This window comes from Paenibacillus cellulositrophicus (assembly GCF_009363095.1).
Classification (GTDB): Bacteria; Bacillota; Bacilli; order Paenibacillales; family Paenibacillaceae; genus Paenibacillus_AQ; species Paenibacillus_AQ favisporus.
In genome coordinates, this window is the sequence record NZ_CP045295.1 from 2962844 (window position 1) to 3020514 (window position 57671).

The following is a 57671-nucleotide window of genomic DNA, read 5'->3' on the forward strand; positions in this document are numbered from 1 at the left end:
CGTGACCACCGTTCTGCTTATGGTGCCCGTCACGCTCAGCATTACCCGGCAGCTGCGGGTTAACCCGACACCGTTTCTGATCACCCAGATCATGGCGTCCAACGTCGGCGGTACCGCCACCCTGATCGGCGACCCGCCCAACATTATGATCGGCAGCGCGGTGAAGGAGCTGACTTTTGTCGCCTTTATCAATAACTTGACGCCCATTGCGGTGATCATTCTCGCCGTATTTATTCCGCTATTCATTCTCATGTTCCGCAAGCAGATCAAGACGACGCCGGAACTGATGCAGAGCATTATGGATCTGGATGAAAAAGAGCTGCTCACCGACCGCAAGCTCCTGATCAAATGCCTGACGGTGATGGGTCTGACGATCATCGGCTTCTTCCTTCACCAGCTGGTTCACCTTGAGTCGGCCACCGTCGCCCTCGCCGGTGCTTTCCTGCTGCTTCTGCTGACAGGCGAGCATATGCTGGAGGAGGCTTTTGCCAAGGTCGAATGGCCGACAATCTTTTTCTTCGTGGGATTGTTCGTGCTGGTGGCCGGCCTGATCGAAACAGGGGTCATCGCCACCCTGGCGGAAAAGGCTACCGATCTCACCGGCGGTGATGTCGCGGCAACGTCGATGCTTATCCTGTGGATGAGCGCGATCGCGTCCGCTTTTATCGACAACATTCCGTTTGTCGCGACCATGATCCCGATGATCCAGGACATGGGCAGCCTCGGCATCAGCAATTTGGAGCCGGTGTGGTGGAGCTTGGCTCTGGGCGCCTGCTTGGGAGGCAACGGCTCCCTGATCGGTGCGAGCGCCAACCTGATCGTGGCTGGCATGGCCGCCAAGGAAGGATATCCGATCAAGTTCGCCCAGTTTCTGAAGCTCGGTTTTCCGATGATGCTGCTGTCCATCGTTCTGGCCAGCGCATACGTGTATCTTCGGTATTTGATGTAGCGGCCGAAGGCAATGGGGGCGATGGTGTTGCTGCAGATTGGGGGCAGCTGGTGGCACTGATTCTTCTAGGCAAGGACATGACAGCCCCTGGAAGCAGCGCAAATTGACACGTGCGAAGGAGGATCAACTTATGCTGGAGTATCGTTACGACCCGAGCATCATTCAGATTACGGAAAGCGTCAATGAGCAGGACGCAGAGTTCCGCATCCGGCTGCTGCAGGAAGAGCCTTATCTGGCTCGGCTCAAGCAGATCAGGCGCTTTTTCGAGGACAATGATATCTACACGGACGCCTTGTTTTATGTCTATAAAAATCACGAGTACGGTGCGATCGTACGGAAGGAATACTACGTGGACTTCGTGCTGGCGCTGATGAAGCATCAGCTGCTGCAAAGCGTGGAGTGGAAGCCTTCGCCTTAGGGCCTCTGCCCGCTGGCGGTGCGTTCGCTGTTAGTCAAATGAGAAGCCGCCCGGCTTGCTCCTTTCGAGCAGAGACCGGCGGCTTCTTTTCACGCGCTTATGATGTTTCGTTCAACATAGCGCTCTTTTACAGGGCGTGATGCTACTCCGCCAACTCAATGATCGACTCGTATTTCCGCTTCGTATCCGCCAGCCGGGTATCGAGGCGTGAATACTCCCCCTCTAATCGGCGGACAATCCGCTCCACCTCGGATATTTTCTCTTGCACCTCGTCCTGGGTATCCCGGATTCTCCCCTGCACGAGCCAGTCGGATATAAAGCCATCGAAGAAATAATCAGAAAATTTCAGAAAGCTCCCGATCCCGATTTCGATATCCAGCGCCATCTGCACATCCTTCAGCTCTTTGCCGAACCGGCGCAGGCTGAACTGCGCTGATTCAATGTGCTCCATCGCCTCGTCAATATGGCTGTGCTTCATATGCGTGGAGATCATGCCGCCGCCGAGCATGTCGTAGGTGCCCCAATTCCCGGCCGAGCCCAAACTGTCATCCGCCCGTTCCAGGTCCTCCAGTACGGCCTCGCCCGCACGCACCGCTTCTTTCAATTCCTTGAGCTGGACCGACAGGTCGGCCTGTTCTTCGGCGAGTCCCGCCAGCTCGGCGTTGTTCTGTAAAATCACTTTTTCTTTCTCGTCCAGAATCTTCTCATATTCAAACTCCGCGTAACGAACCTCCTGGAACTTCCGCTCCAGCTCCTGCAGTTCGTTTTGGATATCAACTACGCTGCGGGCAGCCATATCGTATTTCGCCTTGACCTCCAGCACTTCCAGCTGCTCCCGCTCCAGCTTCTCCTCTTTCCGGCCGATCATGCTGTAAAACAAACCGGAGAGCGAAGTCCCCGCCAGGCGCTCCACGTCCTTCTCCTCATCGGCCAGCCTGAGCTTCCAGCGCTCGGCTTCGTCCTGCTGCTCTCTCAGCTCCCGCGACAGTCCCTGCATCCGGTTTTCATACTTCGTTTTGTTCCGGATGTCCTCTTTCAGCTTGGTCAACTGACGGTTGGCTTCTTCAAACATAACGTTCCCTCCGTTTCCAGTCTGCGATCTGTTGTTATATGTAATAAACGTCATAGCATGCCGCGAAGTTTCATGGAAAGTTCAGCATGCAGCAAAAGCCTTACGTGATCCAGCTGCTGCCAAAGTGGATTTTATCCGCAAAAATCGCTATGATTAAACCAGATTGCACAAAGGAGTGAACCTCAATTTCATGAAACTGAAGACATTCACGCTTCCGCTCGTGCTCGTGCTGACAGCGGCGCTTGCGCTTGGCGGATGCGGCAAGAAAAACAGCGACGAGGACGCGTCGAAAGACACATCCGGAGGACAAACGACAGAGCAGACGACGGACCAGACTTCCGGCAATTCGTCATCGTCCGGTACGACAGGATCGGATTCCTCCACGGACAGCTCGACCTCGGCTTCCGGTCAGCAGCAGAAGAGCTGGACAAGCCCGCCTGCTATGCAGATCGACCAGAACAAAAAGTACGAGGCTGAAGTCAAAACGTCCAAAGGCACGTTTACGATCGAGCTGTTCGCCAAGGACGCACCGAAGACGGTCAACAACTTCGTATTCCTGTCCAAGGAAGGCTTTTACAACGGGGTCATTTTCCACCGGATCATCGAATCGTTCATGGTACAGACCGGTGACCCGACCGGAACAGGCTCCGGCGGACCAGGATACTCTTTCGAGGATGAGAAAACGAAGTATAAATACGAGCCGGGCATCGTCGCCATGGCCAACGCCGGACCGGATACGAACGGCAGCCAGTTCTTTATCTGTACCGGTGCGGACAGCGATTATTTGAACCAACAGCCGAACTACACCATTTTCGGTAAAGTTACAAAGGGTATGGATGTCGTGATGAAGATCGCCAAAACACCGGTCACCGTCGGACCTAGCGGCGAGGAAAGCACCCCGACCGAGAAAGTTACGATCGACGGCGTCACGATTACTGAGAAATAAACCAGTGCGAAGCCGCACGCTTGTACGGCGCAGCACATCATGATACAACAAAGAACCGTTCGCCCCTGAGGGTGGACGGTTCTTTGTTTGACCGCGCATAAATCTCCTGTCCAGGTCATGCTTCAGCAGGCTTGTTCATATTGTAAATTAAATAAGAACAAGCCCGACGGCTGCGGAGGTTCACCGGTATGAACCCGGGGGAAACCATAACATCTCAGCCGCTGGCAGCAGGAGGACTATGTGAACGCAATGATTCTGGGAAGCCTCGCGACTTCCCTATGTACGGCGGCGGGAGCCCTTCCCGCCCTGCTGTTTTCGAATATCAGCCACCGGGGCAGAGACAGCCTGCTCGCTTTCACGGCAGGCATCATGGTCGCCGCTTCGACGTACGGGCTGATTCCGTCATCCCTCAAGCTGTCGAACCTATGGGTGCTGACGATTGGCATCCTCCTTGGTACGGTGACCTTGACCCTGATGGAGCTGCTCATCCCGCACACGGACCCGGCCCATGATATCAAGCGGAGCGACAGCACGCAGACGGGATCCTGGATGTTTCTGTCGGCCATGGCGCTGCACAATTTACCCGAAGGGCTGTCGGTCGGCGTCAGCTACGGCAGTCCCGACCAGGAGGTGGGGACGATCGTCGCGCTGAGCATCGGCCTGCAAAACATCCCCGAAGGCTTTCTGACCGCGCTCTACCTCGTTACCCACGGCATGCGAAGGCGGTACGCCTTCCTTCTCGCCGCGCTTACGGGCGGGCTGGAGTTCCTCTCCTGCTGGGCCGGGCTGAAATTTACCGCTTCCTTCGCCGGTATCGTCCCGTACGGATTGGCTTTTGCCGCTGGCGCCATGCTGTTCGTCGTATATAAAGAGCTCATCCCGGAGAGCCACGGGGACGGCAACGAGCGGGCTTCGACCTTTTCTTTTATTTTCGGCCTGCTCTCCATGATTGCCATGACGCATTTGCTCGGTTAAGCGTCATGGCTTTCGCATTTTCCAAACCGCCCAGGCACTGATTCCATACATGACGGCACTGGCATAAAATAAGGCGTCGATCGTCAGCCAGTCGATCAGGTAACCGCCGAGAATGACGGCGAAGCCGGATGCGGCTGAGGTCCAGAAATGATAAGAACCAATCACAGGCCCCCGCTCCCCTTGGACTGTATGATCGGCAAGCAGCAGGCGTTCGCTCATCTTTTGCATCGCACTGCAGCACCCCATGACCAGTTGGAGCAACAGTACCCACGCATAAGATTCGACCCAGGGGAATGCCAGCATCGCCAGCATCATGCCAAGGGAGCTGACGAGCAGCACCCGGTGTCCGCTGTGGTCGATCCTTGGGGCCAGCCATTGGGAGAACGCCGCGGAGCTGATTGTAAACACGGCAAAAGCCAGTCCGTATTTGGCATAGCTGTTGCCCAGATTTTTCAGAAACAAGAGATAATAAGGATAAATCATGCCGGAAGCAAGCGTCACCAAGCTTTGGGAACGGATCAGCCACCTCATGTTCATGGCCTACTCCCCTTTGTATTGTTCATAAAAATAGTTCATAAAAAGGTGCTGTGGATCGTACTCATCCTTTTTCCGAAAAAAATCGTCGTACCCAGGATAGGCCCGTCTAAACTGCTCGACCGTAGGGTATGCCGCATAAGGCAGATAATAGGTTCCACCCTTATACTCCACTTCATCGATCAGATCCCGGATTCCTTCCCTTACTTGCACCTGCCCTTGCTCAGATAACGGTACGTGAAACAGGCATACAAGGGCAAACATGTCTTCTTGGGCATAGGAGAGAACGGCTTCGCGATCCTCCTCGACATAACGGACGGTAATATTCAGCAAATTAAGCTTGTGATCGCGCACGATATCTTTCATCCCGTGAACGAAATCCGCAAATTGATCCACCGGAATAAAATACTCCTGCAGCAGATCATTCGCACCGGGCTGGCCGTATTCCATAAATTCGCTCTCGGAGCGCATGGCATTGTTTCGGCTGATCGCCTTATTTTGCTGCTTGGTAAAGTACAGCTTCTGCAAAGACCAGAACGCGTTCTTTCCCCAATCGCTGCTCCGGTTCAGACTGAACATCATTTTGCTAGGAATGACGCCCTGCTCGCGTGTCCGGAGCTTATCGTAATCTTCCAGCGGAAGCGCAGAATCTGCCGTATAATTGATCGCATACATGTCCGTCAAGAAACGGTCCGGGGCAACTGAAATTCTAGCAATATGCATTCTCACATCGGGATCGCCAAGTACATTCTCCTGAAAATACCGGCTGTAATCCTCAACCTTTATCGCCTCATTCTCCATCCGGTAAGCTTCATCTTCCGTCAAATTCAGCGTCACATCCAGGATCATGCCGAACAGGCCGTACCCGCCGAGCGCCAGCCGAAATAATTCCGGGTTCTCTTCTCTGCTGACACTGCGGATTTGACCGTCTGCGGTCAGCAGCCGAAACGAATCCACGCTGCCAATCAGGGAGCCGCTTCGGATGTCGCGTCCATGCGCATTTACGCTAATGGAGCCGCCGACGGTAAATATATTTTGCGACTGCATCGTCTTCACGGACAAATGGTACGGATTAACGGCCTTCTGGACCTTCTCCCACGTGGCCCCCGCCTGTACACGGATTTGCCGCTGATCCGGATCGACCGACAGGACCTGATTATAATCGGTCATATCGATGACAATCCCGTCCTTATAATAGGTATGCCCTCCCTGACTGTGACGCTGGCCCGCAATGGATACGGTAAGGTGCTTCTCCTTTGCCTCCTGAAGCAGCCGGACCAGCTGCTCCTCCTCCTTGCCTTTGACCACCCTGTCAACCTTAACGGGATGAAGCCGGCTGTAGTCGGTAATGAGATAAGGGTTCTGGTCCGGCGTATCGGTGCGGATATATTCATACACGCAAAGAATGACTAACAGCAGCAGCACCGCTCCCCTCTTCGCCATCGCCTACCATACAGGGCGCAGTGGGTGCTGTAGATCCTCTTCGTTGACGTTTTCGATAATGTGCTTCAAATCCTGCTGCAGCATCTTCATATGGTCGCTTCCGATCATCCGGGCCCAGCGCTGCTCAATCTCTTTGTAGATGTTCTCCTTCGTCCGTACCAGCGACCAGCCGCGTTCGGTCAGGACGACCATCTTGCCCCGGCCGTCGGAAGGGTGGGGCTTGCGCGCGACATAGCCGCACTCTTCCAGGTAGTCGAGCATTTGACTGACGGCCTGCTTCGATATGCCCAGGTGCGCTACGAGCGTCTTGGCCGTCGCCCCATCCGGCATCAAGCCCTGGAACAAAAAGCTGTGCGCCGGCCGCACATCGCCGAACCCCGCCTCCTTCAGGCGGTTATGAAGCTCCTGGTTCATCGCGCTGAAGGAGAGCGATAACAGGGAAGCCAAATCTTGATTATATGGGAACGTTTTGGACATGGTTGTACAACTCCTTGCTGTCTTAAAGGAATAAATTGGTCAGTTAGATTGACTTCAAAGCATTCTCATTATACCGTTCCCGAGATGCGTGAATCAAATTCCGGGAAGTGGCACCGCTTCCATCATGAAATGGGCTTTGGGCGCAACTTCCGCCGGCCCGGAAACGTCTGGTAGGTAACGCCGATTTTTTCCACTTTTTAGCGCAAAGGGTTACAACATAAGGAACACGAAAGAGTACCATTTTCTCCTCGACGCGAAAATCACCCTCGTCTTCACACCTGATTCCATCGATAAGGAGGCTAACCATCCATGCCAAAGACCAAAACGCTGCCGCTGCTGCTCGCCCTGCTCCTGCTGGCATTAACAGCATGCTCGAAGCAGGAAGACGGCAGCCGGGACCAACGCAGCAATCCGACTCCTCCGATCTCGCTAACGGCCCGGAAGCAGGAGGCAGGCAAAATCGATCCTGCCCTCATCTCCGCCCACAATCGCCTGGGGCTGCAGCTCCACCGCGAACTAACCGGGCAGGCCGAAGCCGGAGACAATGTCCTTCTCTCCCCCTACAGCATCTGGACGGCCCTGTCCATTGCATACAACGGCAGCGCCGGCACGACGGCACGCGAAATGGCCTCCGTATTGGGGCTGAAGGACATGCCGCTTAACGAAATGAACGAGGGGAACGCCATTTTGTCCAGGCTGCTGGAAGGGGAAGATTCCGGCGTCCGGCTGAACATCGCCAATGCGATCTGGCATCAGCAGGGCGTTCCGTTCAAGGACTCTTTTATCCAGGCAGGCAAGGAGAGCTACGGGGCCGAGGTTCAGGAGGTCGATTTCGCTTCCGACAAGTCCGTGAAGACGATCAACCGCTGGATCAGCAAGGAAACCGAGGGCAAAATCGAGAAAATGCTGGGGCAGCCGCTGTCGCCAACGACCATTGCAGTGCTGGCCAACGCGATTTATTTCAACGGAACATGGACCGATCCGTTCAATCCGGAATACACAAAAGACGAACCGTTTACACTGGCTGACGGCAGCGTCCGGACGCTGCCGATGATGCATACCGCCAACATGCTGCCGTACAAGGAGACCCCCGATTGGCAGGCCGTCCGCCTTCCTTACGGAGACGGCCGCATGGATATGCTGGTCATCCTGCCCGCCGCCAGCTCTTCGCTGGACCAATTGGAGCAGCAGATCTGGGCAGACCCCGCTCCGTGGCAGCAGCCCTTTGACGAAGCATCCGTGCAGCTTGGGCTGCCCCGGTTCAAGGCCGAGTACGGCAGCGACTTGAATGATCCGCTAATCCGGCTCGGCATGAAGCAGGCCTTCCAGCCGGATGCTGCCGATTTTTCCCATATGGCCGACATTCGCCCCCTCTTCCTGTCCAAGGTTCTGCACCGGATGGTGCTCGACGTAAACGAAAAGGGAACCGAGGCTGCTGCGGCAACGGTCATCACCGAAGAATCCGGCTCTATGCCGGTAAAAATTCACGAAATGACGGTGAACCGGCCGTTCTTCCTGGCAATTGAGGACACACAGACCAAGGCCTGGCTGTTTATCGGCTCGGTGAACGATCCCGAATGACCGGCTCGCGCACAACAAAAAAGCCAACCCCTTCCTAAATAGGATAGGGTTGGCTTTTAACTTAGGCAGTGGGTTCACCTGCAAAACTTTAGTTCAATCAATATCATGAAAAATTAATGGGATCAACAACATGAGGCAACTGGCGTTTCCTGAGCGACTTTGAACCCGGCTAAGACTCGGCAGGTTAAGACAACGTCTGCAGCGTCAAGCCTTCGGGCAGCACCGCCAGCACTTGCTCCCGTACGGGCGTGCTGCCGGCAAGCTCTTCGCCCAAGATGGCGACGACGCCCCGGTCCTCGCGGGAGCGGATCAGCCGGCCGATGCCCTGGCGGAGCCGAAGCAGCATATACGGCATGTCCACCTCTTCGAATGGCGCTGCCGATTCTTTGCGCTTGGCCGTAAACACCGGATCATGCGGCGGGAACGGCAGCGACCAGACGATCACGTTCGAGAGCGCCGGTCCGGGCACGTCCAGTCCCTCCCACAAGCTGACCGCGCACAACACGCTGGTCTCCTCGCGCTGGAAGGCGGAGATCAGATGGCTGATCTCCTGGTCCCCTTCGAAGTAAAACGGAACGTCGGGCACCTCGACCGTGCCTGCGGCCAGCTCCTGCTTAAACCGCCGCAGCTCCTCCCTACCGTTGAACAGGATCAGTGCCCGGCCCCCGGATTCGCGAAGAAGGCGGGCGGCGGCTTCCAGCTTGCCGTTAAAATCGTCCGTCGACCTGGAGTCCGCCGGGGTCAGAACCTTCATCTGATCCGCGTAATCGTACGGGGACGGTACGGAGAAGGAGAGAAAACTCTCAATGCCAAGGCTGTCCGCCACGTAATCGAACGAGCCCTGAACCGATAAGGTGGCTGAGGAGAACACGATCGGCATCTTCGCGCCAAACACCTGCTCCTGCAGTACCTCCTTGACCGTTCTCGGCATGATCGACAGCGTCAGCCCGTCCGGTCCGTCGACAGCCCAGCAGATCAGCGCCTCGGAGCGCTCGAACAGATGGAGCGCCTTCTGCATCATTTCCAGGTGCTCCTCCACGATCCGGAGCTCGTACTCGTTCAGCGTATACAGCTCGCTCTCAAACACGAGCTCCTCCTCGATCGAGGTGAGGAGCGAGCGGAACCGGTGCACCTCGGTGAGCAGCGCGCCGTCCAGCACGATTTCCTTCCGGTCGGAGCCGTCCACGCTGCGGCTCTGCCGGCCGAATGCCGCGAACATCGCTTCGCTCTGCACGATCGCCTCGTCGATCAGCACCGCCAGCGATTCGCGGATCTCGCCCTGAAGCAGCCTCGTGATGAGTTCCTCAAACACGACATGCTTCATTTTGTAGCTGAGGGCCTTCATGGCGGCCGATTCGAGCAGATGCCCTTCGTCGAAGACGACGGCGCAGTGCTCCGGCAGCAGGGGCAGCTGCCCCTCCCGCTTCCGGCCCTCGTAAGTCCATACATGCTCCATGTAATAATCATGCGAGCAGATGATCAGGTCCGCCGCCTGGCGGTAGTGATCCCGCGACAGCGTCTGGCCGCAGCGGTGGCGGCGGTCGCAGGTGAAGCAGTCCTGGAACGGATCCCAGTTAATCCGGCTCCATTCCTCATCGGTTAACTCCGGGTATCCCTTCCGGTCCCCGTAAGCATGAAAGGACTGCATCGGCGCGGTAGAATACACGAAATCCGGCAGGCCGGCGGCCAAGTCGTCCCAGCGCACCCCTTCTTCGTCCCGCAGCCGGACGTCGTCCAGTTTGCGCAGGCACAGGTACTGGTCGGGCGACTTGCCCAGCCGGGCATCAATGTGAAGCCCAAGGTGGCGGGCCAATTTCGCAATATCTCCCTCCGGCTTCACCAGCTGCTCGATCAGCGATTCGTCGGCGCAGGCGATAACCGCGGGTCTGCGGGTATACCGCGCGTAGCATACGGAATAGAGCAAGTACACCAGCGTCTTGCCCGTCCCGACCCCCGCCTCGGCAAATATCGTTTTCTTCTCGGCAAAAGCCTTCTCCAGCTGAAAAGCCATATAAATCTGCTCGTCGCGGATTTCAAATCCCGCTTCCGGCAGCACATCATAAAACACATCGGCGACCCATTCGCCTGCTTGCTGAACGAAAGGCCGCTTTGGATCATACGTAAAAGGATACCGCTTCACGTCTTTTGGTTCCCTCCAAGCTACTCATAAATGCAGCCGCCCCCACTTTCGGGAAGGCGAACAACCCATTATCACATGCTCCCTCCCGAATTACAATGGGGCGGTCAAAAATTAAAGCCGCCCCCTTCGGACCCATTCATCCGGGGGACGGCCAATTTCTTGATTAGGCAAGCAAAGTCGTTCCACGCCTTATGACGTGCGTCATCTGCAGCAAAACTCGATTTTCTCTATAGCGGCTCTCGAGCGGCTCTCGCCATCACGGCTCCCTGGAGTCGCCCGCTGCAACTGCCGGCGGGCATTCGGGCTCGTAAAGCCCCGAGCGCACCCGAAACCAGCGGTACAAATGGGATACGACGACCTTCAGCACGGCATATCCCGGCACCGCAAGCAGAATGCCGACGACGCCAAACAAGTTGCCGCTCGTCAAAATGACGAAGATAATCGTGATCGGATGAATTTTCAGCGTCTTGCCCATAATTTGCGGGGAAATGAACTTCCCTTCGATGAGCTGGACGACGGTCCAGACGATCACCATCTTGAGCAGCATAATCGGCGAGGTGACGACCGCAACGATGAGTGCCGGCGTAATGGCGATCGCCGGTCCCAAATACGGGACGACGCTGGTGCATGCAGCGATGATCGCCAGAATCAGCGAATACTTCAAGCCGATAATGATATACCCGGCAAACAGCAGCAACCCGATGCAGCAGCTGACGATGATCTGCCCGCGGATATAAGAACTGATCTGATGGTTCATTTCTTTCATGACCCGCGAGGTTTCCCCGCGCAGCCGCGTCGGCACAAAGTGTAAAATGTAACCCGGCAGCCTTTTGCCGTCCTTCAGCAGGTAGAACAGAATGAACGGCAGTGTCACGACGGCCAGAACTACTTCAATCAGCCCGCCCACGAATCCGCCAAGCCCCGTCCAGGTGCGGTTCAGAAATTCCGAACCTTTCTCCGAGACGGTTTTCATCAGCTCCTGCGGATCGAACAACACGTTCTCCTGCAGCTTGCTGACCAGATTGCTTCCCATCAGCTCTTCGACCTTGATGCGGGCAACCTCGGCGTAGCCCGGGAAATTGTTCACCAAATCCATGATCTGCTCCCGAATGACCGGGATGACCAGTGTCACGAGCGCGGCAAGCATGCCGATAATGAAGACGTACAGCAGCAGAATGGTGTGCAGGCGCTTCACCTTCCGCTTTTCCATAAAATCCACAATCGGATTGAGCAAATAATACGCAATTCCGGCGAGAATGAGCGGCAGCACGACGGTTTTGACCAGGACGATCACCGGCTCGAATACGAATGAAATCTTGGTGAGAACCAGAATATTCAGTCCCAGGAGCAGCAGCACCAGCATAAACAATACAAATCTGTTATTTAGTAAAAACCGCTTAAAACGGCTTGCCCAATTCACCGGATTGTCCATATTTATTCCTCACTCATCTTGATCTTCTTGATTTCGATGCGGCAGTAGCGGTTATGATCCCGCTCCAGTAGGGTGAAGGCCGTTCCTTCGTACACGAACGTCTCGCCTTCCGCCATTTCGCTGATCTGGCTGTACAGCCAGCCGCCGATCGTATCCCATTCCTTTGTATCCAGATCCATAAAGAAATAATCATTGATCATTGAAATTGATACTTTGCCGTCCACAATCAGATGCTGCTCGCCGATCTCCTGGACGTCCTCCACTTCGTCCTTGTCGAACTCGTCGCGAATTTCGCCGACGATCTCTTCAATAATGTCCTCGATCGTGACAAGACCGGAAGTTCCGCCGTATTCATCGATCAGAATCGCCATGTGCGTCGCTTCCTTCTGCATCCGCTGCAGCAGCACATTGACCGGTGTCACTTCGGATACCGCCATCACCGGATGGATCAGGTTCGCCACATCCAGCTCTTCGTTTTCTTCATATGCCAGAAAAAATTGCTTCGTATTAATGATGCCGATAACATTATCCTTGCTTCCGTCGATAAGCGGAAACCTGGAGTACTGCTGTTCTTTAATAATTTTCATATTTTCAGACCGCGACTTGTCTTTGTCCAAACAGATCATGTCCGTACGCGGTACCATAATTTCCTTAGCCAGCATGTTGTCGAACGCGAAAATCCGGCTGACATAACCGAATTCGTTATCGTTGATTTTTCCACTCTCATGGCTCTCGCTCAGAATAATCTGAAGCTCCTCCTCGGAGTGGGCCTCCTCATGCTCGGAAGCGGGCTTTACGCCAAACAATCGGACCAGCTGGTTCGCCGATCCATTCAGCAGCCAAATGAACGGGTACATGATTTTGTTAAACCAGATAATGGGTGTCGCCGTCAGCAGGGCAACGGTCTCCGCTTTGCGGATGGCCACTGTTTTCGGCGCCAATTCGCCAATAACGACGTGCAGGTACGTAATGACCGTAAAGGCAATCAGCAGAGACAGAAAATGGCCTAACGCTTCAGGCATATGCCATTTCTCAAACACCGGGGTAAGAATCTTCTCTACGGTCGGCTCCCCGAGGAAACCAAGACAGAGTGATGTAATCGTAATCCCGAGCTGGCACGCGGACAAATATCCGTCCAGATTGTCGATAACCTTCTTCACAGCCTTTGCGCCCTTGCGCCCTTCGGCGATCAGCTGATCGACCCGGCTTCCCCGCACACGGATCACGGCAAACTCTACCGCAACGAAAAAGGCCGACAAACCGATCAGTAATGCAACCAAAACCAAATTTAACACATACCTGTCACTTTCCACTTCTACATCTTCTCCTTATAAAGTAGTCTCGATGATTCCATCCGGCATTCTGCAGGAAGCTTCACCTTCTGCCGCTAAGGCAGCAAACGGGGCAGAACTATGCCCTCCCACTCATTTACCATGTAGCGGCCCGCTGAAACAGGTTCATCGCAAAATGCTGGATAACTAGGTAATACGCAGAAGCCCGGGTTCAGGTTTCAAGCGACTCCTAAAAAAACAAAAGGCTCCAACCATCACGGCGCTCCCCGTGTACCGAAGCCTTTCCCGCCCTGTAAGCGGACGCCCCTACGGCGTGCACGAAAGCGATTCATCCATATCCCTTGTTGGACAGGCCTTTGTCAGCAGCCCGTTGTTAACTATTTCGTTCCCCATGCTTACCGCAGCGTAGAAACCCGAAGCCCCGTTGAACGGGAAGGCTGACCGGGAATAGGCCGATATCAGCTTGCTTGCAATCAACGTGCAAGGCCGGCTGGCTTTACTTACTGTTCGTTGGCATGCTTCTTGATTTTGGTGACCAAATTGTCCACGAGCTGCTGCATAATCTGCTGGGCCATCGGGTCCGTCAGCGCACCGGACTCGTCAAATTTGGTATGCGATTGTGGGAGCAGAAATTCCGGCCGGTTCACCGAATCCATGTTGAGCGCAAACAAAAGTGAGCGTATACCAACCTGGGCTCTGCCCGTACCACCCATGCCCGGCGTGGCGCCCATAAGCGCTACCGGTTTCTGGGCCAGCGGCGTTTGAAGGGCCGGTCTTGAGGCCCAATCCAGCGCATTCTTCAACGCGCCTGACAGCTGCCCGTTATATTCCGGCGAGCTGATCAAAAAGCCATTCCCCGAATGCAGCAGCTCAGCAAACTGCTTCACCGCTTCCGGCAGTTCACTTTCCAAATCCTGATTGTATAAAGGAAGTACGGAAATATCGGCAAGCGTGAAGCGAAAATCCTCCGGCAGGAGCGCTGCCGCGTTATGAAGCAGCTGTGTATTGTGGGAATGCTTGCGGAGACTTCCGGAAATCCCCACGATATGAAAACGTTCAGACATGATCGATTTCTCCTTTTTATCGTAAGTATAGAAGTAAGTAAGGGATATGGCAGCACGCTCCGTGCCCGTAAAGGGCCCTAGCTTCATGATACGACAGAATTCGACGGGTGAACATCAAATTTTTCCAAAAAAGAGGGAACCCGGCCTCTCTCCATCAAGAAGGATTCCGGGTTCCCATATAGACATGTATCCGATGATTTGCCGATCAGTGGCTGATCATCAGCGACGGATCCGGCTGGCTTCCGTCTGTGGCATCCGCGGCGGCCGGCTTCGGTCTGCGCAGAATGAGGCACAGCACCACGCCGACAATCGCAAAGCAGGAGGCCAGGAAGAACACATCGTCAAAACCCTGCACAGCAGCGTTCAGCGGGTTGCCTCCATGGCTCGCGTGAGCAGTGGTGCGGCTGATCAGGTAGCCCGACATGCCGGCAACCGCAAAGGACACGACGACCTGCTGGGCAGCGGCGGTCAGCGGCGTCACCCGGTTCACCAGCTTGCGCGGTGCGGCGTTCAGCACGTGGGTATTGAGCGGCATCATCGACAAGCCCATGCCGAATCCGAGCATGAAGAGCAGCGGCATGATACTCCACAGCGACGTGTCGGCCGTAATATGCGACAGGCTGAACAGCGCTGCCGAAATGAGGAGAAGGCCGATAATCGCCACCGGACGAGCGCCGTATTTATCGAAGAACTTCCCGCCGATCGGCATGCCGATCCCGGAAGCCAGCGCCTGCGGCAGCAGGATGAAGCCGGTCTCCAGCGGCGTAAACTGGCGGATCTGCTGCAGGTACAGCGGAACGAACAGCATCGAGCCGAACAAGGCCGCCTGCATGATCCAGGAGAGAATGATGCCCCGGGTAAAATCCGAGGAGCCGAAGACGCGCAGCTCCAGCAGCGGGTTCTTCTGCCGAAGCTCCACGGCGATAAAAATGAGCAGGGCAGCCCCGCCGACGATGAGCCCGGTCAACGCGCCGGTCGAGGACCAGCTCACGCTGCCTCCCTCATTGACGCCGTAAGCCAGCATGGCGAAGGCGATCGGAGCCAGAATCATGCCGATCAAATCGAGGTGCGGGGTCTGCTGCCGATCCGCTGTCGGCAGAAACTTCACGCCCAGGATGACGCCGACGATCCCGATCGGAACGTTAATCAGGAAGATCCAGTGCCAGTTCACATACTCCACCAGCCAGCCCGACAGAATCGGGCCGAGTGCCGGCGCGAGAAGCATCGGAATGCCGAGCAGACCCATGATCGAGCCGCGGCGCTCCGGAGGAGCGAGCTTAAAGACCAGCGCCATGCCGATCGGCGCGACCATGCCCCCGCCAAGCCCTTGGATAACGCGGTAAATAATCAGCTGGGTCGACGTCTGCGCCATGGAGCAGAGTGCCGATCCGATGACAAACATAATGATGGTGGCCAGGAAGACCTGCTTAGAGCCAAATTTATCGGTCATCCACCCCGCCAGCGGAATAACAGCCGATAGAGCCAACGTATAACCGGTAATCGCCCATTGAATGGTCTTCAGGTCGGTGTCAAAGTAGCTCACCAGGTTCGGCACCGCCACGTTGACCACGGTGCTGTCCAGAATGACCATGATCATACCGACAATAATGGCCAGCATGGGCGGAATGATCTTTTTCAGCGAGAATGGAACTTCTGCGGCGGGATTGCCCGCCAAGGTTTTAGACATAAATCTCTCCACTCATTTCTATATATAGTTTGGTTTCTCGTTCCACTCTAGCTGTATTGGTGAAAATAGTGCTCAAACAACGTGTCAATCTGCTCTTCAAGCGGCGCGATATGGATGGTTGAGGCCATATCCTCGTCGCCTTCGGCCAGAAAGGACTTCATGATGACCGGGAAAAAAATCGCCCCGTACAGCTGCATCAGCATCTTCCGGATGTTATCGTCGTCTTCCTCACCGGTAATTTCCCGGACCGTCCCGATCAGCCGCCGGGTCTTCATCACCTTGCAATAATGCGAGTACTCATGCTGCGACTCGAAAATAACGCGGGTCTGATCGATCATCTGTCTCACCAGCCCCGGGTATTCCTGAAGATGGCGGACATAGCGGTAAAAGAACTGCTTCAGTCTTTCCCTCGCCGGCATCTTGTCGTCCTCCAGCGCGTTAAACACGTCCTCGAACGTCAGCACAAGGGAACGGATCGCCTGGGTGATCAGCTTTTCCTTCGAGCCGAAGTGATAATTGACCAGCGCGAGGTTGGCGTCCGCCTTGGTCGCGATCCGGCGCAAAGTGGCACACTCAATGCCTTCATCCCGAATCAGCTCGATGGTGGCTTTTAATATGTCGTGTTTGGTGTCGGTTCCTGAGGTATGCCCTGCGGTGTCTTCCTTCATCGGTTCTTTCACCTGCCCCCCTCTCCTGTCATACAGCAAATTTAAACAGTGTTTAATACGTTGTTTAATTTACTCTCGGCCGCCCCCTTTGTCAATATTTATCTGTAAAAAAATACATAAGGATGCACCGGGGATCTCGGGTACAAAAAAAGGCCCGGCAGCATCATGCTGACAGGCCTCCCGACTATTTCATCTGTGTGATTGCTTTATTAAGTGATTGCGTTATTGGCAGTGGATCACGATATCCAGCGGATAACGGCCGACATTCCGGCCATACAGCGCAATCCCGCCTTCATCGGCCTGAAGCTCCAGCCGGAACCGGCGGCTTCCGTTCAGCCGCGACGCGATCCGGCTCGGCACTTCTGCGAGCTTGGCCGGGTCATCCAGAAAACAAGGGCTTGTTTTCCGCGGCCTTACTTTTGTTCCCGGACTGTCAGTACAGCGGACTGGACGTCTTGGGCATGCCGGCCGATCTGAATTTCAAACTCGCCGGCTTCGACAACCGGATTCAGATCACGGTCAATGAAGGACAGTTCTTCGTGCCCGATCCCGAACGTAACCGTCTTCGTCTCACCGGGCTGCAGCCAAATCTTGGCGAAGCCTTTCAGCTCCTTCTTCGGCCGTGTCACTGTGCTGACCTTGTCGGAGATGTACAGCTGGACCGTTTCCGCTCCGGCCCGGCTGCCGGTGTTGGTCACCGTTACTGCAGCCTCCGCCCGCCCTTCCGGCGTGATTTCCGCCGGCGAGACGGTCACCGGGCCATACTCGAACTCGGTGTAGCTGAGCCCGAACCCGAAGGGATAGGCCGGCTCCAAATCCGTCTCCAGGTAGCGCCGCCCGGTCGTACGCTTGCTGTTATAGCGGACCGGCAGCTGGCCGACATGCTTCGGAACGGAGACCGGCAGCCGGCCGGAAGGGTTCTCGTCGCCGAATACGATATCGGCGATCGCGTGGCCGCCCTCCTGCCCCGGGTACCATGCCTCCAGGATGGCGTCGGCATGCTCGTCGATCCACGGCTCCGCGACCGGCCGGCCGTTGATGTACACCACGACCAGCGGCTTCCCGAGCTTGGCCAGCTCCTCCGCCAGCTCCCGCTGCACGCCGGACAGGCCCAGTGTGGAGCGGTCGATGCCCTCGCCGCAGTCCATGTCGCTGTGCGGGCGGTCCGTCACGACCGACGCACCCGTGCGCAGGTCGATCGTGCCTTCGCCGAAATCGCGCGCGCTCGACCCGCCGAGCACGAGCACGATCGTGTCCGCGGCGGCAGCCGTCTTCAGCGCCAGGTCGAAGCCTTCCCGGCTGTCATCCTTGACCCTGCAGCCCGGCGCGTACAGCACCCGCTCCGGCGCATGCGCCAGCTTGGCCCGGATGCCGTCCAGCACGGTCGACACCTGCTCCCGCGGCTGCGGAGAGGTATAGTCTCCAAGCTGATTGTACACGTTGTCGGCATTCGGGCCGATGACTGCGACCGTCTCCGACTCCTTGGACAGCGGCAGCGTGTCTCCCTGATTCTTCAGCAGGACGATGCCTTCGACGGCAGCCTGGCGGGCGAGCCGGATGTGCTCCTTGCTGCCGATGACGCAGGCTGCCCGTTCCGGGTCGACGTAAGGCTGCTCGAACAGCCCCAGTTCGAACTTCGCCTTCAGTACGCGAAATACCGCTTGGTCCAGTGTCTGCATCTCGATACGCCCGCTCTGCACAGCCGCTGCCAGGTGCGCACGGAACATGTCGCCGGACATTTCCATATCCACGCCGGCGTTCACCGCCATGGCGGATGCCTCCTGCGGGTCGGCCGCCGTGTCATGCCCCCACACCAGCATGTTGATGGCACCGCAATCGGTAATGACGAATCCGTCGAAGCCCCACTCCTTGCGCAGCAGGTCTGTAAGCAGATATTTATCGGAGGTGCACGGCACGCCGTCGATTTCATTGTACGCGGTCATGACCGATTTCGCACCGGCCCGGACCGCCGCCTTGAACGGCCGAAGGTCCACCTCGTGCAGCTCGCGCAGCCCCATATGAACCGGCGCGCTGTTGCGTCCGCCTTCCGAGCTGCCGTAGCCGGCAAAATGCTTCAGCGTCGCAATGACGCTGTCGTCGGCGTCCAGCCGGTTGCCCTGCAGCCCCCGCACCGCCGCTTCCGCCATCACGGAAGCGATCCACGGATCTTCCCCGTACGTCTCCTCCGTCCGTCCCCACCGGGGGTCCCGGACGACGTCGAGCACCGGGGAATACGTGGCCGCTCCGCCCTGGCTGCGCGTCTCCAGGGCGATCGCCCGGCAGATCTCCTCATACAGCTCCGGGTTCCACATGCTGGCCAGCGTCAGCGGCACCGGAAACACGGTCGCCCCGATTGCCATATGACCGTGCGAGCACTCCTCCCCGAACAGGATCGGGATGCCGAGGCGCGAGTGCTCTATCGCGTACCGCTGGATCGCGTTGATCGTCTCCGCGCCTTCCTTTGGCGACAGTCCTGTCGCCAGAGTCACTTCCGTCCACGGGTCGGCCCGTAACACGCCGTACAGCGAACCGATGCCGCCTCGCTCAGCGGCCTCCTTGAACGCTTCGTCCAGCGCGACGCCGTTTTCCTCCCGCCGGTACGTTTTCCAGCCGAACAGCTGCACAAGCTGCCCGACCTTTTCCTCCAGCGTCATGAGGCTGAGCAGATGCTCCGCCCTCGCCTCGCTGCTCAAAGCAGAATCTTGATAACTCACTGGATCTCCCTCCATATCCCTTGATCCCGCTGCACCCTCTGGGTTCCGAACGGTTACCAAGGGCTGCGGCGAACCCGTAAACGGAATCGTTGGGTCGCAGCTGCAGCGCCTCATTGGCCTTCTTCCAGAAATGCTTCGGTTTTTTATGTATTTATATAAGTTGAACATTGAAATGGATGATGGGGGCAAGTTGCCTCGTCCCGTCTTAAATGACAATTAGCCAACCCCCGGCCTCGCGGCCGGGATATGTTGGCTCCTTGCACATGGTATGAATCGGCTTATTTGCCGGTATTCCACTGGTCGTATGCGGCTTGGTACAGTTCCACGATGCGGTCAGACCCCATCTTTTTCACTTGCGCCACGTATTTATCCCAGTTGGAAAGCGGCTCCTGTCCGGTAATGAACTTCGCTTCCATCTGCTGCACGTAGGTATCGAGGTCGGACATCAAGGCGGACGCTTCGCTCTGCTGTTCGTTCGTCAGATAGACGTTCGGGAACGGCGATTTGCCGATTGGCGTCAGCTTCTCCGCATTCTCCTTGTCAATCCAGTCGTCGAACTCAGATCTGAGGCCTTTGGTCACTTCCGGATCGTTGACGCCCGGCGTCAAAATGCCGAAGTTCGGTGTAATTTTGCCGCGATATTCTTCGCGGTCGCCGCCGCCCGGTACCGGCAGCCATTCTTTAACGTGGTTATCCTTGTCTTTGTACTTCCACAGCACGCCTTCCGGTCCTTGGTTAAACAGCGTCGAACCCTCATAGCTGTACAGATAGTCGATCCAGCGCATCGTCGCTTCCGGCGCCGGGTCCTTGCTTGTGATCGCAAACGTGCCATTAGCCGACATGCCCGGATGTTTGCCGTAAACCGGCGTTCCCGCAATTTCGCTGGCAACCGGTGTCATGAGCGGGTTGTCCGAGCTTGGCTCGCCGCCCAGCGTGAAGTAAGGGAAGTAGTCGTTAAACAGGCCGATCTGGTTGTTTTGTCCTTTGGCCTTTTTCTGGTCGGCCGTCTGCGAGAACGTCTCGTGATCCAGTAAGTCTTCCTTCCACAGTTTGTTCATGAAGGTCAAGTAACCCTTGTAGCCTTCTTCTTGAGGGGAGTAGTGTACTTTGCCGTCCTTGTCTGCGTAAATCTTCTCGTCATACATGCCCCAGAATCCGAAGAAATACATCCGCAAATCATCCAGCTTAACCGAAGTCAGCGGAATTTCATCCTTCTTGCCGTTGCCGTTCGGATCTTCATCCTTAAAGCGTTTCAGCAGCGTGTACAGCTCGTCGGTCGTCTTCGGCAGCTCGGTTACGTTCAGCGCCTTCAGGAACTTGCCGTTATACCACATCGGGCTGCGGTACCATACGGCGGCCGTATCGATAAACGGCAGGGCATACATATGTCCGTCAGGCGTCGTAAACGACTTGCGTACATCCGGATGCTCGTCGAGAATTTTCTTGATGTTCGGCGCATAGCCTTCATCGATGTACTTTTCGAGCGGAATCAGGACGCCCTGGGTTCCGTACGTCACCTGCTCCGACGGCTTCAGGTCAGCCGCATACAGCATATCCGGCAGATCGCCGCTGGCGAACATCAGATTCTTCTTCGTTTCAAAGCTGTCGATCGGCGAAAGCTGGTATTCCAGATGGATGCCCGACAATTTCTCCATCTCTTGCAGCACGGGCATTTTGTTCCAGTCGGCCACGCCCGCGTCCTGGGACATGACTTTCAGCGTGAGCGGCTTATCCACGATCGGAAAGCCTTCCTTCTTGACTCCCTCCACGGTCGCCGAACTATCGGATGATGCGGATCCGCTTCCTCCGTCTCCCTTAGAAGATCCGCAGGCTGCAAGCAGGCTGGCGGAAATCGTCAGGCAGAGCAGAATGGATGATGCTTTGCGAAGATTTTTCATGACAACAACTCCCCTTTTAAAGTTATTGATCTATGGCAAGATCAGCCCTTAACCGAACCGATCATGACACCTTGCACAAAATAACGCTGAAGGAACGGGTAGATGACAATCACCGGAATGGTGGCGACGATAATCACGGAATACTTCACCAGGGCGGCGATTTCCGCCTTGTTGTTCATCGCGGCCGCCGTGGAGGCGTCGATCGCTCCTCCGCCCTGTGCAGCCATTTCCTGCAGCACCAGAATTTGGCGCAGCACCAGCTGCAGCGGGTATTTCGCCGAGTCGTTCAGGTAAATGAGCGCCGAGAAGTAGCTGTTCCAGTTGCCCACCCCGTAGAACAGGGCCATGACCGCGATGATCGGCATCGACAGCGGCAGGATGATCTTCACGAACAGCCGCATGTTCGTACATCCATCGATCTGCGCCGCTTCCTGCAGCTCCTTCGGAATCGAGCTCTGGAAGAACGTCCGCGAGACGATGATGTTCCAGATCGACGCGGCCGACGGAATGACGATCGCCCACATCGTGTTGACCATGCCCAGCTGCTTCACCAGGAGGTACGTCGGCACCAGGCCGCCCCCGAAAAACATCGTGACCATGAACATGCCCATAAAGAAGTTGCGGCCGACAAAGTCCTTGCGGCTCAGCGCATACGCCGCCGGCAGCGTCACGAGCAGGTTGATCGCGGTCCCGACCACGGTGTACAAAATCGTATTGCCGTACCCCGTCCAGATGCTTGTGTTCTCGAACACCCGCTTGTAGCCGTCAAACGTAATGCCTTTCGGCCACAGCCACATCTCCCCGGACCCGACAGCTTTCGGATCGCTGATGGAGGCGCTGACCATGTACACCAGCGGGTAGAACACGATTAGAAACGCCAGAAACACATACAGGTAATTGAAGGCGAGAAAGACTTTATCCCGCCGGGTTTCTCTGACTCCAGATAACATCGAAGCCCCTCCTCTCTACCACAAACTGTTCTCGCTCGTACGGCGGACGATCTGATTGACAACGATGAGCAATACCGCATTGATGACCGAGTTGAACAAGCCGATGGCGGTCGAGAAGCTGTACTGCGCATCCACGAGACCCGAGCGGTAGACGAAGGTGGAAATGACGTCCGACGAGCTCATGTTGAGCGGGTTTTGCAGCAGTAGGATTTTCTCAAAGCCGACCCCGAGCAGGCTGCCCATATTCAGGATGAGCAGGATGGTCATCGTCGGGATCAGTACCGGGATGTTGATGTGCCGCACGCGCTGGAAGCGCGAGGCCCCGTCAATAATCGCCGCCTCATGCAGCCCCGGATCAACGCCTGATAGCGCGGCGAGATAGATGATCGTGCCCCAGCCGGCGCTCTGCCACACGTCAGAGAAGACGTACATCGTCTTAAACCAGCGCGGGTCGGTAAGGAAATCCGGCGCTTTCAGGCCCAGCCCCTCGATCATGTGGGTGACGATCCCCGTCGACGGCGAGAGGAACGTGATAATCATCCCCGCCATAACGACCATGGAAATAAAGTGCGGTGCGTACGTCACCGTCTGGGACAGCTTCTTGAAGAAGCCGTTTCGGACTTCGTTGAAGGCCAGCGCCAGAATGATCGGGATCGGAAAACCAACGACCAGCGAGTACAAGCTGATGCTCAGCGTGTTCCAGAGCAGATCCCAGAAGTAGTAGGAATGAAAGAAGCGGACGAAGTGGTCGAAGCCGACCCACGGGCTTCCCGTAATTCCTTTTGTCGGAATGAAGTTTTTGAACGCGATCTGGATGCCGTACATCGGCCCGTAGCAGAAAATAAGAAAGTAGAAAAAGGCCGGCGCAATAAACAGGTACAGCTCCCAGTTCAGAATGATGCGCTTCCACAAGCTTTTGTGGGTTTTCTTTCTCGGCATCACAGCAGGCGGGCCTGCGATGGCAGCTTTTGTATCATGCATCGTATCACTCCTTCTCTGGTAGGTTGTTTGTTGCCTTTATCTCTCCGTGATAACGGATGTTAAAGCCCGAAAAAGGCGGGTGAATAAGGTTTGTGATCTAAACGTATTCGATCGGTAAAACCTTCGTAAATATGTCATTTTCCACATGAACCTGAAATTCAGGGGAAAACCCGTACGAACAAGAAGAAAATCGACCGGTTTTGGCCAGAGGAATATGTTGTTTTTGCAGCGAATTCGGGTGAATCAAGCAATACTTGACATAATAATGATAACTTAAGTCACACAATTGTGTTCGGTATATTACCTGAACTAAGGAAGAGTTTTGGTTAAACTTCCTCTTGTGAGCCATTTGACGATGTACCCTGCCAGCTGTCTCGCGTTACTTCTCCCTTTTACTAAGGGAACAAAAAATTTCGGCTGACCAGCATCTAGGCGATAGCCCATCCTCATTAGGGCAGTTAAACAAACCAGGCAAGCTGCTTAGCGTCCTCGTTCCGAACAGGATCCTGATAGAGCTTCCGATCGGTTCTGATGGTTTCGTACAATGAAGAAACATCCCTCTTCAATGAAACCTTCTCCTTAATTGAAACATCCTTCTTCGGTAAAGCTTCCATCCTCAACGCATCTATCTGCGGGCCGATCCTCCACCAAATGTCCCTGTTTCTCGGCCACGGTTTTTGATCGTTAGTTAAGCTTGCCTGTTTCCCCCGCATCTCGCTTCAGCGGCGGGGTGATAACGCTTACACTAAACATATCGGAGCCCCCGTCTTGCGTAAATATGTCGTTTTCGCTCCCCCATCAAATCGGCTTAAAATCTGGCTCCGGTGGTTACATTCACTTGTGATTCAGGAGCCGAATATGTCATTTTTGATGATTTGGATAGCCTTTAAGGTGTATATATCAAAAATGACAATTCCCGCACGAGCCCTTATGCGGCGCGGTTTTGCAGCAGGTCAAAAATAACATGTATGCGTTTACATCAATTTTGCCGTCACAACCGGCTGACAATGACGTTCGGTCATTTTCACTTCCACCTTTTTGGCTGCTGCAGCCCTGCTTTCTCTTTTTTCGCTTATACTTTCTTATATCTAAAAAAAACGTCCAAGCTCAGCCGGTCCTGCCTCGGCTTCCCTTGAACGTCTTCATCTTTCCAGAAATCAGTATTGCCTGGTGTACATCGGTCATGACATGTCGCGGATTACTTCCTTCACCCAGGCGTCAATCCGCTCCTGATCCATGAACGGGAGAATCGGCGCCAAGGCTCCGAGCCCCTCCTTTTCGCATGCTTTCCTCGCGCATTCATCAATCGCATCAATGCTCATAAACGGCGCAATTGACGCCAGCGCCCCAATCCCTTCGTTCTCGTAAGCTTTCCTCGCACAGTTATCGATCGCTTCATCGCTCATAAACGGCGCAATCGACGCCAGCGCACCGACCCCTTCGCTCTCGTAAGCTTTCCTCGCACACTCATCGATCGCATCAATGCTCATAAATGGCGCAATCGGCGCCAGCGCCCCGATTCCTTCGTTCTCGTAAGCTTTCCTCGCACAGTTATCGATCGCATCAATGCTCATAAACGGCGCAATCGACGCCAACGCACCGACCCCTTCGCTCTCGTAAGCTTTCCTCGCACAGTTATCGATCGCATCAATGCTCATAAATGGCGCAATCGGCGCCAGCGCCCCGATTCCTTCGTTCTCGAAGGCTTGCCGGGCGGCCTCATCGATCACTTGCTCACTGACAAACGGGGCGATGGACTGGATATCTTTCGGCTTGAGCTTGTTTTTGATATGCCCAAACACCTCGTCTGCCTGAGCTGACTTGAGAATTGGGGCGATACCCGCGAACTCCTCGACGGACACCTCGTTCTCCTGCAAAAATTCGGATGTCTTGTCCTCGACAATCGTCTGGATGATCTGCGTCCCTTTCGAACTTTCCAACATACGGTCGATGCTGACGCCGAAAATTTCTGCGAGCTGCGGCAGTTTCGATATATCGGGCATCGTTTCCCCGCGTTCCCAGTTGCTGATCGCCTGATAACTGATTCCCATCCGATCCGCCAGCTCCATTTGCGTAAAGCCCTTTTCCTTGCGAAGCCGGGCGATAGTTCTCCCAATTTTGACCATATCAAACATCCTCAACACCCCTTCAAAGGTTATTTGCGCTTAAGTGTATCGGTTCACCGGGCAATTGTATATCAAGCGCTGCTTGAGTCCGCCAATTCACTGCAGCTCCGCAGAGAATAACGGATTGTTGTCAGCACACCAAAAAGCCGCCTCATCAGATTTCAATCTGACGAGGCGGCTATCACCGCTGCCGCGGGATTCAATCAATAATCGAACCACTCGTGCTTCTGTCCGTCCTTGTCGGTTAACTCCACACGAATGGCCTTAACCTGAAGGATCACATAATCCGGATCATTCGGGCCGGAGAAGTCCGCGCTGAACTCTTCACGCCAAATCTGCTGACGGAGAGCTTCCTCCGTGTTCACGGTTAATTTTCCGTCGATTTCCACCGTTTCCCGGGAGTCGTTCTCCCCATGCCCTACCAGCAGCGACACCGGCGTCTTGCTTTCAAGGTCCCAGGTTTGGCTTTTCCGATTTGCGACAAGATAGATGCTCAGTCCTTTGTTGTACTTCGGCATCCGGCGCAGCCGCGGCTTCTGATTCTCCACCGTCGCAACGGCGGCGTATTCGTGGTGGTCCAGAATTTTGGCAACCTCATGCTCCATGGCGAATTTAGCTTCCATTAATAATCACACCCCTTCTCTTCTGACATCATCGACGAAGGGCGAGAGCCCCTCGTTCGTTGGAAATCGTTGAAATCAGCCAAGGTAGGATTCAAGCATCCATACATGCTTATCCAAGTCCGTCTGCATCGCGATCAGCATATCCGCGGTTGGGTGGTCACCGGCGCTTTCCGCCAAGTTGATGGTGTCATGCAGTTCCTTGCTTACCGCCGAGAAGTCATGGATGAGCGACTGCACCATGCCGCGCGCGTCCTCTTTTCCTGTAGCTTCCTCAATCGTGGCGATTTCCAGGTACTCTTTCAATGTAGCAGACGGTCTGCCCTTGATCGCCAGGAGGCGTTCGGCGATTTCGTCCGTTTTTTGCGTAACGTCGTTGTACAGTTCCTCGAATTTCGCATGCAGCGTAAAGAACTGTTCTCCTTTTACATACCAGTGATAGTTATGAATTTTCACGTAAAGGATGCTGAAGTTTGCCACCTGCTGGTTCAATGCCTGTTCCAATGTTAATGTCGTTGTGTTTGTCATCATTTATCCCATCCTTTTTTATCAGTCAGTGAAGGCCTTCGGCAAGCCTTTCGGTTGTAAGCTTTCTTCTGTAACTAAATTGTACACAATTTAGTTACAGTAAATCAATATGCCATTTCTATCATTTTAATCCCAACCAGGCATGGGTACGATTTCACCCCCCTTCTACTGCAGCCCTTCGATTTTGATACCGCTGGATGATATGCACCCAGAGGCACAGCAGCGGAAGATAGACGTACAGCAGGACCAGTCCGGCCCAGGTTACCACAGAATCCAGCTTGTCGATCGTCTTGGGTCCTTGTAATACGGCGATAATGACAAATGACATCCCGCATGTGAACCATACCAGCGGCTTGGATCTCAGTGGGGTGACCTGTCTCAAAATTCTGGTTCCTGCCCACATAGCCATACATACCGGCGGCAGAATCACGATAAACCAATTGAACACATACACGTAATCGAACCGGTCGATGAACGGGAGCCGGGCCACCTTCGACAGGATCAGCGTCGGCCAGATCGTATGCTCCAGCTGCTGAACGTTAAAGAACGCCAATGTGACTATAGCGACGATCAAGTAAAGTACTGTGGAATGGGCTACGGCGATATGAGCCCATTTCCGGGACTTTTCTGGATGCTTGATAAAAGGGTGCAGCAGAAGCAGAAACTCCACCCCGTAAAATAAATTGAGCGAATGGAACGCCGACTGGCCATATTCAAGCGGCGTATGGTTCAGCAGCGGCAGGAAATTCGTCCAATGGGCATACTGCAGCGGAAAATAAATCGATATCAGGAGCAGGGTGGGAATGACGACGCAGAAAAAGCAGATTCCCGTGATCACCCGTAGCCCCCCGGTCACGATATATACGGCGGTCAGCAAAATAAGCAGGCATACGAACCAGATCGGCGTCGTGGGAAACGCCCAAATATGGATGACCTCCATGTAAGACCGTATTTGATAGACGATAAACAGCAGCATATAACCGTAGAACAGGAGATTCATCGTATCTCCCAGCCATTTGCCGAACAACTGTCGATGCAGGTGGAGGATATCGCCTCCATCCGCGTGCTTCATGATCGCATAAATGATCCACACGACCGCGTGCAGGCTGAGGCCGACGAGCAGTAAGGATAACCAGGAATCCTGCTGCGCCCCCTTAATGTTCCGGCTTTGAAAGTTCAGCATGGCAATGCCTGTCTGCGTTCCGTGAATCATAAACCACAGCAGATAGGGGGATACAGTTAAGCTTTCTTTGATCTGTCTGGGCATCTTCGACCACCTGTCCTTGTCATTCTCCGATTCCCGATTTCGTCAGTTGAAGGTTGATAGCGATATCGAACGCCGTTCTCGGATACAGCCTTTCGTAAAATTCCTTCTCATCCCAGTCCCGGGAATATGCCCTGACCAAATCCCCTACGCCCAGCGGATCCACGCCGCTGTCCCTCAGTTTGGCGAGCAGCGACATCAGGCGTTCCCGTATCTGCTTTTCCAGCTGGCGGTCTACCTCGCGGTCATTGGAGTCCTTTCTTAAGTCCATCCATCTCGGATACTCCTTCACCATTCCACTGATCGCGAGCTGGACTTGAATATGCAAGCCATCTGCCCTCATGACCGCATGCTTGGATTCCCTTCCATAGCTCACCGAAAAAAGGGCCGTTCCTTCCTGCCCGTTCTTTTTCAGAGTGAACGGAATTTCCCCGCGCATGGAATATCCCTGAAGAAGCTTATAATAGAACATTTCCTCCGGATTCAAGGTGAGTTTTAACCGGTCCTCCTTGAAAATGCCATAGCCCGATACCTGCAATCTGCCCGCAGCGTTTAACCGGATGACCGGAAGCGAAACGTCCCTTCCCAGGCCATGGTAATCAAACAACATCGTCGAGAGGTTGGATCTCGGAATATTCCCCGATTTCATATTCTGCTCAATGAGATGGTACGGCAGCTCACGGTTGCCCTGCTCGGCTATGACCTTGGCCAGGGAAGTGACCGGCTCCTCCGATACGGCCACCGTCAAATAATTGCTGATCAGCGGGTTGCGGCAGATCGAATTGATGAAATACGAAAGTCCGCTCTCCGCGAGCTCCCGGCTGAACAGGAGCAGCCGCAGCTTCTCGATTTTGACCGGCTGGGCCGACTGGCCGTTCATTTCATTCAGGACGAGCTGGGTCTGCCCCGCCCGCCCCTGCAGCGTGCCGACCTTCCCCCTCTGTGTAAAATCGCTGTAGAGAGCGGTCCCGATATAACCCGGGCGGCCGTCGTCAAATCCGAGCACCGTGACCATACGGATATTATCGACCATTCGATCGTTGCCGCATCCCCCAAGTGCAAAGACGATGCCGAATATCCCCAGCCATCTTGCGAGGCTACTCATGCTCAATATCCTCCTGGTCTTCACTCGGGGTATACCGCTTGGAATCCAGAGGCCTTAGGTAAATGTTCCGGTTGGTGATATACCGGTACGATCGCCGTACGAAGCTATCACCTAAATTGCCCGTCCGCAGCGGGAACAGCGGCAGCAAGTACGGGGTGCCGAGGGATTTGAGCCGCAGCAGGTGGCCAAGCAGCAAAAAGAGCCCGGCCACAATCCCCAGCCCGCCCCATAGGCCGGCCAGCAGGATCAGCGGGAAACGCAGGAGGCGGATCGTGTTGGCCATTTTAAAAATCGGAGTCGTAAACGAGGCCAGCGCTGACAACGCCACAATGATCAGCAGGATGCTGCTCGCCAGGGCGGCTTCCACCGTGGCCTGGCCGATGACGATCCCGCCTACGATGCCGAGCGTCTGGCCGATTTTGGTCGGGAGCCGGGCTCCGGCTTCCCGCAGCAGCTCGATTGTCACTTCCAAGAAGAGCGCCTCCAGCACGGGAGGAAGCGGGACATGGGTTCGGGACATGATCAACGGCTCAAGTATATTTTCCGGAATAACCTCGAAATGATACGTTAATACGGCGACATAGACAGGCGTGACAAAAATGGAGAAGATGACGCTCAGAATGCGGACGATGCGAAAGAAAGACCCGATAATCCAGGGCAAATAATAGTCTTCCGGCGATACGAAAAAGTCCAAAAACGTGGAAGGGCCCGTAAAGACATAGGGTGATCCGTCCGCGAACACTGCGACCTGTCCGGAAGTAATGGCGTAAGCCACCCGGTCTACCCTTTCCGTCGACAGAAAAAGCGGGAACGGGGAGTTGGTATGATCAGATATAATCTGATCGAGAATCGATGTGTCGAATACGACCTCGAAGTCGATCCTGCCGAGCCGCTGTTTCATCGTTTCGATATGCTGCGGATTCGTGACCCCGTCAAGATAAGCGATCATGACCTTCGTATTGGACAGGCTGCCGACCGAAACCTCCTCGATCACCAGCCTCGTTACGGCGATTTGCTGTCTCAGCAAATGGACATTGACATGAATATTTTCCACAAAGCCGATTTTGGGTCCCACGACGCTGAATTCATTTTCAGTCTCGTTGCTTTGGCGGTGTCCCTGTTCGGTTTGGTTGATATTAACGATCAAAAAAGCCGGCTCTTCCGACGTGATCTGGAGGATCACATACCCTTTGACCAGCTTGGACTCGACTTCCGACGTTTCCTCGGTGATTTGCGCTTCATCGAACGGGATTCGGTTCTGAATGTCCGCCAGCCGATAAATGTCATCATCATGCTGCTGGATTTCAGCGATAAGATGACGGTTGATCTTCTCCGCATCCACAAGAGAAGAATAGTAGCTGATCCGGATCCGGTCGTCCTCCGCATTGGGTGAAAACTGCCGAAAATCGCTGGACTTGGCGGCTTGCTCCAATATTTCACGGAGGGTCTTGGGTGCATCAGGCTTCATGACGATTTCCTTTCCTGTGAGAAAATGAGCATAGATCCCATTATGTTCGGCGCCCAGTCAAAACATACCTCATTTCCCGGGTGCAGCTCACGGAATAGAACGAAAAGAACCCCCAAGGGAAGCCGGCAGTCCGTATCGGCTCATTTGAGGGTCCTTCGATTAGCTCAGCGCATTTTTCATAAACCTAAAAATATCTTCTTCGCTCATTTCATTCCTCCGGAACCCTCGGCTTATTCACGTCATCCGGAATCCGCTCATCGAAAACGTCCTGGCCCGGGAAATCCCGGACATGGCCTTCGTGCAGCTCATGATTCTCGTAGTCGAATCGGCCCGAGCTGCGCTGGTCCACCCGCCACGGCGTGCTTTTTCCCAGCTGCTCGGCGTTGACCGGCGACCCGTAGGGCCCGTCCGGAAACTCCTCGAAGGCCAGATCGTTGCGCTGCGACTCCACGGTCGACAGGTCTGTCGAAAGGGCCCGCTTCTCATCCTTCATTTCTTGACTCATGGGCGATTCCTCCCTGCGTTTTCGGCTCCATGCTGCGTGGCATACTTGGATCCGATCATTCTCCTTATTATGGATGGAATAGAGCAAAGTATTCTGGTGGAAAACGCCCCTCCTCTAAAAAAATATTTCAAAAATTTCCTCCAGATATATTGTCTTCCGCAAATCTGCGTGTTAATATAGCGACAAATGAACAAATTGTGAACATAAATGAGCATATATTGCGCAAATAATACTCATTTATGTTTGATTTGGGCATTGAATGTTCATTTTCGCTTGAGTTAAGGGGGAATGATGAATCGACAGTGTGTGGCATATCAGCAATATGGATTTGACGCTCCGGCTGCTGTTATCGGTCGCCATGGGCGGATTGATCGGCATGGAACGCGAATGGAACAATCACGCCGCCGGCTTTCGGACCCATATCCTGGTCTGTCTCGGCTCGGCGTCCATCATGATCCTGTCTATGTACGGCTTTGAAGCCTTCGTGGACGAAACGAACGTCCGCCTGGATCCGGCGCGGCTCGCTGCGCAGGTGATCAGCGGGATCGGCTTTCTCGGCGCGGGGGCCATTCTCCGCTCGGGACAGACGGTATCCGGACTGACGACCGCCGCTTCGGTATGGGTCGTAGCCGCGATCGGACTGTCGATCGGCGCCGGATTTCTCTACTCTGCCCTTCTGACGACCGGTCTTGCTTTTATCAGCCTGTTTGCCCTGAACAAATGGGAAAAGCTCATCATGCACCGCAAGAGGAACTTCGACTTCCTCATCCGGGTGCCCGACAAGCCGGGCATGCTTGTGACGGTCGCCAGCGAGCTGGATGTGCTTGGCATCAAGATCAACAATATCGAAATCCGCACGCCCGACGGGCTGGCGGATGCCATGGTCGAACTGAAATTCCATATCCGCTCCCCAAATCCGATGCAGGTGGTTGCCGCCATGGACAAAATATCTTCCCTGCCCGACGTGCTTGGCATTGAATCGTCGGGAATCTCCTCAGAATTCGCACAAAAATTTTCCGCAAACAACAAGTATTCCAATTTCAAGATGTAATCGAACCGACGGCAAGCCTGACAAATGAGCAAAAATGAACAAATGTAAGCAATCGTATATGCGATTTGGTGGAAAGGATGGTTATATTGCTGGCAGCTGAACGAAAAATGAGAATCGTCGAATTTGTCAGACAGCATCGGTCGGCTTCTGTCGGCACGTTAGCCAAGGAATTCGGCGTTCATGAAGCGACGATCCGGCGCGACCTGGCCGAGGTCGAGCAGGAAGGGCTTCTGAAACGGACGCACGGCGGCGTTATTGTGGAACAGCTCACGCATCACGAGCCTTCGTTCAACGAAAGATCGGGCATCCAGCTCGATCAGAAGGAACGCATCGGCCAGAAGGCGGCAAGCTTGGTGGAAGACGGGGATCACATCATTTTGGACTCCGGCACGACCACGCTGCACATCGCCCGCAACCTGGTCCACCGCTCCAACATTACCGTCATTACTAACGACATGAACGTGGCGGCCGAGCTTCGGGACGCTCCCGGCGTCAAAGTGACGGTCACCGGCGGGGAACTGTATCCGTCCAGCTTCATGCTGAACGGCATGTTTACGGATTACGTGCTGCGTTCAGTACACGTATCCAAAGCTTTTATCGCGACCACCGCGATCCATCCCAAATACGGCCTTACGCTTCCGGAAGCCCAATTGGTCGTGGCCAAGCAGGGCATGATCGCGGCCGCCCAGGAAGTCATCGTCGTCGCCGACGAAACGAAAATCGGCAAAATTTCGCTGTATAATGTCGCTCCCAATAGCTCGATCCATACCCTGATCACGGGCAACGAGGTAGCGGAATACGACATTAAGCAGTTTCAGGACGCCGGCATTCAAATTTTAACCGTCTGACGGAACGCAGCTCCTTTCAGGGAGCTGACGATGATGTCAGGCCCGATCGAATGATAAGGAAATCCAGTATTAAAAAAACCAAATAACGTCACATGGAGGTGTTCCCTGATTTGAGTACGATTACGCAAACGGTGGACTCCCGGTCGCTCCGGCTCACCCACCCCCACCATGTCGAAGAAATGACGATGGATCGGACCGTCACGGAAGGATTCGTCGTCATTGAACCCACTTTGGCCAGCATCTGTCATGCCGACCTTCGGTATTTCGGAGGCCTTCGGAAACCCGAAGTCCTTGCCCGCAAGCTGCCGATGGCCCTGCTTCATGAAGGCATCGGGAAAGTCGTCGGCGGCTCCTCCAAGCTTCAAGCGGGACAGCGGGTCGCCATCGTGCCGAACCTTCCGGGCTATCTGCTGAACGGCATCAAGCACGATGAGTGCTGTCCGGCCTGCCGGGGAGACATTCCGGAGAATTACTGCTACAACGGCAAGTTTCTCGGAAGTACGATCGACGGTATCGCGCAGAGCCGGCTCGTCATTCCGGAGGCATGCGCCATTCCGATCCCGGATTCGATCCCGGATGACATTGCCGTGCTGGCGGAGCTGTGCAGCGTATCCTACCGGGCGATCCGCCCCGTGGCCGATCTGCTGGACAGCGCACAGGTCGCCGTATTCGGAGACGGCCCGGTCGGCTTCCTGACCGCCGCCATGCTCCATTATGCCTTTGGCGTGAGCACGGAGCGCCTGACGGTATTCGGCGCCATTCAGGAGAAGCTGGAGCATTTCACGTTTGCCCGGACCGAAATGGTGCAGGAATACGATTTTCAAGGCGGCTGGAAGGTTGATGTCGTGCTGGAATGCACAGGCGGAAGATTTAGTGAAAGCGCCATCAATCAAGGGATCGACTTACTTCTCCCTGGGGGCCATCTGATCGCCATGGGCGTCAGCGAGGATCTGGTTCCTATCAATACGCGGGATGTGCTGGAGAAAGGCATTACGATCCACGGCAGCAGCCGCAGCTCGCACAGCGATTTTCGGAAGGTGCTTGAAGTGATGCAGCAGGAGGAATGTCAGGAGACGCTCCGGCAGTTGGTGCCGGATGACTATATCCCGGTGAGCAAGGCAGAAGACTTTGCGGGCGCAATGGAATCTGCCCTGGCTCACAGAGACTGGAAAAAGATGTACCTCGATTTTCGCTGGTGAGAGAGCGAAAATCTTGTTCAATAGTGTACCACACAAGCGGGTTGAAGTAAAAACGGCTGGAGGATGCCCAGGCATTCCTCCCTTCGTTCTTCATCATATGAAAGCGCTTGCCGTGGACGATGAACCCAAACAACACATAGCAACCGCTGGTGAAGGAGGAATCCGTGTGGCATCCATTGAGTTGGTCGATGTATCCCAATCGTTTGACAAAAACACCATCATCCCCCGTCTGAACCTGAAGATCGAAGACGGCAAATTCACCGTCCTGGTCGGTCCTTCGGGCTGCGGCAAGACCACCCTGCTCCGCATGATAGCCGGGCTCGACCGCCAGACTTCGGGGTCGGTTCTGATCGGCGGCAGCGACGTATCCGCCATTGCCCCGGGCCAAAGGGGTGTCGCGATGGTGTTTCAAAACTACGCCATTTATCCGACGATGTCCGTACGCGAGAATATCGAATTCGGCCTAAAAAACAACAAAGTACCCAAGGAGGAACGGACACGGCTCGTGGAAAGCATCAGCGAGACGGTCGGACTCCGCCCGTACCTCGACCGCAAGCCCTCCACCCTTTCGGGTGGCCAGCGGCAGCGGGTGGCGCTCGCACGGGCGATGGTCAAGAAACCTTCGGTGTTCCTGATGGACGAACCCCTGTCCAACCTGGACGCCAAGCTCCGGGTGCAGATGCGCGTCGAGCTCATCGAGCTGCACAAGAAGCTGGGCTCCACCTTCGTCTACGTCACGCACGATCAGGTCGAAGCGATGTCCATGGCCGACACCATCGTGCTGATGAATCAGGGAGAGATTCAGCAGGAGGCTTCGCCGGCTGAAATTTACCGCGAACCGGATAATCTGTTTGCCGCGCAGTTTATCGGGGTCCCTCCGATGAACGTCGGCGACATGGGGCAGGACGGAGTCCGCTTCGGCTTTCGTCCGGAGCACGGGCTGCTGTCCACCGAGCCGGCGGATGCCCATTTTACGGCCAAAGGCGTCATCTCCACCCGGGAAATGCTCGGCTCAGAGACCATCTACCAGGTCCGTACCCGGGACCATTCCTTTATGATCAAATGCACCGAAGACCTGTTCAGCGTGGACCAGGACATCTATCTCTCGGTGGACGAATCCAAGCTTTTTCTCTTCGGAGCGGATGAAAAGCGGATTTACCGCGATGACCGACGGCATAACACCTACCTTCATGCGCTAAGGGGACGTTTCCAATGAACCGGCGCAGAGTATGGGAGACGACCAGGCCGTACGCGCTCATTTTGCCGGCGATGATCGCCTTGTTCCTATTCGTGGTCTACCCGGTCTTTTATCTCATTAAATTAAGCCTGTATAAATACAACCTGCTCAATAAGGACAAAAGCAAGTTCATCGGTCTTGACAACTACCGGGAAATCTTCACCCGGGACGATTTCTATCACGCCCTGGCCAACACCGCCGTCTACACGGTGGGCGTCGTGCTCTGCACCATGCTGCTCTCGCTCGGCGTGGCCGTATGGCTGCGGAAGCGGTCGCGGTTCAACGCCATTCTGCAGGCCGGCCTGTTTACACCGCATATCATTTCGATCGTCTCCATCGCGCTCGTCTGGATGTGGCTCATGGAGCCGGGACATGGCCTGCTCAATTATGTGCTGAAGGCCTTCGGACTTCCGGGATCACCCTGGCTGCAGAGCTCCAGCACTTCCATGATCTCCGTGATCCTGGTCTCGGTGTGGCACAGCATCGGCTATTACGCCCTCATAATGGTGGCGGCGCTGCAGAGCATTCCCCCGACCATCTACGAAGCCGCTGCGCTGGACAATGCCAGCAGGTTCAAGGTGTTCTGGAAAATTACGCTGCCGCTGATCTCGCCGCAGTTGTTTTTCATCCTCGTCATCATGACGATCGGCTCCTTCAAGGTGTTCGATACGGTCAAAATCATGACCGGGGGCGGCCCCAACGGCTCAACGACGACGCTCGTGTACTACATCTACGAGTTCAGAACGACCAGCATCGGCTTCGCTTCGGCCACCGGCGTCGTGCTGATGGCGATCATCGCTGTGCTGACCTTTGTTTACTTCAAAGTCCTTGCCCAGCGGATTCACTACCAATGAGCCGCACCATGGGCAGACAACAACCTGAGGGGGTGCTTTTCCCGTGCTGATCCAGGAAAAGAAACAAGTCGGCGGGAAGCTGCGTTACCGGATCCGGGACCATGCGTCCCTCCGGCTTCTGAAACGGCTTCTGGGCTTCGTGGCCAAGCTCGCCGTGCTGATCGTGTTTATTTTCCCGTTCCTGTGGATGATATCCACTTCGCTGCAAACCTTTGAGGAGACGCTGGCCTTTCCGCCAACGTGGATTCCCGCCGCACCGCAGTGGCATAACTTTGCCGAGGCCATGAGGTCGGCTCCCTTCGTGACCTATGCAAAAAACTCGGTCATCATCACCGTCTCCGTCATCGTGCTGCAAATGATCGTCATGATCCCGGCGGCGTACGCATTTGCCAAATACCGCTTCTGGGGCCGTAACCTGCTGTTCGGCATCGTGCTGCTCGCCTTCATGATTCCAGGGCAGGTGACGTTTATTCCCGTCTACCTGATGATGGCGGACTGGGGCATCAACAACACCCTTCTGCCCCAGATTATTCCGTTCATGGCCAATGCCTTCGGAATTTTTCTGCTCCGCCAGTATTTTATGCAAATCCCGCAGGAGATTATTGAGTCCGCCCGGCTGGACAATGCCAGCGAGTTCAAAATCATGCAGAAGATCATGATCCCCATGGCCGTTCCCGCCTTGGCCACCGTTGCCTTGTTCAGCTTTGTGAGCCATTGGAACGACTACTTCTGGCCGCTCGTCGTCACCGACTCGACCGCCGTCCGGCCGCTGACGATCGGGATCGCCATGCTCCGGGAATCCGAGGGCGTATCCAACTGGCATATCATCATGGCGGGCAACGTCGTGCTTGTCCTGCCGATCCTGATCGTGTATTTGTTTGCTTCCAAGCAGATCGTCAAGGCTTTTGTATACTCCGGTATTAAATAAGCTGTCGCTATGACTATTTAAATCATCTGAAAATGGAGGAGTTTCTGTGAAGAACAAGTTTCCATTCATCGCGCTGACACTGGCGCTGATCATGACTTTATTGGCAGGATGCAGCGGAGGCGGAAGCGGGTCCGAAGGCGAAACGGCAGGCACGGACAGCAAGACCGCTTCGGGAGAGGCATCCAGCAATTCCGGTAATTCCGGCTCCGGCAAGGAGACCATCCAGTTCTGGCACTCGATCGGCGGCAAGAACGGAGAGTTTCTGGACGCCATGATCAAGCGGTTCAACAGCTCCCAGGACAAAATCGAGGTCGTCGGAACGTTCCAAGGCAGCTACCAGGAAACGGTAACCAAACTGCAGCAGGCCGTTGCGGCCAAGACCGCGCCGGACGTGACGATGCTTGAGCGTTCCAACGTCCAGCTGTTTGCAGACGCTGAAGTTCTGGAAGACCTGGCCCCCTACATGGAAAAGTCCGGCCTCAGCAAGGACGATTTTGAGGAGGGGCTGATGGGGCATTCCTATTTTAACGATAAGCTGGTCTCCCTTCCGTTTAACCGCTCCACGCCGGTGATGCACATCAACAAGTCGATGCTGGACGAAAAAGGCTTGTCCATCCCGACAACCTGGGACGAATTGAAAAAAACAGCCGAAGCGCTGGTCGTCAAGGAAAACGGCGAGGTGAAACGCTACGGGCTGACGATGCCGTACGATACCTGGTATCCAATCGCCATGATTACGCAGGCCGGAGGCAAGTTCTTCAACGATGAGGGCACGTCCGTCGGTTATACGACCGAAGCGTCCAAGACCTTCAAGTATCTGAAGGAGCTGCAAAATGCCGGCGCCCTCTACTATCCGCCTAGCCAGGACTCCGGCAACATTACGAACCAGATGTTTACGAGCGGCAAGGTGGGGATTCTTTTCCAATCGACCGGTTCGATCTCCGGCCTGACTCAAGGTGCGAAGTTCGATTACGTGACGGCATTTCTTCCGCAGGATAAGCAGTACGCTACTCCGACCGGGGGCGGCAACGTGGCCATGATGGCGGCCTCCAAGCATAAGGATGCGGCCTGGGAGTTCATGCACTGGCTGATGACCAGTCCGGAAGGCGCGCAGCAGTTCGTTATCGATACGGGCTACCTTCCTTTCACGAAGCAGATGGTCGATTCGGACGCCATCAAGCAGTTGTGGGAAAAGGAGCCGAACCGGAAGGTGGCTTTTGAGCAGCTCCAATATGCCGTTGATACCAACAAGAGCGTCCAGTGGCCGCAGGTCGAGCAGGAGTTTAACAAGGCGATCCAAGCGATCATGTACGATAACAAGGACGTCGATGCCACGCTGAACAGCTACAAGGAAGAAGTGGACCGGATCTTGAAAAATTAACGTGACCCCATTTCCGCCAATAACAAGGAGGTACACTGTCTTATGCTAGAGCAATTGCAGCAGCTGCAGTCCATCGTGGTGTCCGGACACCGCGGCTGGAAGTCCGCTTATCCGGAAAATACGCTCTTGTCGTTTCAACAGGCGCTGGATCTCGGCGTCGATATGCTCGAGCTGGACCTGCGCATGACCCGCGACGACGTCGTGGTGGTCATCCATGACGCCACCGTCGACCGGACGACAGACGGATCGGGCCCGGTCGGCGATTATACGCTGGAGGAGCTGAAGATGCTGGATGCCGGCGGCTGGTTCGGCAAAGTGTTCGAGGGACTTAAAGTTCCGACCTTCGAGGAATTCTGCGAGCTGATCGCCCCTTATCCGGACGTTCTGCTGAACGTGGAGATCAAACCGGACGAACGGGCTCTGGAAACCGCAGACGCCGCCATTGTCCAGCTGGCATCCCGCGGGGAGCTTCACCGGTGCGTGTTTACGAGCTTTGACGCCACGGTTCTGGCGCATATCCACGACAAGCATGGCCTTAAGACGCAGGGCTTTCCCGGTGAGCAGATGCACAGCTATGTGCCGGGACCCGAGGGGACGATTTCGAAAATGTGGGCGGTTGGACTCAGCATGAAGCTGCTGACGCCTGCCCGGGTGAAGGAATACGAGGATCTGGGCATCCTGCCGTGGTGCTACTGCCCGGACGACGATCAGCAGGTCTACTATGCGCTTGGCTGTGGTTCCCTGCTGATGACGGTGAACAACCCGCTCCCGGCCATGCGGATTCGGGAGCAGATGGATCTCTCCCCCACAAGTTTCATGCCGCAGCCGTGAGTGTCCGGTTTCATCCCAACCCTTGATTGGAGGATTGATGTCCATGGATCATTCGAAATTTAACAGCCGTTGGGCCGTGAAGGGCTTGGCCCGCCGCACACTCATGAAATTAACGGCAGGCTTTCTGATCGCCGCCCTCCTGCCTCTCTCCGCTTCCGGCGCTCATGCGCAGCCGTCGGCGCTGAAGTCCAAAATGTTCGACCTGTCGCAGGAGGCGAAGGAAGTGATCCGCGAGAAGCCGCTGCACAACGGGACCGTGCTTCAGTCCTTTGCCATCGATAATGCGAACGGCCGTATTTATACCGTTCAGCTCATGGCCGGCGGACAGCAGCTACCCGGCGAATCCGCGCCAGTGAGCGGAGCCGCCCGCTCCAGCAGCGGCGATCTGGCCCTGACCCAGCTGGATATGAACGGAAACGAGCTGGGGCACATGTTCCTGAAGGGATTTGGCCACGGCGTGCAGATCGGCGTGGAGGCGGACGGGTCGCAGGCCTACTTATGGACGGAGACCGACTCGGTGACGGAGTCGGGAAGCGGCTGGGGAACCCAGCTGACCCGGTTCGCCTTCCAGGACGGCGCCATCCTGACGCCGGAGTCTCCGGAGCTTGAGAAGTACCGGCTGATCCCCGGTGCCGACCGGACGACGGTCCATATCGACCAGGCGAACGGGCTGCTGACGATGCGTTACCGTCTGAACGGAGCCTTCCATTTCGGCGTATATGAGCTGGAGAAAGTTAAGCAGCACATCTACGAGCCGGTGGCGGACGTCCTCCAACCTGCCCTCGGCACGTTCCAGGGCTTCGCCTCCTACGGCGGTTACCTGTATCTCCTGGAGGGCAGTGCCTACGGTTCGGCCGGCTCGGTCGAAGGCACCGGCAATACGTACATCACCGTCGTGAAGCTGAGCACCGGAGATGTTATGGACCGGCAGCTGATCCTTATCGCACCGGAACTGACGTACCGGGAGCCTGAGGGCATGTCGATCCGGATTCCGGACATCAGGCACCCGCAGAAAGCCGAGCTGTGCTTCGGCTTTGCGTCCGCCTTTACGCCTAACCGGCTCGCCAGCATCTACGCCCTTGACCGGCTCCTGCCGGAGCAGGCGCTGTAGGATTAAAGTTCAGCTGAGGAAGGCGGCCGTGTATGGCCGCCTTCCTTTTTATATGAATCTGTATTCCGGGAGATTCTAAGGACTATTCTTCAAAAGCTTATGCCCCAAGCAAATTTAAAGGAAATATTCATGTCTTTGATATTTTACGGATTGAAGGAAATATCAACATACGTCGCGCCATCCTTGGCGGATGCATTGACGGTTGCCCCTAACACTTCAGAGACAAATCTGATGGGCACCATGACTCGGCTGTTACCCCATTTGCTCCATAACATTCCCTAGATGATTTCCGAAATTTTTCAAAGTAAGGAACGCAACGAGCAAGAGGATCACAATCACACTAATCGCCACAACCACTCGTTTAAAGGTCATTTTCTACCCCATTTCTAATTAGGATCATTAACCATAGTCACGAAGGACAGCAGACTTGACTCACTTTTTCATTCATATTTAAAACCCCTGTTACTAGAAAAAGTTTAATTGTTTCGGATTTACCATCTTATATGTAACTACTACTATATTGAGAGCGTCTTGAAATTCAGTAGAATAGCAGGTGGTTGCTCCGAGCCGTTGTTTGTCTGCTATTATCTGTGCCCTCCGTTACCTTAAGGCTTAACTGTGTAGCGCTCCGCTTTTTGTGGTATACTTGAAATAGATCAAGCGTAAACTAAAAAAGCCACGATGCTGGTAACATCGTGACTTTTGACAAAGGCCGGCGGGCGACCACGGCGAGAATTCAGTTCAAGAACCGAAGAACCACCGGATTGCTAGGCTCCCAACCTAATCCCGGTGGTTTTTCTTGTTATGCCGCGCTTGCTTCCAGGCACTGACCAAAGTTTTCAGGCCAGTAATGATACCGACCAGCTTCAGCAGTCCGTCCAAAAGCTTTAAGGCCACTTCAAGAATGGACACGGCGTCACCCCCTTTCGGGTTTGCTTCGCCGCGTCCTCCCACCGGTTACTTTGTCCTTTCGATTATACCACAATCTACCATTTGCTAATTGCTAATTCTCTCACTTATCCGGACACCGGATCCTCTCATTTCACATGAAAAATGCCTCTCTCTTTCGATATAATCTGATTTAACAGCCCCAGCTTCCAAACCATATTCCCCGGCTCCCTGAACACTCCACCGGTTTGTGCCGATTACTGATCACAATCAGCTCTTTTGTTGATGGCGTTTCGAAGGGTAAAAACTATAATGTACACATAAGCTCCAAAAAAAGGAGGCAGCGATCATGCAACCTCAGGTATTGATTGTCGGCGCCGGTCCGACTGGTCTCGTTTTAGCCTTGGCCCTGGAGAAACAGGGAATTCCTTTTCGGATCATCGATCAACGCTCCGGACCGGGAGAAGCCTCCAGAGCCATGGTCGTTCATGCCAGAACCCTGGAGTTCTACCAGCAGTTCGGCATAGCGGATTCATTTGTGCAGCGCGGCATCCCCATGCATACCGGCCAAATTATGAAGAATGGCAAGCTTAAGGGAACCATCAACTTTGGTGATTTTGGAGAAGAAATCAGCCCCTATCCCTATGTACTCAGCCTGCCTCAGGACGAGCATGAAGTCCTTCTCATCGAGCATCTCGACTCCAAAGGAATCCATGTGGAGTGGAATACCGGGCTCGTTTCCCTTCAGGAAGGGAATGAAGCGGTGCATGCCGTCACGACCCGGCAAGGGAGCGAAGAGAAACAAGCGTATGCCTATGTGTGCGGATGCGATGGGGCGCATAGTACGGTCCGCAAGGAGATGGGACTGGAGTTTCCCGGAGGAACGTATGAGCAGATGTTTTTCGTGGCTGATGTGGGGAGTAAAGAGCCCGTGACAAACGTGACAATGAACTTTTTTGAAGAAGGGTTCTGTCTGGTCTTCCCGATCCGCACGAGCGGACAGGTCCGGCTCATCGGACTCATTCCGCCTAAGATCCTGAATCAGGGAGTTCCCACGGAATTGGAACCTCTGATTCCTTATGTGGAGAGAAATACGAGAGTGCACATCGGCCAGGTAAACTGGTATTCGACTTATAAAAGCCATCACCGGGTATGCGAGCATTTCCGCAAGGGACGAATCTTTATCGTCGGGGATGCGGCCCATGTGCACAGCCCGGTCGGAGGGCAAGGCATGAATACCGGCATTGGGGACGCCGTGAATCTGGGCTGGAAGCTTGCCGCGGTTCTTCTGGACAAAGCGGACGCCGGCATTCTCGATTCCTACGAGACGGAGCGGATTGCTTTTGCCCGGACGCTCGTGGCCACCACAGACCGGCTGTTCCAATCGATCGTAGGAGGCGGCATCATGACCTCTCTGGTTCAGGACATGGTCATTCCCCATATCGTTCCCCTGCTTCTGGACGTCCCGCCTATACGAAAAATGGCCTTCCAACGGCTGTCGCAAACGCAAATCCGTTACCGGGACAGCATGCTGAGCAGCGGTGCTTCCGGCTCCGTTCACGGCGGCGACCGTCTGCCCTGGATTCAGACCGCCCATGGGGACAACTTCGAACCGCTGCAATCCGTCGATTGGCAGCTGCATGTGTACGGCCAGGCATCGCAAAGTCTGCGCCGGCTCAGCGAAACGACAGGCATCCCCTTGCATGAAATGGGGTGGACGCCATCCATGAAAGCAGCCGGCATGCATCCCGATGCGGCTTTTCTGGTCCGGCCAGACGGATACGTCGCGTTGGCGGAACCTCACCAGGATACCGGTGCGATTCAGGCGTACCTCGATCGATTTCATATCGCTCCGTTTACACACGAAAAGAGCTGACGCTGGCGTCGGCTCTTTTCGCTTGTTGCTGGATGCGGTTGTATCCGAGACATGCTGAAGCAGCTATGGCGGATTCGCTTATCGCCTGGATATTGCTTGAACTCTTAGCGAGGTACGGCGGCTGGAATTCAGTCCGGATCTCAAAACATTGTCCAATCTTCCGCGGGTTTCAACTCGCCATACCTTATCTATCGTTAGATCCCAGCAGTCACCTTGTGTTTCGATGCCGCTATCCGCTTATTCAGCTCCTCCAAAAACAGATCCTCGTCGATGGGGAGTGCTACGGTGTCGCCGATCCAGCTCGACAGATGCATCGCATTGGACAGCATTAAACTGTTGATGCCCTCCTCGCCGTCAGCGATCAGCGGCGTGCCGTCCAGGACGGCCTTGGCAAACGAAGCGATGACGCCGGTATGCTGGCTGTTGTCACCTTGCGTCTCGATGACGGACACTTCCACGGGAGGCGTGGCAAAGCCGTCCTTCGTTGTAAAACAGTATTCACGCTCGTTCTGGCTCAGCTTATGCAGCGTCAGCGTATTGTTTTCGCACACCAGCTTGCCCATTTCCAGCGTAATTTCCAACCGGTTCGTTCCCGGCAGGTCAGCCGTCGTTGTGACGAATACGCCCGTGGCTCCGTTCGGGAATTCCATATATGCCGTGACGTCATCCTCCACCTCGATGTTATGCCACTTGCCTTCATGGCAGAAAGCGCGAACTTGGGCCGGCATGCCGCAAATCCATTGGAGGAGGTCGATGTTGTGCGGGCATTGGTTGATAAGCACGCCTCCGCCTTCCCCGGCCCAGGTGGCGCGCCAGCTTCCCGAATCATAATAGGCCTGCGACCGGTACCAGTCGGTAATGATCCAGTTCACCCGCTTAATCGCGCCAAGCTCGCCGCTGTGCACGAGCTCATGCATTTTACGGTACATCGGATTGGTCCGCTGGTTAAACATCATGCCGAAGATGCGGCCGCTTTCCCGCGCCTTCTCGTTCATTTCCCGGACCTGCTTCGTGTAGACGCCGGCCGGCTTTTCGCATAAAACGTGCAGCCCTTTGGTGAAAGCCATAATGGCGAGCCTTGGATGGTCGTAGTGCGGCGTCGCAATAATCACGGCATCACATAGGCCGCTGTCCATCAACTCATCCGGCGTCGCAAAGTAGCCGATATCGCCTTGCAAATACGTTTTGGCGTTCTCCAACCGCATGCCGTCCATTTCCGACACCGCAGTCAGTTCAGCCTCCGGCACGATACCCTTGTTTAATTTTTTGGCATGATCTGACCCCATATTGCCCATCCCGATGACGCCGATCCGTAATTTAGACATCTAGACCCTCCATTCTCCTTAGCGGTAGCCAAGGGAAGCCAAATTGTTGTAGCTCGTCTGCAGGCAGTCGAACGGACTCGTCTGGCATACGTCCTGCTCGACCAGCAGATATTTTGTATTCGCTTGTTCAAGCGCTTTCAAAATTGCCGGAAAATTCATGTTCCCTTCCATGACGGGGGCCATCAGCTGCTGCGTTCCCTGGACGGCCATGTCTTTCAAATGCACGCAGTGAAGGCGGTCCTTCAACTTGCCGATCCATTCGCATACGTCGGCGCCGGCCGCCTGTACCCAATATGTATCGAGCGTAATGCCCATCTCCTCCGGCGCGAAATCCTCCACCAGCCGCTCGATGAGGCGCTTGCCGCCGATTTTTTCGAACTCAAAATGATGGTTGTGGTACATGAACAGCTTGCCTGCCTTGGCGATCCGCCCTGCCGCTTCCCGGAAGTCTTCCGCGAAATACCCGTACCAGTCGAGACCGCGATATTTATCAGGCATCGACCCAATGCCGATGTAATCGCAGCCCAGAATATGATGCTCCTCAATGACTTGATCCGTTTCGTTCAAGATCCGGTCCGGGCTCGTATGCGTCAGCGCGATTTGAAGCGACAGCTCGTCGCAAATGGCGCGAAGCGTCTCGGGACGGATGGAACCGATGGCCGAAATCTGGACCGACGTATAGCCCATAGCCGCAATTTTTTGCAATGTTCGCCGAATATCTTTTTCCGTCTGGAGAAAGGATCGGACGGTATACAATTGTGCGCCTAAAATCATGAAATATGGCCCCTCCTTCAAGATTTCCAAAAGTGCATTCTCCCCTTAATTATAGTGCCGGCACCCGGAATCACCATTGTAAATCGAAGCCATAACATTGCAAATATAGCGGTCATTCGTTAGACTAAACCCAACATCGCTTGAGGGGGCGAACGGATGCTGTACGCAAATATCCATACCGACTCATTGAATTTCCACCATGCGGCCGATCGGCGCAAAACGGAGCAGTATGCGCTGCACTGCCACAATTTTTATGAGGTGTACTATTTTATCGCCGGAGAAGTCAGCTATCTGGTCGAGGGCAAGCGCTATGTACCGGAACCGCACAGCCTGCTGCTCATCGCCCCACACGTGTTCCACGGCGTAAAAATCGAAAGCGACATCCCTTATGAAAGGATATCGCTCCATTTTGTGCCCGGATTTCTTCCGCCCGAAAACCAGTCCGCCTTATTATCTCCCTTCCATCCCGATGATGGTCCGGCAGGGATCTATTACAAGGATGACGGTAACCGCGTCATGTTTACTTTTTTCAAGCAGCTGATGGATGCCCGGCACGCCGATGCCGCCATTCGCGATCTTGCGCTCCGGGTTCGCCTTGAGGCGCTGCTGTCGCAGATCTTGATCCACAGCTATGCGCTGAAAGGCACCTCGGATGCCTCTTCCTCCGGACCATCGGTCCCGCGGATTATTGCTTACGTCAACGACCATATCACCGAATCGGTCTCGCTCGACGATCTGTCCGCCGCCTTTTACATCAGCAAGCATCATTTGAACAAGATGTTCCGCAGAGCGACGGGCACAACCATCGGCAATTATATCATCCATAAACGGGTCGTGATGGCGCAGAACTTGATGCTTCAGGGCCATACCGCAAGTTCGGCGGCCGCCGCCGTTGGCTTCCATGATTATTCTTCTTTTTTCCGTGCCTATAAAAAGGTGCTGGGCTGCGCTCCGTCCGCCAAACGTCATCCCATGCTGCTCCATTAAATCGCTTCAAGGGACTGCAGCAACTTACCCCCGCGTCAGCCAGCCTTCGGGAATGACGGTCAGGTCTTCCGGTTTCCGGTACCGCTGTCCGATCTCCCGGAAGCGCTCCAGTACGTTCGCGTCCAGCAGTCCCTGCCGGTTGGGAGCCCCGTTCAACAGAAAGGTCACGTTCTGGCGGTTGCAGTCCTGAACCATGTCCAGTGCCCAATCCACTGATTTCAGCTCTCTGGCCGTATCCGTCGTTCTCCAGAACCAGGTTTTCGTTAACACGTTGCAGCTCGCGCCCGGCCCCACAAAGCCGTCTTCCACTTCCTGTCCTGCGGCATTTTCATAGAACACGACGTCCGTATGATTCAGGTTGGATTCGCAGCTGATGTTCATCAGCAAGCATTGGGGCTGCAGCGACTTGACCCATGCGTCGATTTCCTCGAACGGAAGGTTCTCATACGAAGGGCCGCCCCAATGGGCGTTCCAGCCGTCGATAATGAGGAACGGAAGCTCGCCGTAGTTCGTCAGCAGCTCCTCAAGCTGGTTTTTAATGAACTGCTTATCCTCCGGCGTGCATTTTCTCCGGCCGATTTGGTGATGCAGGTCCAGCATGGAAAAATACAGCCCCGCCTCAATCCCTTCCGCCCGAAACGCGTCCAGATACTCCTTGACGACATCCCGCTGGCTCGCTGCGTTGCGTACGCAATGCTCCGTATGCTCGGTCGGCCACAAGCTGAAGCCTTCATGATGCTTCGCGGTCAATGCCGCAAAGCTCATCCCTGCTGATTTGGCGGCCTTCGCCCACTGCGAGCAGTCCAGCTGCTCCGGATTCCAGTCCTTCGGGTCGAAAGGGAACCGGCGGGGCTCATCCCCGTTCTCGTGATCGTACTCCCAATCGATAATGTCCGAATCTGCAAACTGAAACGTCGCGCTGTTGAAGTGGATAAACATCCCGAACCGCTGATTCACAAACCACTGCTGCCTTTGAATGAGTGCCTGTTGATCCATAACTCACTGCCTCCCTGACTTCACTTAAATCATATAATATCTACCACTCTACAGGATCATATCCCTTGACACAGCTGACAATGGCGACTTCTTATAGTACAATCTCTACATTCGTTTTTTCAAAAAGGAGCTTTAGCGATATGCTCGTACTTGAACTCAAGGTGCCGCCGTTTCCGCTGCTGGCCGCGGTCGGCCATACGGTGTGGCAGGCGGGCGTGATGCACGCCGAGCGCCAATTCGAAGCCTTTGACCTGATCGTTTGCGCCAAAGGCACGCTATATATGGAGGAGAACGGGATTGCATATGATATCCGGGAAGGAACGATGCTCGTCCTGGAGCCCGGCAAGACGCACCGAGGCTGCCGTCCGACCGATCGTGAAACCGAGGTGTATTGGATCCATTTCGAATACCCGGCGGCCAAGCAGCCGGTTCTAACCGAGAAAAACCACTGGCATCAGCCGCTGCTGAACCGGTCGGATCAGGATACTCAGGCCCGGCCGGGCCTGGTGGACATCCCCAAATTTGCCGAGGTGGATTTACGCACGATGGTGCCGATCCTGCAGGACATGCTGAAAGTGCACGGCATGCTTACTCCCTACGGAGTCTACGAACTGCACATGTTATTCGGCAAGTTCCTGATCGAGCTGCAGGGAAGCATGAGAAAAGGCAGTCCGCATGCCCGCTCGTTTTTCCTTGGAGAGCAGGTCGCAGCCTATTTGGCAGACAACCTTGAAGCTCCCTTCGACTCCGCCGGCATGGAGCGCGACCTGCATTACCATTTCGATTACTTGGCGCGCTGCCTGAAACAATATTCGGGGATGAGTCCGCTTCAATACCGGCATCATCTGCAGATGGAGCGGGCCAAGCGGCTGCTGGCGCATTCGGAGATGCCCCTGGTCAAAGTCGCCGAACAATGCGGATTCCGGGACAACAACTATTTTACGCGTCTGTTTAAACGCCAAACCTCGTTTACCCCCGGCGAGTACAGGAAACGGTATCAGGTGTTTCGGGTGGATTGAAATATTGGCTTGGTTTGATATACTAAATGAAAGCTGCACACGGCTTGTGTGCACATTTCAAAGAACGTTAACGAGAATCGGAGAATAATAATGCCGAAGGACCCAGCAAAATTGTTATATCAAATGATTAAGGACGACATCCTCGCCAGAATTGAAAATCATCAGTTCGAATATGATAAACCGATTTGTACGGAGAAAAGCCTGTCCGAGCAGTACGGCGTCAGCCGCATTACCTCCAAACGGGCTATCGAGGATTTGGAGCAGGCCGGCATCCTGTACCGCAAACGCGGGGTGGGGAGCTTCGTGCGGCGTATTCCTCTATCTGCTCAGCCGGCCAGCTCTGTCACTTCCCTTCCGGACGGGCTGCCACAGGGGAGGACCATTCCGGTCATCCTGCCTTTCGCCGTCAACCAGGGCGGTTTCTTCCGGATCGTTGAGGCGGCTACCGTGCGGCTGGACGGCGCCAATGTTCATTTGGCGATCCATATTTGCGAGCCGGATCCGGATAAGATGAGAAGCCTGCTGCTCCGGCTCTTTGCTCAAGACGTGGACACCCTCATACTGTATCCGGCAGGCAACGAGCTCCATTTGGACGTGCTAAGGAAGTTTACCGAGCAGGGCAAGCAGGTCATCATTCTCGATAAGCCGCATGATATTCCTTATTTAAGCAGCGTGGTCTGCGACAATTTCGGGGGCAGCTACCAGCTGACCCGGCATCTGGTCGATTACGGGCACCGCCGGATCGCCTACGTCTCCCGCTTTTCGCACCGTGACATGTCCAGCTTGTCCGCACGCTTCAGCGGGTTTACGAAATGCATGAACGATCACGGGCTCGAAGTGGTCTCCGAGTACGTCAAATTTAATGTCACGCCCGATTACCATATGCTGAAGCATATCATCAACGGGTTTTACCGGTCGGGCGTCACCGCCATCGAGTGCGAGAACGACGAGGTCGCCTTTAACGTGTACATGTGCTGTCAAGGTTTGTCGATCCGGGTACCCGAGCAGATGAGCATTACCGGCTTCGACAATATCGAGTGGGCGGTGACCGGCAGCGCGCAAATCACCACCATCGACCAGAATTTCAGCGTCATCGGCGAAACGATCGCCGACCTCATTCTGAACGGAGACCGTCGCCCCGTCATCACGACCATCCCCGTTAGCCTTGTTCCCAGGGCCTCAACCGGGCCTGCCACGGCGGATTAACGGAAGGAAGGCAGCCCCAGGAGACGCGGTTTCCTAAATCCCAGGCACAACCATAAACGGCCCCTGCCGCGGGTAAGCTTAACAGCTGACCGGTGTACAGGGGCCGCTTGGTTAAGCTAAGCCCAAATCTCTTATTCTTCGAACCGGCTGACCGACAGTCCGCCTACAGCAATGCGGCCGTGCCCGCCCGTCAACCGGATTGTATTCTGCGCTCCGGGCTGCAGCCGGACCGTGAACGACGCGATGCCCACCGCTTCCTCGCCACTTCCTGTTCCGGGGGCGTTGATCAACGTGTAATCATGGCCGTTGACCGTTAAGTTCAGCTTGGCCAGGGCTTCTTCCGTGCCGTAATGGATGTACAGTGCGGCCCGCCCGCCGCTGCCGCCGTCGACGCCGCCGAATTCGCAGTAAGCACCCTCGGCGTCAAGTCCGCGGACGACCGCTTCTGCCCCGGATCCGCCCATAACTTCAGCACCGCCTCCCGTAGTGCTCACTGACGCCGCATAGTAGGCTGAAATTTCGGCTTCCGGCGCTTCACCGACAGGCTTGTCGCTGCTCTTGGTCTGAACCACCGTTTGAATGGTCCCGTCATCGTTAAAATGCAGGCTGTCGATGCACACGCTGCGCAGGTTCCCGTGTCCCGAAATGTCCTGGTTATGATAGAACAGGTACCACTGTCCTTTGTACTCCACCACCGAGCCATGCGTCGTCGAGCAGCCGGTCGGTTCCAGGAAAATGCCCTGATAGGTCCACGGACCGAGCGGATGCCGGCTTGTCGCGTATCTCATCCGGTTGTTGTCCTCCAGATTGTCGGCGTAGGTGAAGTAATACAGCCCGTTTCGCTTGAATACCCAAGCGGCTTCATGAAAGTCCTCCAGCCCCGTCATGTCCTGCATCGATCCTTTGATGGACATCATATCATCGTTTAGTTCCCCGCCCTGGCATTTACTGCCGCCGCCGTAATACATATACGCCCTGCCGTCGTCATCGACGAAGACGCACGGGTCGATCATGGCAAAACCGCCGAGCCCTTCGATATAGCCTTGGTCGACAAAGCCGCTGGCCGGCTTATCGCTGGTCGCCACGCCGATTTTCCAAGTATCGTTCCAGTCCGATCCGCTCGGATGCGGATAATAGAAATAATACGTGCCGTTCTTGTAAGCGCAGTCAGGAGCCCACATGAATCCGCCTTCCGGGCGGCCCCAGGCCACGTCCCGCGAATGGAGAATCTCCCCTTCGTCGACCCAATTCACCAGGTCAAACGAGGAAAATACGTGGTATGCGTCCATCAGATCGCATCCCCGCGGCGGATCGATATCATGGGAGGCGTATATGTATATTCTTCCGTCCTCCCACACATGGGCGGAAGGGTCCGCCGTGTAGATGCTGGTGATGACCGGATTTTGGCCTGCCGGTTTGATAAAGGCTTTCGGAATTCCCTGAGTGGTCATAGCATGTTCTCCCCTCATTTGTATGATATATCATACTCGGTTATTTGATATATACCTAACCACATTGTACACGGCGCTTCCCCATGCCGCAATACCGGATTTATCGCTCAGCTGACTTCCTGATCCGCACCCCGTTCAGGCGTCGTCCTCTCTTCCCCGCCGGGCGGGAGTATCGGATGACGGATCGTAATTTTGGTTCCCTTGCCTTCCTGGGTCTCGATCCGAAGCTGGTAATCAGGGCCAAAATAAATTTTCAGCCGCTCGTTCACATTGCGCAGTCCGACGCCGGATCTGCCCGCCATTTTTCGATTGCCGGCCGTATCGTTCAACTCCTTCAGCACCTCTTCCGGAATTCCCTTGCCGTTATCGCTAATATCGATGACCAGATCCCCCTCTTCCACACGGCCGGAGAGGATGACCTTGCCCTTCTCGAAATTGCCGCGGATGCTGTGCTGGATGGCATTCTCGACCAAAGGCTGCAGCAGCAGGCGCATGAATGTCATATCCAGCATCTCTTCGTCAAAAAAATACAGCACGCGCAGCGGCATGCCGATGCGGGCCTGCTCGATCTGAACGTAGGCCTTCACCTGCTCGACCTCGCGTCCGACGGTCGTAATGTCTTTGCCTTGGTTCAAGCTGAGCCGCAGCAAATTACCGAGTGCCGATACCATCTCACCAATATCATTGCGCCCGTGGTTTTCCGCTTTCCAGCGGATCGATTCCAGCGTGTTATAGAGAAAATGCGGGTTGATCTGGTGGCTGAGCACCTGAAATTCCAGCTCCCTTTTCGTTCGCTCGGCGCGCGTTGACTGCAGGATGAGATCTTCGATTTTCCGGACGATGCTGCCAAAGCCGCGGTACAGCCAGCCGATCTCGTCCTTGCGGTTCTGATGCGGAATAAGCATGCTGAAATCCCCTTCCTCCAGCTTGCGCATTAGCCGGACCAACTGGAAGACGGGCTGGGTAAAATTCCGTGTGAGATAGATGACCACCCCAACGGCACAGAGCATATAAGCGATCAGAAAAAAGATCAGCAGTCTCTGCATCGCCGTAATAGGCTCCGTCAAAGCTTGCATCGGCGTCAGACTGACGATCGTCCAGGGCAGGCTGTCCATGCGGACAAAGGCGATCAAATTTTTCTCGTCATAAATGGACAGCGTCTCAACGCCCTCCTTGCGGACATTCCGCATCGCCAGTAATTTGGGGGACGGCAGCTGCTCTCCGGTCCACTCGCTTGCCGCCGAATCGTAAACAATTTTCCCTGTTTCGTCGACGATCAGGAACTTCTGCCCCTGCAGCCGTTTGGTCGGCGAGAAGAAGCGGCTGAAATGGTTATCCGCCAGATCGGCCACCACCAGCCCCCTCGGCGTTCGATTATGCAGGCTGGTGAACGTTTTGACATAGGAGAGCAGCGGACCGCGGTTCGGCCCTCCATCCATCGACAGATGCCAGATCGGCAGCGTACTGTTCGCCGCGTTCTGAAACCATTCTTCATTTCGGGTCGATGTCGTCACTTCGAGCGCCCTCAAGTAAGTGGGATAAGCCTCGGAATTCAGCGGATAGACGCGCAGCTGCAGCGCATCCATCTGCTTTTTCTTCTGGTACACGATGTTCAGGAGGTCCACCGAGGCCGACACTTCGTCCTGGCTGCTGGCCGGCGGCTGCTCGAGCAGATCTTGCAGCTTCTTGTCACCGATCAGCTCGTTCATCTGGTCGTTCAGTTTGGCCAAGTACGCCTCCAGGTTAATCTTGGACTGCTCCAGATAGCTCATGGAAAAGGTAGCATTGGCCTGCTGGATTCCTTCCACCGACTTGGTATGTGCGTAAGCCGAGAACAAAATGAACGGAACGATCGTAATCGCGAGAAAGATCAGTATCATCCGGTTCCGCAACGAGGAGGCCAGCCGGAGAAAAGACCTAATCATCCAGAATCCCCTGCAGACGGCGGAATTCTTTGGGCGTAACGCCGACCAGCTTTTTGAACAGCTTCGTAAAATGGACCGGATCCTTGTACCCCACCTGATGGGAAACCTGATAAATTTTATATTTCGTATCGCCCAGCATCTCTTTGGCCCTGGCAATCCGGACGTTGGTCAGCTCCTCGATGAAGGTGCGGCCCTTTTCTTTTTTGTACAGCTTGCTGAGCCAGATCGGCGTCACGTGAACGGCCGCGGCCACCGACTGCAGCGACAGATTTTCTGCGTAGCGGGTACGGATCATCTTTTCGGCCTCCTGGACGATCTGGCTGGAGGAGGTCGCCATTTTGCGGAAGCCTCCAGCCAGGGACAGCAGCCGGCTCTCCACCTGATCCTGAAGCGACTGCAGCGTATCGTACTGCTCCAATTGCTCCCACAGGCCGATCGGGTCCTGCTCCCAGGAACGGTCGGGCCACCCGGCCGACGCGGCCGTACGGTAAATTCCCATCAGCCATTTGAACAACTGCTGCTGGATATCTTTTAGATTGGGCAGCTCCCACGATTTGACCATATCCTCAAAGTCAGCCATGGATTCCGAAATGTCGGCGTCCGTTCCGTACTTCACCAGGTCAAGCACCGCCCCTGGCTCCCGGATCGTCAGCCTGCCGACCTCTGCGGCTCCGTCCTCCACGCTGCCGGTGAAGACCCGGTTGCCCCCGCAGACCACCTTTTGCTCCAGGGACTCGGTGCAATCCACATAAAGCTGATGCAGTTTGTTCAGCTCTTTGGGTGCTGGGCTGATCCCGATGCTGGCCTTGACCTTCACGAATTGGTTGATGCGAAGCAGGCAGGTCTCAGCGATGGTGCGGCATGAATCAAGCATCTCGGGATCGGGGCAGCCGATGACGGCCACCCACCGCTCGTGCGTATCCTTAAACAGGGCCGACGGCATGTTCAATTGCTCGGCAAGCGTATGGCTGACGACATTGCCGATGCCGAACAAGACAAGCTCCTTCTCATCCGGTATGCCCGGCCGGGCGGGCAGCGCTCTTAGGTCGTCCCCTTCAATGGCCATCAGCAGCAGCGGCATCCGGCTCATCCAGTCCAGTCTCAACGACTGCAGGCGGTGGGAGATGCGGGTCTCGCGGTACGGATCGTATTCGTTCTCCACCATCTCACGCAGCAGCTCCTCCTGAAGCTTCGGCTCCGCAAACTGCACCTGATACGTGAGGCGGTCATGCGTTTGCTGCTGCAGCCGTTCCCGTTCGATCGCATCCACCGCTTTACGGACGATCCGCTCCAGTTCATCCAGTTTGATCGGCTTCAGGATATAGTCCATCGCTCCAAGCTGGATCGCCTGTTTGACCAGACTGAAATCGTCGTAACCGCTGATCAGCACCGCTTTCCACAGGTAATCCGGTAAAGTATGCAGCTCCGCCAGAAACTCAAGTCCCGACATCCGGTTCATCTTGATGTCCGTCACGATCAGATTCGGCTGATGGCGACGGGCCATTTGCAGAGCCTCATCCCCATCCGAAGCCGCCATGACGGCGTTAACGCCGTATTCATTCCAGGGGACCCGCTTGCGGAGCCCCTCGCGAATTTCAAATTCATCGTCCACGATTAATACGCTGATCATAAAGGCATCCTCCCCTTGTCATGAATGTTGATGCTGTGCCGCCAGGAATTGGTCGACCTGACGCTGCACCTCCCGGATAATCGTATCCAGCCCATTATCTTTTTGCAGCATACGGTAATCTGACAGCGCCTTGGCGACATCCGGCACCATGCCGTATTCGATCGATTTGCCGTAGTCCTCATAGATCTGGTCGCGCTCTTCAAGCAGCGGACTGATCGACTGATCGTTCAGCAGCAGTCCCTCCACGGGAGAATCCACATTCACGGGCAGCTCCGCAAAGCGGGCTTCCTCCTTCCAGAAGTCCCCCGGGTACGTTTCGGTGGGGCGCAAAAATTGCGGTTTCCACAGCGCCCACTGTCCTCCCCAGTCCATGTAGTTGCTGGTGGAAAAGTTCAGGTTATCCGGGTACTTGACCTTCCCTCCGTCCAGCTCATAGGTTTTCCCCTGAATCCCATACACGACAAGATCAAACAACCTCTCGTCCGTCTCCAGCATATCAAGAAACCGCAGCACCAGCTCCGGATGCTCGGCATTCCGGTTGATGGCCACGACATTTGCGATCGGGCTGCGGTTGACCGTTTTTTTGTCGGGGTACAACAGCGACATCTGCTGCCGGTAGCTTGCATCGGCAAAACCCGGATCGGCTGCATAGGCCCACTCGTGGGAAGTGAGCGTGAACAGCATTTTTCCGTTGCGCCATTGATCCGCAGCGTCTTCGGTATCGATCTTTGAATCGGGATTTAGAATCCCGTCCTCGTACCATGCCTTGCTCATGAAGGCAGCATCCGCGTAAAAAGGCTGATCTTCGATCGCCTGCACCTTGTAATGAGGGTCATTCAGATAAAAACCGAGGCCGTGAAAGCCCAAGTCCACCCATTCGTCCCGGACCACATACAGGGGGAGCGCCGGAATCCGGCTCAGTTTCTGATTGGGATAGGCTTTCTTCAAGTCGTGGAGAAGCGAATCGACATCCTCAGCAGTTCGTACCGATTCAGGTTCGCGGTAAATCCCCGCCTTCTCCGCCATGTCCACCCGCCATCCGGCATAGGGCCGCTGATTCATCTTGATCGACCAGGGCAAGCCGACAATATCCCCGCCAATCGTGGCAGAGGGCAGGTTATGCTGCTGCCGGTAGCGGTCATATAAGTGGGGTGCGTACACCGGGAGAAGATCGTTTAATCTCAAATAGGAACCCCGGGATGCCATTTGCTTGAATGAGCCTTCTGAATCGAAATTCAGGTCCCACCGGTCTCCTGCCGCCGCCATGACCAGCAGCTTCCCCGAATATTCCGGCCAGGGGATGAAATTGACGGAAAATTTGACGTTTAATCCTTTGGTTTTGACGTAATCGCTCACGGCCGCCCAGACTTCTTCCGTCGCCGCCTTTTTCTCGCCGCCGAAATAAAACTTCAGCGTCGCTTCCGGCTCGCCGGACGTGGCGGCCGCATCGCCGAAAAGAGAGGGACCGTCCATGCGGACATCGCCGCCGGCTGCGCAGCCCGCCAGTCCGGATGCCAGCGTGATGCACAACAGACAGGCGACGAACCATCCCAGAGTTCGGCAAAAGGACATGGCTGCTCTTCCTTTCCGCATCTTTTTTGTAAACGTTTTCATAAGAGCGTCCAAATATATTGCGCGGCTCTCTCTCCGATCTACAAAGATTAATATAAACGAAGTGCTGCCAATGGACAATGGGACGATATTAAACAATCCCGTCATATATTGGCCGATGTTTCCGCCCACGGCAAACAGCCCCACAAAGTGGAGCGAAGGCTCTCTCTTATATGTTCAAAAAGGAAGCCGCCAGACTGATGTCCGTCCGGCAGCTTCCCCTCTCTTATTGCTTTAAGGTGGCTCTCACTTCCTGCGTTTTCTTATTCCATGTCTCCGTTTCCGGAATAATGTCGTTGATATCCCGGTCGCCGAAAATAATGTCGTTCAAGATGTTGTTATAGTTGTAGTCGTTCCACCCCGGCACGGTCAGGCCGGATTGGATTTTAGCGTTCTTTTGGGCGATCTTGACGGCTTCGATATTTTTGCCCTGCCAGATCGGAGCCTGATCGTAGTAGCTCGTCAGCTCGGGATCGATGACGGAAGCATTGGCTCCTTGGTCAATTTTCCACTTCTGGGCTTCCGGCGTGAATTGGAAGCTGAGCCACAGGAATGCTTCCTCCTTATGCTTCGAACCGGACAGAAGTGCCAGCGGTCCGTAAATCGAATACCCCGGCTGGCTGACCTTGCCTTTCGGGAACGGAAGAACGTCCCAGTCGAATGTCGCTTTTTCCTTCAGGGTCGGCAGAACCCAGTCGCCGCCGATAGCAAAAGCCGTTTTTCCGTTGATGAAGTCCTTCGTCACGTTGCCGCCTTCTTCCGCGGCTGCGTTGCTCTGCATCGACCCGTCCTTCGTCACCAGCTCCTGGAACCATTTCACGTCATTCATGACATCCGGTGTGCTGAGCATGCTCTGGGTCAGGTCTTCGTTCATGTATTGATGGTTCGCCGCGTGGCCGTCGGCAATCGCTTTGGAGGACAGCAGGCGCATTTGGATTTCGGGCTGCGTCGTAATGCCGTATTCGCCGGCGCTCGGGTCGGTCACCTGCTTGGCGATGTTACGGAAGTCGTCGTAACTCCAGTCGTTTGCCGGCATATCCACGCCGTGTTTGGCCAGCAGATCCTTGTTCACCAGCACCCACATCGGGACGTCAACCATCGGTACGGCAAGCTTCTTGTTGTTGAACATCATCGTTTCGAAGAAGCCGTCGGGGAATTGGGCGTTCTTGAAAATATCGCTCTTCTCGATATAAGGCGTCAAATCTTCGATGAGATTGTTCTGCTCGAAGGTGATCAGATCGCTGTCGATCTCGGTCACGTCGGCAGGCGTGCCCGCTGCTTCCAGCGATGCGATAATTTCCATGATCGGCTGCGAATTGGTCACCGGTACCTGCTCAATGGTGATCCAGGGGTATTTCTGATGAAACAAGTCGTACAGCTCGTCATAGGTTCCGTTTTTCCAGGAAATGAATTTGAGCGTAACCGGGTCGTGCTTTTCCTCTGCTGCCGGCTGGTTTGGCGCAGGCGTGGGTGCAGGTTCATTGCCTGTTCCGGACGGTGAAGCGCTGTCATTACTGCTGCTGCACCCGGCAAGGGTGAAGGTCATGAGCATGACCATCGATAAAATGGATGACGCGATGCGTTTTCTTTTCAATCCTTATTCCTCCCCAATTTGATTTCATCGGATGCTGACGATACCCCTTCGTTCCCAAGCTATACCTGCTAGGTCGGCATTCCCCCTTTCAATGCTTCCGGCAGAACGGCAT

50 protein-coding genes (1 of these 50 cut by a window edge) are annotated in these 57671 nt (G+C 55.1%); 18 read left to right on the forward strand and 32 right to left on the reverse strand.

Annotated elements, in window-relative coordinates:
- On the forward strand, positions 1-949 hold the 3' portion of the coding sequence (locus GCU45_RS13320; protein WP_341874558.1) for an ArsB/NhaD family transporter. The gene continues 374 nt to the left of window position 1, outside the view; 949 of the gene's 1323 nt are visible here — the last part of the coding sequence; its start codon lies beyond the left edge, outside the window; the stop codon is at positions 947-949.
- 130 nt (positions 950-1079) lie between these two features.
- On the forward strand, positions 1080-1367 hold the full coding sequence (locus GCU45_RS13325) for a hypothetical protein (protein WP_076175948.1): 288 nt from the start codon (positions 1080-1082) through the stop codon (positions 1365-1367).
- A 142-nt stretch (positions 1368-1509) separates the two neighbouring features.
- Here the strand turns inward: GCU45_RS13325 and GCU45_RS13330 are convergent, their stop codons facing one another.
- On the reverse strand, positions 1510-2439 hold the full coding sequence (locus GCU45_RS13330) for a hypothetical protein (RefSeq protein ID WP_152399296.1): 930 nt from the start codon (positions 2437-2439) through the stop codon (positions 1510-1512).
- A 190-nt stretch (positions 2440-2629) separates the two neighbouring features.
- Here GCU45_RS13330 and GCU45_RS13335 point away from each other — a divergent pair, with 190 nt between their 5' ends.
- Positions 2630-3385: a peptidylprolyl isomerase gene (locus GCU45_RS13335; protein ID WP_152399297.1), complete on the forward strand. Its 756-nt coding sequence runs from the start codon at positions 2630-2632 to the stop codon at positions 3383-3385.
- A gap of 240 nt (positions 3386-3625) precedes the next feature.
- Positions 3626-4360, forward strand: coding sequence for a ZIP family metal transporter (locus GCU45_RS13340; protein WP_145950337.1), 735 nt, complete (start codon positions 3626-3628; stop codon positions 4358-4360).
- 3 nt (positions 4361-4363) lie between these two features.
- Here the strand turns inward: GCU45_RS13340 and GCU45_RS13345 are convergent, their stop codons facing one another.
- Genes GCU45_RS13345 through GCU45_RS13355 form a run of 3 tightly spaced genes read right to left on the reverse strand, consistent with a single transcriptional unit; the run spans position 4364 to position 6814 of the window.
- Positions 4364-4897, reverse strand: coding sequence for an MFS transporter (locus GCU45_RS13345; RefSeq protein WP_152399298.1), 534 nt, complete (start codon positions 4895-4897; stop codon positions 4364-4366).
- 3 nt (positions 4898-4900) lie between these two features.
- On the reverse strand, positions 4901-6319 hold the full coding sequence (locus tag GCU45_RS13350; RefSeq protein WP_244364554.1) for an FAD-binding oxidoreductase: 1419 nt from the start codon (positions 6317-6319) through the stop codon (positions 4901-4903).
- A 21-nt stretch (positions 6320-6340) separates the two neighbouring features.
- Positions 6341-6814, reverse strand: coding sequence for a MarR family winged helix-turn-helix transcriptional regulator (locus GCU45_RS13355; protein ID WP_152399300.1), 474 nt, complete (start codon positions 6812-6814; stop codon positions 6341-6343).
- A gap of 309 nt (positions 6815-7123) precedes the next feature.
- On the opposite strand from GCU45_RS13355, the gene GCU45_RS13360 reads away from it, so the two are divergent.
- A complete protein-coding gene (locus GCU45_RS13360; protein WP_152399301.1) occupies positions 7124-8395 on the forward strand; it encodes a serpin family protein in 1272 nt (423 codons plus the stop codon).
- 184 nt (positions 8396-8579) lie between these two features.
- Here GCU45_RS13360 and GCU45_RS13365 read toward each other — a convergent pair whose 3' ends face one another.
- From GCU45_RS13365 to GCU45_RS13445, 18 genes are all read right to left on the reverse strand, one after another.
- The gene (locus GCU45_RS13365; protein WP_152399302.1) at positions 8580-10535 is read right to left on the reverse strand and encodes an ATP-dependent DNA helicase; all 1956 of its coding nucleotides are present in this window, start codon (positions 10533-10535) and stop codon (positions 8580-8582) included.
- A gap of 256 nt (positions 10536-10791) precedes the next feature.
- Complete coding sequence (locus GCU45_RS13370) at positions 10792-11967, reverse strand: AI-2E family transporter (RefSeq protein WP_152399303.1); 1176 nt, start codon at positions 11965-11967, stop codon at positions 10792-10794.
- 2 nt (positions 11968-11969) lie between these two features.
- On the reverse strand, positions 11970-13280 hold the full coding sequence (locus GCU45_RS13375) for a hemolysin family protein (protein ID WP_152399304.1): 1311 nt from the start codon (positions 13278-13280) through the stop codon (positions 11970-11972).
- Positions 13281-13759: 479 nt separating this feature from the next.
- Positions 13760-14323: an NADPH-dependent FMN reductase gene (locus GCU45_RS13380; RefSeq protein ID WP_145950330.1), complete on the reverse strand. Its 564-nt coding sequence runs from the start codon at positions 14321-14323 to the stop codon at positions 13760-13762.
- Between the two features lie 205 nt (positions 14324-14528).
- Positions 14529-16010, reverse strand: coding sequence for a DHA2 family efflux MFS transporter permease subunit (locus GCU45_RS13385; RefSeq protein ID WP_152399305.1), 1482 nt, complete (start codon positions 16008-16010; stop codon positions 14529-14531).
- Between the two features lie 47 nt (positions 16011-16057).
- Positions 16058-16690, reverse strand: a complete 633-nt coding sequence (locus GCU45_RS34395) for a TetR/AcrR family transcriptional regulator (RefSeq protein WP_152399306.1) — start codon at positions 16688-16690, stop codon at positions 16058-16060.
- Between the two features lie 210 nt (positions 16691-16900).
- Positions 16901-17038, reverse strand: a complete 138-nt coding sequence (locus GCU45_RS33780) for a hypothetical protein (RefSeq protein ID WP_167527131.1) — start codon at positions 17036-17038, stop codon at positions 16901-16903.
- A gap of 53 nt (positions 17039-17091) precedes the next feature.
- Entirely contained in the window at positions 17092-19392 is a 2301-nt protein-coding gene (locus GCU45_RS13395; protein ID WP_425281278.1) for a glycoside hydrolase family 3 N-terminal domain-containing protein, read from the reverse strand.
- Between the two features lie 278 nt (positions 19393-19670).
- A complete protein-coding gene (locus tag GCU45_RS13400; protein ID WP_152399308.1) occupies positions 19671-21290 on the reverse strand; it encodes a type 2 periplasmic-binding domain-containing protein in 1620 nt (539 codons plus the stop codon).
- A gap of 41 nt (positions 21291-21331) precedes the next feature.
- A complete protein-coding gene (locus GCU45_RS13405; RefSeq protein ID WP_076173532.1) occupies positions 21332-22240 on the reverse strand; it encodes a carbohydrate ABC transporter permease in 909 nt (302 codons plus the stop codon).
- 15 nt (positions 22241-22255) lie between these two features.
- Positions 22256-23179 carry an ABC transporter permease gene (locus GCU45_RS13410; protein ID WP_234489601.1) on the reverse strand — a complete coding sequence of 308 codons (924 nt, stop codon included), beginning with the start codon at positions 23177-23179 and terminating at the stop codon, positions 22256-22258.
- Between the two features lie 1223 nt (positions 23180-24402).
- The gene (locus GCU45_RS13415) at positions 24403-25347 is read right to left on the reverse strand and encodes a helix-turn-helix transcriptional regulator (RefSeq protein ID WP_167527132.1); all 945 of its coding nucleotides are present in this window, start codon (positions 25345-25347) and stop codon (positions 24403-24405) included.
- Between the two features lie 203 nt (positions 25348-25550).
- Positions 25551-25970: a pyridoxamine 5'-phosphate oxidase family protein gene (locus tag GCU45_RS13420; RefSeq protein WP_152399311.1), complete on the reverse strand. Its 420-nt coding sequence runs from the start codon at positions 25968-25970 to the stop codon at positions 25551-25553.
- 75 nt (positions 25971-26045) lie between these two features.
- Positions 26046-26495 carry a Dps family protein gene (locus tag GCU45_RS13425; protein ID WP_152403039.1) on the reverse strand — a complete coding sequence of 150 codons (450 nt, stop codon included), beginning with the start codon at positions 26493-26495 and terminating at the stop codon, positions 26046-26048.
- A gap of 154 nt (positions 26496-26649) precedes the next feature.
- A complete protein-coding gene (locus tag GCU45_RS13430; RefSeq protein ID WP_152399312.1) occupies positions 26650-27762 on the reverse strand; it encodes a GerAB/ArcD/ProY family transporter in 1113 nt (370 codons plus the stop codon).
- A 19-nt stretch (positions 27763-27781) separates the two neighbouring features.
- Positions 27782-28864, reverse strand: a complete 1083-nt coding sequence (locus tag GCU45_RS13435) for a Ger(x)C family spore germination protein (protein WP_152399313.1) — start codon at positions 28862-28864, stop codon at positions 27782-27784.
- Positions 28857-30332: a spore germination protein gene (locus GCU45_RS13440; RefSeq protein WP_152399314.1), complete on the reverse strand. Its 1476-nt coding sequence runs from the start codon at positions 30330-30332 to the stop codon at positions 28857-28859. The genes GCU45_RS13435 and GCU45_RS13440 overlap by 8 nt, the downstream gene beginning before the upstream one ends.
- A gap of 208 nt (positions 30333-30540) precedes the next feature.
- Positions 30541-30837, reverse strand: coding sequence for a hypothetical protein (locus tag GCU45_RS13445; RefSeq protein WP_076172932.1), 297 nt, complete (start codon positions 30835-30837; stop codon positions 30541-30543).
- A gap of 322 nt (positions 30838-31159) precedes the next feature.
- Between GCU45_RS13445 and GCU45_RS13450 the strand changes: the two genes are divergently transcribed.
- The 9 genes from GCU45_RS13450 to GCU45_RS13490 all read left to right on the forward strand — a co-directional run bounded on the left by GCU45_RS13450 (position 31160) and on the right by GCU45_RS13490 (position 40277).
- The gene (locus GCU45_RS13450) at positions 31160-31888 is read left to right on the forward strand and encodes an MgtC/SapB family protein (RefSeq protein WP_076172979.1); all 729 of its coding nucleotides are present in this window, start codon (positions 31160-31162) and stop codon (positions 31886-31888) included.
- Between the two features lie 86 nt (positions 31889-31974).
- Positions 31975-32736 carry a DeoR/GlpR family DNA-binding transcription regulator gene (locus tag GCU45_RS13455; RefSeq protein ID WP_076172929.1) on the forward strand — a complete coding sequence of 254 codons (762 nt, stop codon included), beginning with the start codon at positions 31975-31977 and terminating at the stop codon, positions 32734-32736.
- A gap of 110 nt (positions 32737-32846) precedes the next feature.
- Positions 32847-33935, forward strand: coding sequence for an alcohol dehydrogenase catalytic domain-containing protein (locus GCU45_RS13460; RefSeq protein WP_240913347.1), 1089 nt, complete (start codon positions 32847-32849; stop codon positions 33933-33935).
- A gap of 166 nt (positions 33936-34101) precedes the next feature.
- Positions 34102-35151, forward strand: coding sequence for an ABC transporter ATP-binding protein (locus tag GCU45_RS13465; protein WP_152399315.1), 1050 nt, complete (start codon positions 34102-34104; stop codon positions 35149-35151).
- A complete protein-coding gene (locus GCU45_RS13470; protein ID WP_089549057.1) occupies positions 35148-36026 on the forward strand; it encodes a carbohydrate ABC transporter permease in 879 nt (292 codons plus the stop codon). The genes GCU45_RS13465 and GCU45_RS13470 overlap by 4 nt, the downstream gene beginning before the upstream one ends.
- A 187-nt stretch (positions 36027-36213) precedes the next feature.
- Entirely contained in the window at positions 36214-36954 is a 741-nt protein-coding gene (locus tag GCU45_RS13475) for a carbohydrate ABC transporter permease (protein ID WP_084204006.1), read from the forward strand.
- Between the two features lie 46 nt (positions 36955-37000).
- Positions 37001-38335 carry an ABC transporter substrate-binding protein gene (locus GCU45_RS13480; protein WP_244364559.1) on the forward strand — a complete coding sequence of 445 codons (1335 nt, stop codon included), beginning with the start codon at positions 37001-37003 and terminating at the stop codon, positions 38333-38335.
- 42 nt (positions 38336-38377) lie between these two features.
- Positions 38378-39166 (forward strand): glycerophosphodiester phosphodiesterase family protein, encoded by a 789-nt coding sequence (locus GCU45_RS13485; protein ID WP_152399316.1) that lies wholly within the window; start codon positions 38378-38380, stop codon positions 39164-39166.
- Positions 39167-39209: 43 nt separating this feature from the next.
- Positions 39210-40277, forward strand: coding sequence for a phage baseplate protein (locus GCU45_RS13490; RefSeq protein ID WP_152399317.1), 1068 nt, complete (start codon positions 39210-39212; stop codon positions 40275-40277).
- Positions 40278-40420: 143 nt separating this feature from the next.
- Here the strand turns inward: GCU45_RS13490 and GCU45_RS34400 are convergent, their stop codons facing one another.
- Complete coding sequence (locus GCU45_RS34400) at positions 40421-40552, reverse strand: stalk domain-containing protein (RefSeq protein ID WP_152399318.1); 132 nt, start codon at positions 40550-40552, stop codon at positions 40421-40423.
- A 505-nt stretch (positions 40553-41057) separates the two neighbouring features.
- Positions 41058-41189: a hypothetical protein gene (locus GCU45_RS34405; RefSeq protein WP_256993005.1), complete on the reverse strand. Its 132-nt coding sequence runs from the start codon at positions 41187-41189 to the stop codon at positions 41058-41060.
- A gap of 325 nt (positions 41190-41514) precedes the next feature.
- On the opposite strand from GCU45_RS34405, the gene GCU45_RS13500 reads away from it, so the two are divergent.
- Positions 41515-43041, forward strand: coding sequence for an FAD-dependent monooxygenase (locus GCU45_RS13500; RefSeq protein ID WP_152399319.1), 1527 nt, complete (start codon positions 41515-41517; stop codon positions 43039-43041).
- Positions 43042-43235: 194 nt separating this feature from the next.
- Here GCU45_RS13500 and GCU45_RS13505 read toward each other — a convergent pair whose 3' ends face one another.
- Positions 43236-44366, reverse strand: coding sequence for a Gfo/Idh/MocA family protein (locus GCU45_RS13505; RefSeq protein ID WP_152399320.1), 1131 nt, complete (start codon positions 44364-44366; stop codon positions 43236-43238).
- Between the two features lie 18 nt (positions 44367-44384).
- Positions 44385-45140, reverse strand: a complete 756-nt coding sequence (locus GCU45_RS13510) for a sugar phosphate isomerase/epimerase family protein (protein WP_094599618.1) — start codon at positions 45138-45140, stop codon at positions 44385-44387.
- Between the two features lie 156 nt (positions 45141-45296).
- Here GCU45_RS13510 and GCU45_RS13515 point away from each other — a divergent pair, with 156 nt between their 5' ends.
- Positions 45297-46127: a helix-turn-helix transcriptional regulator gene (locus GCU45_RS13515; protein WP_152399321.1), complete on the forward strand. Its 831-nt coding sequence runs from the start codon at positions 45297-45299 to the stop codon at positions 46125-46127.
- Between the two features lie 24 nt (positions 46128-46151).
- On the opposite strand, the gene GCU45_RS13520 is transcribed toward GCU45_RS13515, so the two are convergent.
- On the reverse strand, positions 46152-47123 hold the full coding sequence (locus GCU45_RS13520; RefSeq protein ID WP_152399322.1) for an alpha-L-fucosidase: 972 nt from the start codon (positions 47121-47123) through the stop codon (positions 46152-46154).
- A gap of 140 nt (positions 47124-47263) precedes the next feature.
- On the opposite strand from GCU45_RS13520, the gene GCU45_RS13525 reads away from it, so the two are divergent.
- Both GCU45_RS13525 and GCU45_RS13530 read left to right on the forward strand, forming a co-directional pair.
- On the forward strand, positions 47264-48142 hold the full coding sequence (locus GCU45_RS13525) for an AraC family transcriptional regulator (protein ID WP_167527133.1): 879 nt from the start codon (positions 47264-47266) through the stop codon (positions 48140-48142).
- Positions 48143-48232: 90 nt separating this feature from the next.
- Positions 48233-49348, forward strand: coding sequence for a substrate-binding domain-containing protein (locus GCU45_RS13530; RefSeq protein ID WP_152399324.1), 1116 nt, complete (start codon positions 48233-48235; stop codon positions 49346-49348).
- 131 nt (positions 49349-49479) lie between these two features.
- Here GCU45_RS13530 and GCU45_RS13535 read toward each other — a convergent pair whose 3' ends face one another.
- The 5 genes from GCU45_RS13535 to GCU45_RS13555 form a co-directional block, all read right to left on the reverse strand.
- Positions 49480-50799 carry a family 43 glycosylhydrolase gene (locus GCU45_RS13535; protein WP_208837124.1) on the reverse strand — a complete coding sequence of 440 codons (1320 nt, stop codon included), beginning with the start codon at positions 50797-50799 and terminating at the stop codon, positions 49480-49482.
- A 107-nt stretch (positions 50800-50906) separates the two neighbouring features.
- Positions 50907-52724, reverse strand: a complete 1818-nt coding sequence (locus GCU45_RS13540; RefSeq protein ID WP_152399326.1) for a cache domain-containing sensor histidine kinase — start codon at positions 52722-52724, stop codon at positions 50907-50909.
- Positions 52717-54354 carry a response regulator transcription factor gene (locus tag GCU45_RS13545; protein WP_152399327.1) on the reverse strand — a complete coding sequence of 546 codons (1638 nt, stop codon included), beginning with the start codon at positions 54352-54354 and terminating at the stop codon, positions 52717-52719. The genes GCU45_RS13540 and GCU45_RS13545 overlap by 8 nt, the downstream gene beginning before the upstream one ends.
- 18 nt (positions 54355-54372) lie before the next feature.
- On the reverse strand, positions 54373-55926 hold the full coding sequence (locus GCU45_RS13550; protein WP_167527134.1) for an extracellular solute-binding protein: 1554 nt from the start codon (positions 55924-55926) through the stop codon (positions 54373-54375).
- 265 nt (positions 55927-56191) lie between these two features.
- Positions 56192-57559, reverse strand: a complete 1368-nt coding sequence (locus tag GCU45_RS13555; protein WP_152399329.1) for an ABC transporter substrate-binding protein — start codon at positions 57557-57559, stop codon at positions 56192-56194.
- Positions 57560-57671 lie beyond the last annotated feature (112 nt).

What these genes read in the sequence shown, in the direction of transcription:
- GCU45_RS13330 (WP_152399296.1), bottom strand. Translation starts at nt 2,439, where the DNA reads ATGTTTGAAGAAGCCAACCGTCAGTTGACCAAGCTGAAAGAGGACATC.
- GCU45_RS13335 (WP_152399297.1), top strand. Translation starts at nt 2,630, where the DNA reads ATGAAACTGAAGACATTCACGCTTCCGCTCGTGCTCGTGCTGACAGCG.
- GCU45_RS13525 (WP_167527133.1), top strand. Translation starts at nt 47,264, where the DNA reads ATGCTCGTACTTGAACTCAAGGTGCCGCCGTTTCCGCTGCTGGCCGCG.
- GCU45_RS13445 (WP_076172932.1), bottom strand. Translation starts at nt 30,837, where the DNA reads ATGAGTCAAGAAATGAAGGATGAGAAGCGGGCCCTTTCGACAGACCTG.
- GCU45_RS13410 (WP_234489601.1), bottom strand. Translation starts at nt 23,179, where the DNA reads ATGCCGAGAAAGAAAACCCACAAAAGCTTGTGGAAGCGCATCATTCTG.
- GCU45_RS13400 (WP_152399308.1), bottom strand. Translation starts at nt 21,290, where the DNA reads ATGAAAAATCTTCGCAAAGCATCATCCATTCTGCTCTGCCTGACGATT.
- GCU45_RS13325 (WP_076175948.1), top strand. Translation starts at nt 1,080, where the DNA reads ATGCTGGAGTATCGTTACGACCCGAGCATCATTCAGATTACGGAAAGC.
- GCU45_RS13515 (WP_152399321.1), top strand. Translation starts at nt 45,297, where the DNA reads ATGCTGTACGCAAATATCCATACCGACTCATTGAATTTCCACCATGCG.
- GCU45_RS13345 (WP_152399298.1), bottom strand. Translation starts at nt 4,897, where the DNA reads ATGAACATGAGGTGGCTGATCCGTTCCCAAAGCTTGGTGACGCTTGCT.
- GCU45_RS13380 (WP_145950330.1), bottom strand. Translation starts at nt 14,323, where the DNA reads ATGTCTGAACGTTTTCATATCGTGGGGATTTCCGGAAGTCTCCGCAAG.
- GCU45_RS13420 (WP_152399311.1), bottom strand. Translation starts at nt 25,970, where the DNA reads ATGGAAGCTAAATTCGCCATGGAGCATGAGGTTGCCAAAATTCTGGAC.
- GCU45_RS13450 (WP_076172979.1), top strand. Translation starts at nt 31,160, where the DNA reads ATGGATTTGACGCTCCGGCTGCTGTTATCGGTCGCCATGGGCGGATTG.
- GCU45_RS13500 (WP_152399319.1), top strand. Translation starts at nt 41,515, where the DNA reads ATGCAACCTCAGGTATTGATTGTCGGCGCCGGTCCGACTGGTCTCGTT.
- GCU45_RS13425 (WP_152403039.1), bottom strand. Translation starts at nt 26,495, where the DNA reads ATGACAAACACAACGACATTAACATTGGAACAGGCATTGAACCAGCAG.
- GCU45_RS13490 (WP_152399317.1), top strand. Translation starts at nt 39,210, where the DNA reads ATGGATCATTCGAAATTTAACAGCCGTTGGGCCGTGAAGGGCTTGGCC.
- GCU45_RS13415 (WP_167527132.1), bottom strand. Translation starts at nt 25,347, where the DNA reads ATGGTCAAAATTGGGAGAACTATCGCCCGGCTTCGCAAGGAAAAGGGC.
- GCU45_RS13385 (WP_152399305.1), bottom strand. Translation starts at nt 16,010, where the DNA reads ATGTCTAAAACCTTGGCGGGCAATCCCGCCGCAGAAGTTCCATTCTCG.
- GCU45_RS13535 (WP_208837124.1), bottom strand. Translation starts at nt 50,799, where the DNA reads ATGACCACTCAGGGAATTCCGAAAGCCTTTATCAAACCGGCAGGCCAA.
- GCU45_RS13520 (WP_152399322.1), bottom strand. Translation starts at nt 47,123, where the DNA reads ATGGATCAACAGGCACTCATTCAAAGGCAGCAGTGGTTTGTGAATCAG.
- GCU45_RS13370 (WP_152399303.1), bottom strand. Translation starts at nt 11,967, where the DNA reads ATGGACAATCCGGTGAATTGGGCAAGCCGTTTTAAGCGGTTTTTACTA.
- GCU45_RS13510 (WP_094599618.1), bottom strand. Translation starts at nt 45,140, where the DNA reads ATGATTTTAGGCGCACAATTGTATACCGTCCGATCCTTTCTCCAGACG.
- GCU45_RS13545 (WP_152399327.1), bottom strand. Translation starts at nt 54,354, where the DNA reads ATGATCAGCGTATTAATCGTGGACGATGAATTTGAAATTCGCGAGGGG.
- GCU45_RS13405 (WP_076173532.1), bottom strand. Translation starts at nt 22,240, where the DNA reads ATGTTATCTGGAGTCAGAGAAACCCGGCGGGATAAAGTCTTTCTCGCC.
- GCU45_RS13355 (WP_152399300.1), bottom strand. Translation starts at nt 6,814, where the DNA reads ATGTCCAAAACGTTCCCATATAATCAAGATTTGGCTTCCCTGTTATCG.
- GCU45_RS13475 (WP_084204006.1), top strand. Translation starts at nt 36,214, where the DNA reads ATGATATCCACTTCGCTGCAAACCTTTGAGGAGACGCTGGCCTTTCCG.
- GCU45_RS13435 (WP_152399313.1), bottom strand. Translation starts at nt 28,864, where the DNA reads ATGAGTAGCCTCGCAAGATGGCTGGGGATATTCGGCATCGTCTTTGCA.
- GCU45_RS13470 (WP_089549057.1), top strand. Translation starts at nt 35,148, where the DNA reads ATGAACCGGCGCAGAGTATGGGAGACGACCAGGCCGTACGCGCTCATT.
- GCU45_RS13530 (WP_152399324.1), top strand. Translation starts at nt 48,233, where the DNA reads ATGCCGAAGGACCCAGCAAAATTGTTATATCAAATGATTAAGGACGAC.
- GCU45_RS13540 (WP_152399326.1), bottom strand. Translation starts at nt 52,724, where the DNA reads ATGATTAGGTCTTTTCTCCGGCTGGCCTCCTCGTTGCGGAACCGGATG.
- GCU45_RS13360 (WP_152399301.1), top strand. Translation starts at nt 7,124, where the DNA reads ATGCCAAAGACCAAAACGCTGCCGCTGCTGCTCGCCCTGCTCCTGCTG.
- GCU45_RS13550 (WP_167527134.1), bottom strand. Translation starts at nt 55,926, where the DNA reads ATGTCCTTTTGCCGAACTCTGGGATGGTTCGTCGCCTGTCTGTTGTGC.
- GCU45_RS13505 (WP_152399320.1), bottom strand. Translation starts at nt 44,366, where the DNA reads ATGTCTAAATTACGGATCGGCGTCATCGGGATGGGCAATATGGGGTCA.
- GCU45_RS13430 (WP_152399312.1), bottom strand. Translation starts at nt 27,762, where the DNA reads ATGCCCAGACAGATCAAAGAAAGCTTAACTGTATCCCCCTATCTGCTG.
- GCU45_RS13485 (WP_152399316.1), top strand. Translation starts at nt 38,378, where the DNA reads ATGCTAGAGCAATTGCAGCAGCTGCAGTCCATCGTGGTGTCCGGACAC.
- GCU45_RS13440 (WP_152399314.1), bottom strand. Translation starts at nt 30,332, where the DNA reads ATGAAGCCTGATGCACCCAAGACCCTCCGTGAAATATTGGAGCAAGCC.
- GCU45_RS34400 (WP_152399318.1), bottom strand. Translation starts at nt 40,552, where the DNA reads ATGTTATGGAGCAAATGGGGTAACAGCCGAGTCATGGTGCCCATCAGA.